This is a genomic window from Neoroseomonas oryzicola (genome assembly GCF_012163135.1).
GTDB classification, from domain to species: domain Bacteria; phylum Pseudomonadota; class Alphaproteobacteria; order Acetobacterales; family Acetobacteraceae; genus Neoroseomonas; species Neoroseomonas oryzicola.
In genome coordinates this window covers 722293-776212 of sequence record NZ_JAAVUP010000001.1, presented here as the reverse complement: position 1 = coordinate 776212, position 53920 = coordinate 722293, and the positions used below count along the sequence as shown (strand labels likewise).

The 53920-nt window shown below is 72.2% G+C and carries 61 protein-coding genes, 2 tRNA genes and 1 pseudogene (2 of these 64 running past the window's edge); 23 read left to right on the top strand and 41 right to left on the bottom strand.

The window, feature by feature from the left end; genetic code table 11:
• From GWK15_RS26505 to GWK15_RS03835, 4 genes are all read left to right on the top strand, one after another.
• On the top strand, positions 1-152 hold the final stretch of the coding sequence (locus GWK15_RS26505) for a flagellin (protein WP_168039211.1). It extends 946 nt beyond the left edge of the window; only the last 152 of its 1098 coding nucleotides appear in the window; its start codon lies beyond the left edge, outside the window; it ends in the stop codon at positions 150-152.
• Positions 153-287: 135 nt separating this feature from the next.
• On the top strand, positions 288-1118 hold the full coding sequence (locus GWK15_RS03845; RefSeq protein WP_168039209.1) for a flagellin: 831 nt from the start codon (positions 288-290) through the stop codon (positions 1116-1118).
• 67 nt (positions 1119-1185) lie between these two features.
• Positions 1186-1614 (top strand): flagellar biosynthesis repressor FlbT, encoded by a 429-nt coding sequence (locus tag GWK15_RS03840; RefSeq protein WP_168039207.1) that lies wholly within the window; start codon positions 1186-1188, stop codon positions 1612-1614.
• Positions 1611-1955, top strand: a complete 345-nt coding sequence (locus tag GWK15_RS03835; RefSeq protein WP_168039205.1) for a flagellar biosynthesis regulator FlaF — start codon at positions 1611-1613, stop codon at positions 1953-1955. The genes GWK15_RS03840 and GWK15_RS03835 overlap by 4 nt, the downstream gene beginning before the upstream one ends.
• Positions 1956-1964: 9 nt before the next feature.
• Here the strand turns inward: GWK15_RS03835 and GWK15_RS03830 are convergent, their stop codons facing one another.
• Complete coding sequence (locus GWK15_RS03830) at positions 1965-2303, bottom strand: hypothetical protein (RefSeq protein ID WP_168039203.1); 339 nt, start codon at positions 2301-2303, stop codon at positions 1965-1967.
• 102 nt (positions 2304-2405) lie between these two features.
• On the opposite strand from GWK15_RS03830, the gene GWK15_RS03825 reads away from it, so the two are divergent.
• On the top strand, positions 2406-3464 hold the full coding sequence (locus tag GWK15_RS03825) for an AbrB family transcriptional regulator (protein WP_168039201.1): 1059 nt from the start codon (positions 2406-2408) through the stop codon (positions 3462-3464).
• A 10-nt stretch (positions 3465-3474) separates the two neighbouring features.
• On the opposite strand, the gene GWK15_RS03820 is transcribed toward GWK15_RS03825, so the two are convergent.
• Positions 3475-5466 carry an ATP-binding protein gene (locus GWK15_RS03820; RefSeq protein ID WP_168039199.1) on the bottom strand — a complete coding sequence of 664 codons (1992 nt, stop codon included), beginning with the start codon at positions 5464-5466 and terminating at the stop codon, positions 3475-3477.
• Complete coding sequence (locus GWK15_RS03815) at positions 5429-5944, bottom strand: adenine phosphoribosyltransferase (RefSeq protein WP_168040252.1); 516 nt, start codon at positions 5942-5944, stop codon at positions 5429-5431. The genes GWK15_RS03820 and GWK15_RS03815 overlap by 38 nt, the downstream gene beginning before the upstream one ends.
• A gap of 139 nt (positions 5945-6083) precedes the next feature.
• Between GWK15_RS03815 and GWK15_RS03810 the strand changes: the two genes are divergently transcribed.
• Both GWK15_RS03810 and GWK15_RS03805 read left to right on the top strand, forming a co-directional pair.
• Positions 6084-6320, top strand: coding sequence for a DUF2842 domain-containing protein (locus tag GWK15_RS03810; RefSeq protein WP_168039197.1), 237 nt, complete (start codon positions 6084-6086; stop codon positions 6318-6320).
• Positions 6321-6460: 140 nt separating this feature from the next.
• Positions 6461-7087 (top strand): outer membrane beta-barrel protein, encoded by a 627-nt coding sequence (locus GWK15_RS03805; RefSeq protein WP_168039195.1) that lies wholly within the window; start codon positions 6461-6463, stop codon positions 7085-7087.
• Here GWK15_RS03805 and GWK15_RS03800 read toward each other — a convergent pair.
• Both GWK15_RS03800 and GWK15_RS03795 read right to left on the bottom strand, forming a co-directional pair.
• Positions 7084-7812 carry a winged helix-turn-helix domain-containing protein gene (locus tag GWK15_RS03800; protein ID WP_168039193.1) on the bottom strand — a complete coding sequence of 243 codons (729 nt, stop codon included), beginning with the start codon at positions 7810-7812 and terminating at the stop codon, positions 7084-7086. The two genes, GWK15_RS03805 and GWK15_RS03800, sit on opposite strands and share 4 nt — an antisense overlap.
• A 103-nt stretch (positions 7813-7915) precedes the next feature.
• Positions 7916-7992 (bottom strand) — tRNA-Pro (locus GWK15_RS03795).
• 161 nt (positions 7993-8153) lie between these two features.
• Between GWK15_RS03795 and GWK15_RS03790 the strand changes: the two genes are divergently transcribed.
• Positions 8154-8597 carry a c-type cytochrome gene (locus GWK15_RS03790; protein WP_168039191.1) on the top strand — a complete coding sequence of 148 codons (444 nt, stop codon included), beginning with the start codon at positions 8154-8156 and terminating at the stop codon, positions 8595-8597.
• A gap of 10 nt (positions 8598-8607) precedes the next feature.
• Here the strand turns inward: GWK15_RS03790 and GWK15_RS03785 are convergent, their stop codons facing one another.
• Positions 8608-9279 (bottom strand): cytochrome b/b6 domain-containing protein, encoded by a 672-nt coding sequence (locus GWK15_RS03785; RefSeq protein ID WP_168039189.1) that lies wholly within the window; start codon positions 9277-9279, stop codon positions 8608-8610.
• A 70-nt stretch (positions 9280-9349) separates the two neighbouring features.
• Here GWK15_RS03785 and GWK15_RS03780 point away from each other — a divergent pair, with 70 nt between their 5' ends.
• Positions 9350-10117: a hypothetical protein gene (locus tag GWK15_RS03780; RefSeq protein ID WP_168039187.1), complete on the top strand. Its 768-nt coding sequence runs from the start codon at positions 9350-9352 to the stop codon at positions 10115-10117.
• Here GWK15_RS03780 and GWK15_RS03775 read toward each other — a convergent pair.
• Complete coding sequence (locus GWK15_RS03775; RefSeq protein WP_168039185.1) at positions 10114-10536, bottom strand: hypothetical protein; 423 nt, start codon at positions 10534-10536, stop codon at positions 10114-10116. The genes GWK15_RS03780 and GWK15_RS03775 overlap by 4 nt on opposite strands.
• A gap of 51 nt (positions 10537-10587) precedes the next feature.
• On the opposite strand from GWK15_RS03775, the gene GWK15_RS03770 reads away from it, so the two are divergent.
• The 4 genes from GWK15_RS03770 to GWK15_RS03755 all read left to right on the top strand — a co-directional run bounded on the left by GWK15_RS03770 (position 10588) and on the right by GWK15_RS03755 (position 13576).
• Positions 10588-11265 carry a phosphatidylserine decarboxylase gene (locus tag GWK15_RS03770; RefSeq protein WP_168039183.1) on the top strand — a complete coding sequence of 226 codons (678 nt, stop codon included), beginning with the start codon at positions 10588-10590 and terminating at the stop codon, positions 11263-11265.
• Complete coding sequence (locus tag GWK15_RS03765) at positions 11262-12143, top strand: CDP-alcohol phosphatidyltransferase family protein (protein WP_168039181.1); 882 nt, start codon at positions 11262-11264, stop codon at positions 12141-12143. Before GWK15_RS03770 ends, GWK15_RS03765 begins: the two co-directional genes overlap by 4 nt.
• 114 nt (positions 12144-12257) lie before the next feature.
• Positions 12258-13103 (top strand): c-type cytochrome, encoded by an 846-nt coding sequence (locus GWK15_RS03760; RefSeq protein ID WP_168039179.1) that lies wholly within the window; start codon positions 12258-12260, stop codon positions 13101-13103.
• A complete protein-coding gene (locus GWK15_RS03755) occupies positions 13100-13576 on the top strand; it encodes a protein-tyrosine phosphatase family protein (protein ID WP_168039177.1) in 477 nt (158 codons plus the stop codon). The genes GWK15_RS03760 and GWK15_RS03755 overlap by 4 nt, the downstream gene beginning before the upstream one ends.
• 74 nt (positions 13577-13650) lie before the next feature.
• Here the strand turns inward: GWK15_RS03755 and GWK15_RS03750 are convergent, their stop codons facing one another.
• From GWK15_RS03750 to GWK15_RS03735, 4 genes are all read right to left on the bottom strand, one after another.
• The gene (locus tag GWK15_RS03750; RefSeq protein WP_168039175.1) at positions 13651-14883 is read right to left on the bottom strand and encodes a CaiB/BaiF CoA transferase family protein; all 1233 of its coding nucleotides are present in this window, start codon (positions 14881-14883) and stop codon (positions 13651-13653) included.
• A 180-nt stretch (positions 14884-15063) separates the two neighbouring features.
• Positions 15064-15459, bottom strand: coding sequence for a hypothetical protein (locus GWK15_RS03745; RefSeq protein ID WP_168039173.1), 396 nt, complete (start codon positions 15457-15459; stop codon positions 15064-15066).
• Positions 15456-16205: a CoA-transferase gene (locus GWK15_RS03740; RefSeq protein ID WP_168039171.1), complete on the bottom strand. Its 750-nt coding sequence runs from the start codon at positions 16203-16205 to the stop codon at positions 15456-15458. Before GWK15_RS03740 ends, GWK15_RS03745 begins: the two co-directional genes overlap by 4 nt.
• Positions 16202-17032, bottom strand: a complete 831-nt coding sequence (locus tag GWK15_RS03735) for a CoA transferase subunit A (protein ID WP_168039169.1) — start codon at positions 17030-17032, stop codon at positions 16202-16204. Before GWK15_RS03735 ends, GWK15_RS03740 begins: the two co-directional genes overlap by 4 nt.
• Before the next feature lie 120 nt (positions 17033-17152).
• Here GWK15_RS03735 and GWK15_RS03730 point away from each other — a divergent pair, with 120 nt between their 5' ends.
• The 5 genes from GWK15_RS03730 (at position 17153) to GWK15_RS03710 (ending at position 19824) form a co-directional block, all read left to right on the top strand.
• A complete protein-coding gene (locus tag GWK15_RS03730; protein WP_168039167.1) occupies positions 17153-17695 on the top strand; it encodes a GNAT family N-acetyltransferase in 543 nt (180 codons plus the stop codon).
• Positions 17696-17779: 84 nt separating this feature from the next.
• The gene (locus GWK15_RS03725; RefSeq protein ID WP_168037798.1) at positions 17780-18250 is read left to right on the top strand and encodes a hypothetical protein; all 471 of its coding nucleotides are present in this window, start codon (positions 17780-17782) and stop codon (positions 18248-18250) included.
• A 54-nt stretch (positions 18251-18304) separates the two neighbouring features.
• Positions 18305-18997 (top strand): DUF3047 domain-containing protein, encoded by a 693-nt coding sequence (locus GWK15_RS03720; protein WP_168039165.1) that lies wholly within the window; start codon positions 18305-18307, stop codon positions 18995-18997.
• A 55-nt stretch (positions 18998-19052) separates the two neighbouring features.
• Positions 19053-19550, top strand: coding sequence for a flavin reductase (locus GWK15_RS03715; RefSeq protein WP_408891861.1), 498 nt, complete (start codon positions 19053-19055; stop codon positions 19548-19550).
• 103 nt (positions 19551-19653) lie between these two features.
• Positions 19654-19824, top strand: a complete 171-nt coding sequence (locus GWK15_RS03710) for a hypothetical protein (protein ID WP_168039161.1) — start codon at positions 19654-19656, stop codon at positions 19822-19824.
• Between the two features lie 171 nt (positions 19825-19995).
• On the opposite strand, the gene GWK15_RS03705 is transcribed toward GWK15_RS03710, so the two are convergent.
• The 5 genes from GWK15_RS03705 to GWK15_RS03685 are packed head-to-tail and all read right to left on the bottom strand — an operon-like array spanning position 19996 to position 25778.
• Positions 19996-21558 carry a sulfatase-like hydrolase/transferase gene (locus tag GWK15_RS03705; protein ID WP_168039159.1) on the bottom strand — a complete coding sequence of 521 codons (1563 nt, stop codon included), beginning with the start codon at positions 21556-21558 and terminating at the stop codon, positions 19996-19998.
• A gap of 30 nt (positions 21559-21588) precedes the next feature.
• On the bottom strand, positions 21589-22074 hold the full coding sequence (locus tag GWK15_RS03700; RefSeq protein ID WP_168039157.1) for an ankyrin repeat domain-containing protein: 486 nt from the start codon (positions 22072-22074) through the stop codon (positions 21589-21591).
• Positions 22075-22123: 49 nt separating this feature from the next.
• Positions 22124-23275, bottom strand: coding sequence for a C1 family peptidase (locus tag GWK15_RS03695; protein WP_168039155.1), 1152 nt, complete (start codon positions 23273-23275; stop codon positions 22124-22126).
• Complete coding sequence (locus GWK15_RS03690; protein WP_168039153.1) at positions 23272-24186, bottom strand: phosphatase PAP2 family protein; 915 nt, start codon at positions 24184-24186, stop codon at positions 23272-23274. Before GWK15_RS03690 ends, GWK15_RS03695 begins: the two co-directional genes overlap by 4 nt.
• A gap of 41 nt (positions 24187-24227) precedes the next feature.
• The gene (locus tag GWK15_RS03685; RefSeq protein WP_168039151.1) at positions 24228-25778 is read right to left on the bottom strand and encodes a winged helix-turn-helix domain-containing protein; all 1551 of its coding nucleotides are present in this window, start codon (positions 25776-25778) and stop codon (positions 24228-24230) included.
• A 258-nt stretch (positions 25779-26036) separates the two neighbouring features.
• On the opposite strand from GWK15_RS03685, the gene GWK15_RS03680 reads away from it, so the two are divergent.
• Together GWK15_RS03680 and GWK15_RS03675 are read left to right on the top strand one after the other, a co-directional pair.
• Positions 26037-26711 (top strand): hypothetical protein, encoded by a 675-nt coding sequence (locus GWK15_RS03680; RefSeq protein ID WP_168039149.1) that lies wholly within the window; start codon positions 26037-26039, stop codon positions 26709-26711.
• A complete protein-coding gene (locus GWK15_RS03675) occupies positions 26708-28015 on the top strand; it encodes an MFS transporter (RefSeq protein ID WP_168039147.1) in 1308 nt (435 codons plus the stop codon). The genes GWK15_RS03680 and GWK15_RS03675 overlap by 4 nt, the downstream gene beginning before the upstream one ends.
• Before the next feature lie 246 nt (positions 28016-28261).
• Here GWK15_RS03675 and GWK15_RS03670 read toward each other — a convergent pair whose 3' ends face one another.
• On the bottom strand, positions 28262-29383 hold the full coding sequence (locus GWK15_RS03670; protein ID WP_168039145.1) for a branched-chain amino acid ABC transporter substrate-binding protein: 1122 nt from the start codon (positions 29381-29383) through the stop codon (positions 28262-28264).
• Between the two features lie 194 nt (positions 29384-29577).
• Here GWK15_RS03670 and GWK15_RS03665 point away from each other — a divergent pair, with 194 nt between their 5' ends.
• Positions 29578-30579 (top strand): SH3 domain-containing protein, encoded by a 1002-nt coding sequence (locus tag GWK15_RS03665; RefSeq protein ID WP_168039143.1) that lies wholly within the window; start codon positions 29578-29580, stop codon positions 30577-30579.
• A 4-nt stretch (positions 30580-30583) separates the two neighbouring features.
• Positions 30584-33685, top strand: a complete 3102-nt coding sequence (locus GWK15_RS03660; RefSeq protein ID WP_168039141.1) for a caspase family protein — start codon at positions 30584-30586, stop codon at positions 33683-33685.
• A 7-nt stretch (positions 33686-33692) separates the two neighbouring features.
• Here the strand turns inward: GWK15_RS03660 and GWK15_RS03655 are convergent, their stop codons facing one another.
• From GWK15_RS03655 to GWK15_RS03620, 8 genes are all read right to left on the bottom strand, one after another.
• Entirely contained in the window at positions 33693-34100 is a 408-nt protein-coding gene (locus GWK15_RS03655) for a hypothetical protein (RefSeq protein WP_168039139.1), read from the bottom strand.
• 62 nt (positions 34101-34162) lie between these two features.
• Positions 34163-34561: a hypothetical protein gene (locus GWK15_RS03650; protein ID WP_168039137.1), complete on the bottom strand. Its 399-nt coding sequence runs from the start codon at positions 34559-34561 to the stop codon at positions 34163-34165.
• Between the two features lie 32 nt (positions 34562-34593).
• On the bottom strand, positions 34594-35769 hold the full coding sequence (locus GWK15_RS03645; RefSeq protein ID WP_168039135.1) for an aminoacetone oxidase family FAD-binding enzyme: 1176 nt from the start codon (positions 35767-35769) through the stop codon (positions 34594-34596).
• On the bottom strand, positions 35766-37409 hold the full coding sequence (locus tag GWK15_RS03640) for an NAD(P)/FAD-dependent oxidoreductase (protein ID WP_168039133.1): 1644 nt from the start codon (positions 37407-37409) through the stop codon (positions 35766-35768). Before GWK15_RS03640 ends, GWK15_RS03645 begins: the two co-directional genes overlap by 4 nt.
• Positions 37410-37436: 27 nt before the next feature.
• The gene (locus tag GWK15_RS03635) at positions 37437-38156 is read right to left on the bottom strand and encodes an ABC transporter ATP-binding protein (RefSeq protein ID WP_245211392.1); all 720 of its coding nucleotides are present in this window, start codon (positions 38154-38156) and stop codon (positions 37437-37439) included.
• A complete protein-coding gene (locus GWK15_RS03630; protein ID WP_168039131.1) occupies positions 38153-38947 on the bottom strand; it encodes an ABC transporter ATP-binding protein in 795 nt (264 codons plus the stop codon). Before GWK15_RS03630 ends, GWK15_RS03635 begins: the two co-directional genes overlap by 4 nt.
• Positions 38947-40260 (bottom strand): high-affinity branched-chain amino acid ABC transporter permease LivM, encoded by a 1314-nt coding sequence (gene livM, locus GWK15_RS03625; protein ID WP_168039129.1) that lies wholly within the window; start codon positions 40258-40260, stop codon positions 38947-38949. Before livM ends, GWK15_RS03630 begins: the two co-directional genes overlap by 1 nt.
• Positions 40257-41171 (bottom strand): ABC transporter permease subunit, encoded by a 915-nt coding sequence (locus GWK15_RS03620; protein ID WP_168039126.1) that lies wholly within the window; start codon positions 41169-41171, stop codon positions 40257-40259. The genes livM and GWK15_RS03620 overlap by 4 nt, the downstream gene beginning before the upstream one ends.
• A gap of 172 nt (positions 41172-41343) precedes the next feature.
• On the opposite strand from GWK15_RS03620, the gene GWK15_RS03615 reads away from it, so the two are divergent.
• Complete coding sequence (locus GWK15_RS03615; RefSeq protein WP_168039124.1) at positions 41344-41736, top strand: hypothetical protein; 393 nt, start codon at positions 41344-41346, stop codon at positions 41734-41736.
• A gap of 6 nt (positions 41737-41742) precedes the next feature.
• Here the strand turns inward: GWK15_RS03615 and GWK15_RS03610 are convergent, their stop codons facing one another.
• The 16 genes and pseudogenes from GWK15_RS03610 to murA form a co-directional block, all read right to left on the bottom strand.
• Entirely contained in the window at positions 41743-42738 is a 996-nt protein-coding gene (locus GWK15_RS03610) for a transglutaminase family protein (protein WP_168039121.1), read from the bottom strand.
• 49 nt (positions 42739-42787) lie between these two features.
• The gene (locus GWK15_RS03605) at positions 42788-43018 is read right to left on the bottom strand and encodes a hypothetical protein (protein ID WP_168039120.1); all 231 of its coding nucleotides are present in this window, start codon (positions 43016-43018) and stop codon (positions 42788-42790) included.
• 160 nt (positions 43019-43178) lie between these two features.
• Entirely contained in the window at positions 43179-44285 is a 1107-nt protein-coding gene (locus tag GWK15_RS03600) for a 2OG-Fe(II) oxygenase (protein ID WP_168039118.1), read from the bottom strand.
• Between the two features lie 112 nt (positions 44286-44397).
• Positions 44398-44473 (bottom strand) — tRNA-Phe (locus GWK15_RS03595).
• Between the two features lie 71 nt (positions 44474-44544).
• The gene (locus GWK15_RS03590) at positions 44545-44727 is read right to left on the bottom strand and encodes a DNA gyrase inhibitor YacG (protein WP_168039116.1); all 183 of its coding nucleotides are present in this window, start codon (positions 44725-44727) and stop codon (positions 44545-44547) included.
• Positions 44717-45832: a ribonuclease E/G gene (locus tag GWK15_RS03585; protein ID WP_338147183.1), complete on the bottom strand. Its 1116-nt coding sequence runs from the start codon at positions 45830-45832 to the stop codon at positions 44717-44719. Before GWK15_RS03585 ends, GWK15_RS03590 begins: the two co-directional genes overlap by 11 nt.
• Positions 45833-45885: 53 nt before the next feature.
• Entirely contained in the window at positions 45886-46473 is a 588-nt protein-coding gene (locus GWK15_RS03580) for a Maf family nucleotide pyrophosphatase (RefSeq protein WP_168039112.1), read from the bottom strand.
• 8 nt (positions 46474-46481) lie between these two features.
• Entirely contained in the window at positions 46482-46700 is a 219-nt protein-coding gene (infA, locus tag GWK15_RS03575; protein ID WP_137128126.1) for a translation initiation factor IF-1, read from the bottom strand.
• Between the two features lie 113 nt (positions 46701-46813).
• Positions 46814-48106, bottom strand: a complete 1293-nt coding sequence (gene hisD, locus GWK15_RS03570) for a histidinol dehydrogenase (protein WP_168039110.1) — start codon at positions 48104-48106, stop codon at positions 46814-46816.
• 80 nt (positions 48107-48186) lie between these two features.
• Complete coding sequence (locus GWK15_RS03565) at positions 48187-49122, bottom strand: branched-chain amino acid ABC transporter permease (protein WP_168039108.1); 936 nt, start codon at positions 49120-49122, stop codon at positions 48187-48189.
• Positions 49119-49973 carry a branched-chain amino acid ABC transporter permease gene (locus GWK15_RS03560; RefSeq protein WP_168039106.1) on the bottom strand — a complete coding sequence of 285 codons (855 nt, stop codon included), beginning with the start codon at positions 49971-49973 and terminating at the stop codon, positions 49119-49121. Before GWK15_RS03560 ends, GWK15_RS03565 begins: the two co-directional genes overlap by 4 nt.
• A 1-nt stretch (position 49974) precedes the next feature.
• Positions 49975-50619 (bottom strand): annotated as a pseudogene (locus GWK15_RS03555) (ABC transporter ATP-binding protein); the annotation flags it as partial.
• A gap of 106 nt (positions 50620-50725) precedes the next feature.
• Positions 50726-51460: an ABC transporter ATP-binding protein gene (locus tag GWK15_RS03550; protein WP_168040250.1), complete on the bottom strand. Its 735-nt coding sequence runs from the start codon at positions 51458-51460 to the stop codon at positions 50726-50728.
• A 57-nt stretch (positions 51461-51517) separates the two neighbouring features.
• Entirely contained in the window at positions 51518-52813 is a 1296-nt protein-coding gene (locus tag GWK15_RS03545) for an ABC transporter substrate-binding protein (RefSeq protein WP_245211391.1), read from the bottom strand.
• 223 nt (positions 52814-53036) lie between these two features.
• Entirely contained in the window at positions 53037-53744 is a 708-nt protein-coding gene (gene hisG, locus GWK15_RS03540; protein ID WP_168039102.1) for an ATP phosphoribosyltransferase, read from the bottom strand.
• Positions 53745-53782: 38 nt separating this feature from the next.
• Positions 53783-53920, bottom strand: partial view of a UDP-N-acetylglucosamine 1-carboxyvinyltransferase gene (murA, locus tag GWK15_RS03535; protein WP_168039100.1) — the 3' end only. It continues 1122 nt past the right edge of the window; the window shows 138 of its 1260 coding nt (coding positions 1123-1260); the start codon falls outside the window, past its right edge; its stop codon occupies positions 53783-53785.

Genomic DNA, 53920 nt, shown 5'->3' with positions numbered 1-53920 from the left:
CGGTCGCGCTCAGGACGCAGCTCGCCGGCATCGAGGAGGTCGACATGGCCGCGACGATCAGCCGCCTGCAGGCGACGCAGACGCAGCTCGAAGCCTCCTACCGGGCGATCTCGCTCGTCTCGGGACTGACGCTGACGCGCTTCCTGGCCTGATCGCGGCCGTGGGATTCAGCCTCCCTTAACGCCGTTCGCGGCATTCTCGTCCACGACACCGCAAGACGCGGCGCGCAACCCGGCCCCTGCCTCGGTCAAGACCGCGGGGGCCACCGGATCCAGGGGAAGACCCCGATGTCTCTCAACTCCGTCAACACCAATGTCGGCGCCATGGTGGCGCTGCAGTCCCTCAATCGCACGAATGAGGCGCTGAACGTCACCCAGAAGCGCATCTCGACCGGCCTGCGCGTCAACGACGCGAAGGACGACGGTGCGGCCTTCGCGGTCGCGCAGTCGGTGCGCGCCGACGTCGCGGGCCTGACCGCCGCGAACGAGCAGCTGGGCGGCGTGAAGGGCATCCTCGACACCGCGCTCTCGGGCCTGAACAAGGTCTCCGAGACCATGGTGAAGGTGCGCGAGACGCTGGTGCGCCTTGCCGACGACACGCTGAACACCGACCAGCGCGCGCAGTACGAGGCGCAGTACACGGCGCTGCGCACGCAGATCCAGAACTTCATCACGGACGCCACCTACAACGGCCGTACCCTGCTTTCGACCACCGCGCCGGCCGGCGGCGACATCGCCACGACCCGCAACGAGAGCGGCACCACCTACACGCTGACGGCAGTGGACGGCGCGGGCACGCTGGTGGTCGCGGCGGCGCCGACCGACGCGGCCTCGGCGCAGACCGCCCTTGGTTCGGGCGGCGACTTCGAGACGGTGCAGTCCGCCATCAGCGACGCGCTGAACACCTTCGGCAGCGACAGCCGCTATATCGACAACCAGATGACCTACAACAAGGACAAGGCGGACGCGCTGGAAGCGGGCCTCGGCGCGCTGATCGACGCCGACCTCGCGAAGGAATCGGCGCGGCTGCAGTCGCTGCAGATCCGCCAGCAGCTCGGCACCCAGGCGCTGTCGATCGCGAACCAGGCGCCGCAGACGCTCCTCAGCCTCTTCCGCTGATCTCCCGGTCGCGGCGCCGGCCGGCATGACCGGCGCCGCACCACCCCCACCCCGCCGGGAGGACAGGATGTCCACGCTCGTGCTCGAACTCCGACAGGGCGACCTGATGGTCGTCAACGGCGCGCCGATCCGTTTCCGCAACCGTACGCGGATCGAGCTGACCGCCAAGGCCCGCTTCCTCTTCGGCAAGCAGTTGATGACGCCGGAGGCGGCGAACACGCCGTCCCGCCGCATCTATTTCGCGCTCCAGACCGCCTATATCGGCGACGAGGACGAACGCGAGGCCGGCCTGACCGCCGCGCGCCGCCTGATCGGCGATTTCCAGGCGGCGACCACCTCCACCCTCGCGCGCGACCTGCTCGACCGCGCGCTCGCCGCCGCCGAGGCCGACGAGTGCTACTCCGCGCTGAAGCTCGTCCGCCGCGTCATGCGGCATGAGGATGTGGTGATGGGAGTGCTGCCCGCCGGCGCAACGCGGGAGGAGGACGAAGCGTGACCCTCGCCGACATCGCCCGCGCCTATGGCGCGACGCGCGCCGCACTCGACCCGCGCGAGCAGGAAGCGGATGTGTTCCGCCGCGTCACCGGCGGGCTGCGCGCGGCCTCCGCGCAGGAAGGCGCGGCGCGCACCCGTGCCGTTGCCGACAATCGGCGGCTCTGGCTGGCGGTGGAAACCGCGCTGGCGGATCCCGCGAACCGGCTGCCGCCGCCCGTGCGGGCGGGGCTGATCTCTCTCGGCCGCGCCGTGCAGCGGGAGATGGACGGGACGGACCCCGATCTCTCCTTCCTCATCGAAGTGAACGACCAGGTCGCGGCAGGACTGGCCGGCCGCGGCTGAACGCGCTGGTCAGTCGCGCGGGGGCGGCGCCTCGGGTGCGGGCTCGGCTGCGGGCGTTGGCGCCTGGCGTTCGCGGATGCCAACCGGCACCGGCGCATCCGACACCACGGCGGCGCGATAGGCCGCGATCTGCCGCGGCGTCGGGATGGTGTTCGCGACATCGCCGCCGGCGTCGCGGAATTCGATCACCACCATGCCGAGCGGCGCATCGAGCCGCAGCCGCGGATTGGGCGTGACGGGCGCCACCGCCGGCACCGCCGCATCGGATGCGGCCGCGGCGACCACGGCCCGCGCGGCGCGGGCCGGTTCGGCGACAGGACGGATCGAGGAGGCGAGGTCGGCATTCATGGCGAAGGCTCCTGCTCCAAACTGCGCGACGAACGTGAAGGAAGGATTGATCTCACGGGGCTTTGACCGGCGCGCGCTTCCGGGCGTATCGGGATCGACCGCGTGACCGAAAAGACCTTCACCCCCCGCGCCGAGGACTACATCCGCACAGCGCTGCTCGCGCTGATGGGCGGGGCGCTGCTGCATGTCCTGCACGTGCCGCTCGGCTGGATGATCGGGGCGATGCTCGCCTCCGCCTATCTCGGCTGGCGCGGCGTGGCGGCGGTGCCGGGGCTGTTGCGGCCGGCGGGTCTCATGGTGCTGGGGCTCGGGCTGGGGCAGACCTTCACCGCGCCGGTCATGGCGGCGGTGGCGGCCTCGCTGCCGGCGATCCTGGTCGGCGGCATGGCCTCCATTGCAGCAGGCGTCGCGGTCATCCCGCTGTATCGCCGCATGGCCGGGACGGACCTGCGCACAGCCTATTACGCGGCGATCCCCGGCGGCATCCTGACCATGGCGGTGCTGGCGCAGCGCGCGGGGGCCAATGTCGGGGCGGCGACGCTGTCCCAGACGCTGCGCATGGCAACGGTGGTGCTGACCTTCCCGCCGCTCATCGCGCTCTTTGCCCACGGCGCGCGGGACGAAGCCTTCACTTCCGTCCTGCCCCCGGTCGCCTGGGGTGGGCTGGTGCTGCTGCTCGCGGGGGGCGTCGGGATCGCGGTGCTCGGCGCGAAGGCGGGGCTTGCCAATGCGGCGATGCTCGCGCCCTGTCTGTTCAGCATGGCGCTGTCCGGGTTCGGCTGGCTGCCGTCTTCCATCCCGCGCTGGATGGTCGACCTGGCGCAGGTCGCTATGGGCGCGAGCCTGGGGCTGCGGCTGACGCCGCAGGCGCTGGGCGGCGGGCCGCGGCGGCAGGCGCTGGCGGGGGTGGTCTCGGCGGTCGCCATCTCCCTGCTGCTCGCGATGCTCGGGCTGCTGATCGGCTGGGCGGCGGGGCTGCCGCCGGTCGCGGTGGTCCTCGGCATGGCGCCGGGCGGCATGCCGGAAATGGCTGTGACGGCGAAGGCGCTCGACCTCGCCGTGCCGCTGGTGCTCGGCTTCCACCTGATCCGCACCATCATGTGCAACCTGCTGGTCGGGCCGCTCTGGCGGGCCGGGGTCGCGCTCGGCCTGTGGCGCTGACGCGGCGGCTCTAGGCCCCGCCCGACATCCGCAGCGGATAGGCGGCGAGGCTCCGTTCGACCAGCCGGGGCAGCGTGTCGCGCAGCGCGAGCGCCGCCGCGCTGTCCTGCGTGACGCAGGCGGTCTCGAGCGCCTCCGCCGCCTGGCGCAACGCCGCGGCGCCGAAGGTGCCGGCGGCCGATTTCAGGCCATGCGCCTCCTCCTCGATCGCCGCGAGATCCTCGGTCCCGGCCAGCCGCGCGAGCCGCGCGCGCGTCTCCTCGGCGAAGACGCCGATCAGCCGGGGCAGGCGCCCGGGCCCGACCGCGCTGCGCAACTCGTCCAGCGTCGCGAGGTCGAGCAGGGCCGGGGCCGAATGCGGCTCCTCCATCGGCCCGACCGCGCGCGGCCGGCGCGGGCGGGCGTCCAGCGCCTCCTCGACCGCGCCGAGCAGCGTCGCGCGGTCGGTGGGCTTGGCGAGGTGCCCGTCCATCCCGGCGCCGATGCACCGATCGCGGTCCCCCGCCATCGCCGAGGCGGTCATGGCGATGATCGGAACCCGGCCCGCCGCGCCGGGCAGGGCGCGGATCGCCGCCGTCGCGGCGAAGCCGTCCATGCGCGGCATCCGCACATCCATCAGCACCAGGTCGTAGGCGGCGGTGCGCGCCATGCCGAGCGCCTCCTCCCCATCCCGCGCCAGGTCCACCGCATAGCCGGCCTTGCGCAGGATCGCCGCGGCGACGAGCTGGTTCGCCTCGCCATCCTCGGCGAGGAGGATGCGCCCGCGCGCCGCCGTCGCCGCCCCGCGCGCCGCCGCGACCGGCCGCGGCAGCAGCGTCGAGGGCGGCCGGCCGGATTCCGCGACGGCCGGCAGCCCGATCTCGAAGGCGAAGACCGAGCCCTTGCCGGGCGTCGAGGTCAGCGTGATCCGCCCGCCCATCAGCCCCACCAATTGCCGGCAGATCATCAGCCCCAGCCCCGATCCGCCGAAGCGCCGTGCGGTGTCCGTGGCCCCCTGGGTGAAGCGCCGGAACAGCCGGCGCTGCACCTCGGGCGGGATGCCGATGCCGGTGTCGGCGACGACGAAGCGCACGCGCCCTTCGGCATCCGCGCGTTCCACCCGCAGCCCGACGCCGCCCGAGGGCGTGAACTTCACCGCATTGTCCGCGAGATTCAGCAGCACCTGGCGCAGCCGCTGCGGATCGCCCACCAGCCGCGCGGGCAGCAGCGGATCGATGCTCGCCGACAGGCGGATGCCCTTCTCCGCCGCGGCGGGGCCGAGCAGGTCGAGCACCTCGGTCACCGGTCGGGCGAGGTCGAAGGGGATCGCCTCGAGCGCCAGGCGCCCGGCCTCGATGCGCGACAGGTCGAGCATCTCGTTGACCGTGTGCAGCAACGTCTCCCCGCAGCGGCGCGCGGTCTCGGCATAGGCGCGCTGCTCGGCGTCGAGCGTGGTGTCGAGCAGCAGGGAGACGGTGCCCATCACCCCGTTCATCGGGGTGCGGATCTCGTGCGACATGAAGGCGAGGAAATCGCTCTTCTCCGCGCTGGCCTTCTCGGCCGCGCGGCGGGCGCGCTGCGTCGCCTGGGCCAGGCGCACCCGCGCCGTCACGTCGTGCTGGATGCCGAAGAAGTAGTCGAGCCGTCCGTCGGCCGCGAAGACCGGGGAGATGTGCAACTCGTTGACGAAGCGCGTGCCGTCGCGGCGGTAGTTCACGATCTCGACGTCGACGGGCCGGCGCTCGGCCATGGCGCGGCGGATCGCGTGCACCGATGCCGGGTCGGTCGCCGGGCCCTGCAGGAAGCGGCAGTTGCGCCCGATCACCTCGGCCGGTCCGTAGCCCGTGATGCGGTGGAAGGCCGGGTTGGCGTAGACGATCGGGCAGTCCGGCCGGTTCGGGTCGGACACCACGATGCCGGTCGGCGCGGCCGCGACGGCGGCCGCGAGCGCGTCGCGGAACGGCGCGGGGGCGGGCGCCTCGGCGCTATTCGTCGTAGGCGACGAGGGCTTCGAACGGGACATCGAGCCGGTTCCTTCCGCCAAGGAAGGTGAGCTCGATGAGCGCGGCCGCACACGGCACCTCGGCCCCCGACTGGCGCAGCAGGTTGATGCCTGCCGCCATGGTCCCGCCCGTCGCGAGCAGGTCGTCGAGGAGCACGACCCTCTGGCCCTTCTGCACGGCGTCCGCCTGCATCTCGATACGGTCGGTGCCGTATTCCAGCGCGTAGTTCAGCCCGATGGTCAGCCCCGGCAGCTTGCGCGGCTTGCGCAGCATGATGAAGCCGAGGCCAAGTTCGAGCGCGAGCGGCGCCGCGACGAGGAAGCCGCGGCTCTCGATGCCGGCGAGAAGATCCGGCTTGTGCGGGCGGATCTTGTCCGCCAGCCGCGCCATGGCTTCGCGCCAGGCCGGGCCGTGCCGGAGCAGCGTCGAGATGTCGTAGAAGAGGATGCCGGGCTTGGGGAAATCCGGGATGCCCCGGATATGGGCCTTGAGGTCGATGGTGTCGGTGGTCACGTTCGTCGCTGCCGGTCTTCTTTGATGAGGATGCGTCCGCGTCGTCCCGGGAGGGCCGCGCGGTGGGCCGGCAGTTGGCTAGCCTTCCTGCGCCGAGATTAGAAGATTGACATCGCGTCTGTCCATGTTCGTTGACAGTCTTGGCGCGGGCCGCGGGACGGGGCAGATGGGGGGCATGTCGCGCTCCTCGATCGCCGTCCTCGCCGGGCTTGCCGGCTTCCTCGCCTATGTCGCGCTGGTGCTGCTGCTGTCCGACCTGGTGCACGAGCTGCACTGGACCTTGGAACTCGTCTTCTACGCGGTGGCGGGCGTGGCGTGGGTGTGGCCGGCGAAGCGGCTGATCGTCTGGGCCATGCGCTGAGCGCTCAAGCACGACCGCGCATTCCCGCCATGTCGGGAATGTCGGCTTCGTCAGGACGTTAACGTCCCGTTTACGTCCATCCCGTCAGGTGATGCCTCGTCCCATCGGGAGAGATCATCATGACGGGAAAAGTTAAAGAAATGGTTTCGGCGCTGCTCGCCGCCGTCGCCATCCTCGCCACCGCGCCCGCGGCGCGCGCGGAGGAAAGCCGCTTCTCCGGCTTCCACCTGGGCGCCTTCGCCGGCGTCGCGCTGATCGATTCCACCGTCGAGTTCCCCGCGACCTCGACGCATCCCGCAGCGAAGTTCGTCGACCAGGGCGGCGACGGGCCGATCTTCGGCATCCGCGGCGGCTGGGGCGCGATGATCGGCGATCAGACCTATGCCGGCGTCGAGGGCGAGTTCATGGTTCCCTACAACGTCACCAGCCGACTGATGGCGCTCGGCGTCGAGTACCGCGCGCGGCTGAGGAACGAGTTCGGCCTCTATGGCCGCATCGGCATCATGCCGGACCGCGCGAGCCTGCTCTACCTCCGCGCCGGCCTGACCATCCCGCGCCAGAACTTCGAGGTTGTGCAGGGCGGCAACGCCCCCGGCGCGGATTGGAGCCTGGTGCCCGCGATCGGCCTCGGCGCCGAGGGCTTCGTCTCCCGCAACCTCGCGCTCAGGCTGGATGCGACCTATTCGGTGCCGACCGGGACGAACAAGATGGAATCCTGGCGCGTCACCGCGGGCGTGGTCTGGCATTTCTCGACCGGCGGGCGTTAGGCGGAGCCGTCCACCAGCCGATAGCCCGCGTTGCGGACGGTGCGGATCGGGCCGAAGTCGCGATCGATGCCGAGCTTCCGCCGCAGGCCGAGCACCAGGTTGTCGACGCTGCGATCCTCGTAGGACCAGGCGCGCTCCAGCACCTCCTGCGAGATCCTCTCCCGCGTCACCGTCCGCCCGCGCGCCATGGCGAGCAAAGCGAGGGTCGCTGCCTCGGCTCGCGTCAGCGGCACGCGCGTTCCGTCGGCGCGCCGCGCGGCACGCTCCGCGAGGTCGAGAACGAGGCCGGCGCCGATCGGGGCCTGGTCCGTCGTGCCGGGCGGCGACGGTGGGCGCGCCGCGGCGCCGACGCGACGCAGCGCCCCGCGCAGCCGCGCGACAATCAGGCGCGCCGGCGTCCGCGCCGTCGCGACGACATCCGCGCCGAGTTCGAGTGCGACGATCTCCTCGAGCGGTTCCGGCCGCGCGCCGGTCAGGCCGATCACCAGCGCCGGATGCCGCGTGCGCAGGCTGCGCAGCCGGTCGGGCAGGGCGGTGCCGAGCAGCGGGGCGGGAAGCAGCAGCGCATCGGGCGGCGCCGAGCCGGTCAGTGCCGATTCGTCGAATCCTGCCTGCGGCCGCACCGCGAATCCGGCGGCGGCGAGCGAGCGCGACAGCGCCGCCTGGTCCGGCCCGCCGGCCAGGAGCACCCCCGGTCGCATCGCATGGACGTCGCTCGCGGTCATCCGCGGCGATCATCGCGCGGCGGCGCTCAAGACGCGGTTAACCGGCGCCTCGAGGAACGCGACAATTTGTCGAAGAAAGGGAATTCCGCGGCGCGACCGGAACTGGTCGGAGTGAGAGGATTCGAACCTCCGGCCCCTGCGTCCCGAACACAGTGCTCTACCAGGCTGAGCTACACTCCGTCGCCGTGTCGGCGCCGCGGAGGCGGCCATATAGCGGCAGACCCAGGGGGCCGCAAGCCGGGGTGCGAATGAGACTTTGTCACCCGCCATTGCAGAATTGCAATGTCAGGGTCACCTTCCGCCTGCGTCGAACGACGCGGGAACGCAGCGGGGGATATTGCATGCGGACAGGAATGTGGCTGGCCGGGATCGGAATCCTGGGGCTCGGCATGGGCAGCGCGGCGGCGCAGCAGGATCTCAGCGCGGAACGCCGCGCGCTGATGCGCCAGCAGATCCAGGCGATGCGCGCCATCGCGCCGGTCGTGCAGGGCAATGGCGAGGTGCGTTCGGCACTGCAGCCCGCCGAGGCGGTGCTGGCGACCGCGCAGCGCAAGCTGGCGCTTTTCCCGCCCGGCAGCGATCGCGACGACGATCGCGCGCGCCCCGAGATCTGGACCGATCGCGCCGCCTTCGATGCCTACGGCGCCTCGCTCATTCAGGGTGCAAACGCGATGATCGCCGCAGCGAATGCAGGCGACCGCGCGGCGTTGACCGCGGCCTTCCAGGCCACGTCCAACACCTGCAACGCCTGCCACGACCGCTTCCGGCTGCCGCAGCGGCAGTGACGGCGCGGCGTCAGAACAGCGACAGCCGCCACAGGTAGACGCCGAGCGCCATCGATGCGGCGAGGAGCAGGGCGCCCAGCACCCGGTTCCCGCCGCGCGGTGGCGTCGTGCCGGCCGGCATCGCGGTCCGGCCGGTGATCATGGCGCGGACCAGGCGCCTCCCGAACGCGACTCGGTAGACCGCGATGGCCGCCACATGCAGGCCGATCGCGATCAGCAGCAGGTCGAACAGGCGCTGGTGCCAGGCGCTCGCCACCTGGCTTGCGTCGTAGCCGATCCAGTCGGCGAAGGCGCCGCGATGGAGTTCCGCATCGTCCGAGAACAGTCCGGTCGAGCCCTGCACCAGCAGCAGGCCGAGCAGTGCCATCACCATCCAGCCTCCGGCAGGGTTGTGGCCGGGATGCGGCTCGGCCTCCGCACCCCGGCGCAGCGAGGCGAAATGCCGCATCGCCGCGCGTGGGCCGGCGAGGAACTGCGAAAATCGCGCCGTCTCCGATCCGACGAAGCCCCAGGCCAGCCGGAACAGCACCAGGCCGAGCAGCAACCCGCCGGAGAGCATGTGCCACTCGATCCAACGCAGTTTCGCGGTCACATAGGATGCGATCAGGAGCAGCACGGTCGACCAGTGGAACAGCCGCACCCAGCCATCCCAGACCTTCACCGTCACCGTGCCGTCCGCCATGCGTCGCCTCCGCGCCCGCGGGCAGCGTGCCAGGGGTGCGGCGAGGCGCGAAGGCGCCGGGGAGGGCGTCATGACGGGATTTGATCTCCTGCCACCGATGCTGCGCGGCATGGTGGCGGCGGCGGTGGTCGCCTTCGCGGTCGCCGGCATCGCAAGGCTGGCGAAGCGGGAACGACTTGCCGCCGCGGCGGCCGGGATCGGACTGACGGCGGGGTTCGTGGCGGTCCTCGGCATCATCAACGCCACGCCGCGGCAATTGGCCGAGCGGCTGCCGCTGCTCGCCGCCATCGGCCTGGCGGCGGGCGGGCTGGCCAGCCTGCGCCATCGTGCCGCCCGGCTCGCCGGCGTCGCACTGGGCCTGCTGGGCGGTGCCTGGTGGATGGCCGGCGCGCCGCTGCACCCGGCGACCCTGCTGCAGGCCGCGTCCGTCGCGCTGGCGCTGCTGGCGGGCATGGGCCTTGCCTGGTGGCGCGGGACGGCGATGGGGCCCATGGGCTGGGCCTGGGCGGCACTGGCCGCGGGGCTGATGGCCGCCGCGGCGCGCGGCCCGCAGGCGGCATTCGCGCTGGCGGGGCTGGGGGCCGTGCTGGGGGCGGCAGTGGTGCGGGCAGGGCTTGGCTCGGCCGCGCGGCTGCCGCTGGCCGTGTGCCTGGCCGGGGTGGCGGCGGTGCCAATGGTCGCGAGGGCAGCGCCGGCCGATATCGCTGCGGCAGCGGCACCCGCGCTGGCCTTGCTTGCGGGGCCGCTGGTGGGCGGGCGCTTGCCGCGACGGGTGGCCTGGCTGGGTGCCGCGATCGCGGCGCTGCCCGCGATCGGGCTGGCCTGGCTGCTGCGCTAGGCGGCGGGCGGGGTCCAGGCCGCGCCTTCGGCCTCGAGCCCGTCGAGATAGGGATCGAGCGCGAGCACGAAGCGCACCAGCGCCGCGACCAGCGCCGTCGCATTGGCCGGGGCGCGCAGCGGGGCGGAGGTCTCGACGCGGATGCGGTGGTCCGGCGTCAGCCGCGCCCGCCAGCCGGCCGGCAGCCGCCCGGGCAGCCGGGCCGCGGCATCGAAGGCGCGCCGACGGTCCGCGCCCGGATCGGCCGTCGAGGGTATGCGCGCCGCATCCGCCGCGATCCGCATCCCATCCGGCGCGAGGCGTGCCGTGCAGCGCCGCCCACGCCAGGCGAAGTCCAGCGCGGGCGCCGCATCCGGCGCGCGCGGCAGCAGCGCGCCGTCCGGCGTGACAGAAAAGGGCCCGAGGGCAATGGTGTCCATGGCGGCCCGAACTTGCCGCGGAAGGGTGAAGACACCATAACCGCGCCCATCATGGCCCTCGGACACAGCCTTCGCCTCGTGCTCGCCCCGCCGCATCCGGCCGGGCGGCCCTTCCTGATCGGCGGGGCCGTCGCGGCGCTGCTCGGCCTCGTGCTGCTCGGCCACTGGCTGTTCTGGCTCGGCGTGCTCTTCGTCGGCTTCTGCCTGTACTTCTTCCGCGACCCGGAACGCTTCCCGCCGCCACGACCGGGCCTCGTGATCGCGCCGGCCGACGGCAAGGTGGTCAGCATCGTGCAGGTGCCCGCCCCCGAGGAACTCGGCCTCGGCGACGCGCCGCGCTGGCGCGTGGCGATCTTCCTCTCGGTGCTCGACGTCCATGTGAACCGCATGCCGGCGGACGGCACGGTGATGCGCGTCTCCTACCGTCACGGGCAGTTCCTCAGCGCCAACCTCGACAAGGCGAGCACCGAGAACGAGCGCAACGCCATCGCCCTGGCGCTGCCGGACGGGCGCGACCTCGCGGTGGTGCAGATCGCGGGCCTGGTCGCGCGGCGCATCCTGTCCGACGCCAAGGTCGGGGATGTCGTGCATGCCGGCGATCGCTTCGGTATCATCCGCTTCGGCAGCCGCACCGACGTCTACCTGCCGCCCGGAGTGCAGCCCTTGGTGAGCCTCGGCCAGACCATGATCGGCGGCGAGACCGTCCTCGCCGACCTCGGCGCCACATGAGCGGCAACGGCGCCGACGGACGCGTGCGGCGGCTGCGCGGCCGCTTCCGCCCGCGCACCCGCCCGCGCTTCGAGGGACAATCCTTCAACCGGCTGATCCCGAACATCATGACGATGCTCGGGCTGTGCTGCGGCCTGGTCTCGATCCGCTTCGCCTATGAGGGCCGCTTCGAGCAGGCGGCGGTGCTGATCCTCGTCGCCGGGGTGATCGACGGGCTGGACGGGCGGCTCGCGCGGCTGCTCAAGGCCACGTCCCGCTTCGGGGCCGAGTTCGACAGCCTGTCGGATTTCCTCTGCTTCGGCGTGGCGCCGGCCTTCATCCTGTTCTTCTGGTCGATGCAGGACTACCGCGCGCTGGGCTTCGCGCCCTGCCTGATCTTCGCGGTGTGCATGTCGCTGCGGCTCGCGCGGTTCAACGCCGCGCTCGATGTCGGGCCGACGGTCAAGCCGGCCTACACCTACAATTTCTTCACCGGCGTGCCGGCGCCGGCCGGGGCGGGCTGCGTTCTGTTCCCGCTGTTCCTGGGCCTGTGGTTCCAACAGGCGGGCTGGGAGATCCTGGCCTCCGCGGCGCGGCACCCGGTCTTCGTCGGGCTGGTGCTGGTGACGGTCGCGACGCTGTGCATCAGCACCCTGCCGACCTGGTCCTTCAAGAACTTCAAGGTGCCGAGCAGCTTCGTGCTGCCGCTGCTGCTCGGGTCCGGCCTTTTCGTCGCGCTGCTGCTGGCCGAGCCCTGGGCGGCGCTCGCCATGGCCGGGATCATCTACCTCGGCATGCTGCCCTTCTCGGTGCGGTCCTACCTGCGCCTGAAGCGGGAGGCCGAGAGCCTGCTCGAACCCGTCGTCGTCGCCGAGGGGCCGCGCTCCGGCGCAGCGTGACGCTGCTCACACTGTCGTGAGAATGACGCTTGGCGTGCGCCGCGTGCCGGCGCATCGTTCCGGCGGCCGAGCGCCACGGGGCGGCGCTTCGGCGCGCCCGGAGGAGTTCCCCCAATGCGTCGTTTCCGTAGCGCTGTCCTCGCGGCGGTCCTGGTGGTGCTGGCCCTGCCGGCCATGGCGCAGACCGACCCGGTCGCCCGCGGCCGCTACCTGGTCGAGGGCATCGCGGGCTGCGGCAACTGCCATACGCCGAAGGGCCCGCAGGGCGACCTGCCGGGGATGAACCTCGCGGGCGGCACGGTCTTCGACGAACAGCCCTTCCGCGCCGTCGCCTCCAACATCACGCCCGACCCCGAGACCGGCATCGGGCGCTGGACCGACGCGCAGATCGCGCGCGCGATCCGCGAAGGCATCCGCCCGGACGGGCGCACCATCGGCCCGCCCATGCCGATCGAGCTCTACCGCGGCATCTCGGACGCCGACCTCGCGGCCATGGTCGCCTACCTGCGCACCGTGCCGGCCGTGCGCAACGCCGTGCCGGCCAGCGAGTACCGCATCCCGCTGCCGCCGAACTACGGCCCGCCGGTCGCGAACGTGCCGGGGCCGGCGGATGACCCGGTCTCCCGCGGGCGCTACCTGGCCGGGCCGATCGGGCATTGCATCGACTGCCACACGCCCATGACCCCGGCGGGCCATCGCGACTGGTCGCGCACGGGGCAGGGCGGGCAGCCCTTCACCGGGCCCTGGGGCACCTCGGTCGCGCGCAACATCACTCCCAACCGCGACCACGGGATCGGCGGCTGGACCGACGCGCAGATCGTACGCGCCGTCACCACCGGCGTGGCGGCGGATGGGCGGCAACTCTTCCCGCCGATGGGATACGGCTATTATGCGCGGGTGGACGCGCGCGACCTCGCCGACATCGTGGCCTATCTGCGGTCGCTGCCCGCCCAGCCGTGACGCTGCGCGGCGAATTGCGTCTGCGCGTGAACGGGCAGGAGGTCCGCATCACCGGCGGACCCTTCGACGCCATCCCGCCGCGCGCGCGGGGACTGTGCCTCGAGGCCCGCGCCGTGCGCGCGGCTGAAGCCGAATGGCGGCTGGACGTGCCGGATTTCGGCGTGCCGGACCCGGCTGCGCTGCGCGCCGTGCTGCAGGCGATGCTGGCGGCGATGCAGGCGCGGCCGCAGGACGCCTTCCATGTCGGCTGCCGGGCCGGGCTTGGGCGGACGGGGATGGCGCTGGCGTGCCTGGCCCAGATGGCCGGGGCGAGCGAGGGCGATCCAGTGGCGTGGCTACGGGCCCGCTACGACGCCGAGGCGATCGAAACGCCGGCGCAGGAAGCCCTGGTGCGGGGGTTCGGTGCCGGAGGGGCGTCGCCCCTCCGGACCACCCCACCAGAGGCCGAAGGGCCTCTGGACACCGATACGTAGGGGTTTCCAAAGGCCCTTAGGCCTTTGGCGGGGAGAGGTCTGGAGAGGGGCCGCGCCCCTCTCCGGTCCCGCCCTTACTTCCGGCGCGCGCCCACGATCACGCCGTCATTCTCCAGCGCCGCGATCTCCTCCTCGGAGAACCCGCGCGCCAGCAGCACCTCGCGCCCATGCTGGTTGAAGCGTGGCGGCTGGCTCCGCGCCCCGCCCGGCGTGCGCGACAGCTTGATCGGCGTGTTCAGCGCGCGGAAATCGCCGATCTCGGCGACCATGTTGCGGAACGCGGTGTGCTCGGCGGCCATCGCCTCATCGACATGCAGCACCGGCCCGGCCGGCAGGCCGGCGGCGAGCATCCGGCGCGTCAGCTCATGCCCGTCCTCGTTCGCGAAGCGGGCGTTCAGCACCTCGGTCAGCGCGTCGCGGTTGATCACGCGCTGGCCGTTGGTGGCGAAGCGCTCGTCCTTCGCGAGTTCCGGAATCCCGAGGAATTCGCAGAACTTGCGGAAGGCCGGATCGTTGCCGGCGGCGACGAAGATCTCGCAGGTCTTCGTCGTGAACTTCGAATAGGGCGCGAGGTTCGGGTGCGGGTTGCCCGTCGCCTTCGGCCGCTTGCCCGATAGGAAGAAGTTCGCGGCGTGCGGATGCAGCAGCGCCATGCCGCAATCATGCAGAGTCATGTCGCAATACTGGCCGCGGCCCGACTTCTCGCGCTCATGTAACGCCATCAGGATCGCGATGGTGCTGAACAGCCCCGTTGCGATGTCGACGATCGGGTTGCCGAGGCGCGTCGGCCCCGAGGTCTCGGTGCCGTTGATCGACATCAGCCCGACCATCGCCTGCAGCACGGCGTCGTAGCCGGGGAAGCCGCCGAGCGGGCCCTCGCCGCCGAAGCCGGAGACGCGGCAATGGATCAGGCGCGGGAACGTCTTGGACAGCACGGCCTCGTAGCCGAGGCCCCACTTCTCCATCGATCCGGGCTTGAAGTTCTCGACCAGAACGTCGGCACCTTCGAGCAGGCGCAGCAGCACCTCCTTGCCCGCGGGCTTCGACAGGTCGAGGCCGACCGACCGCTTGTTGCGGTTCACGCCGACGAAATAGGAGGCATCGCCATCCGCGTTGAAGGGCGGGCCCCAGTCGCGCACCTCGTCGCCCTGCGGCGGTTCGAGCTTGATGACCTCGGCGCCGTGGTCGGAGAGCACCATGGTGCAGTAGGGCCCGCCGAGCACGCGCGTCAGGTCCACCACGCGCAGGCCCGCGAGCGCGCCGGGCGAGAGCCTCGCCTGGGCGGGGATTGTCGCGGTGTCGTCCATTGGATGCCACTCCCGTAAAGCGGGCCGGAAGATGCGTCAGCGGGGCGCGTTTGTCGAACCATGCCCGTGAGGACTGCGCCGGCCGCCGTTCAACGTGGCGGCCCGCAGGGCCGGGGCCGCGGATGCGCGGCGCCCGGCGTTTGAGGGGCCCGAAGGTGGAACCTTCGGGCAGGCGAAGCGTCACACCCCCAGCAGGATCGAGGCGCAGAGCGCCGCGACCAGGCCGCTGCCGATCGCGCCGGCCAGCAAGGGGCCGGGCGTGCCGGGCTGCAGCGCCTCGGGCTGGCCTGGTGGATGCGACAGGCTCAGCAATGCCCCCGGTCGCGGCGGGCTGCGGCCCGGCGGCAGGCGCAGCCGCGCGACCTGCACGTCGCCGGCGTCGTCGCGCCAGGCGATCTCCGTCAGCCCCGCCGGATCATCGGGGGCGGGAAGGGCGCGGATCACGGCCTCCACCACCACCCAGTCCCGCCGGCCCCGCCACATGGCGAGGCAGGCCCCGCCGACAAGCAACGCGGCCGGCAGCAGGAACCACAGGATCAGGGCCGTCAGCGTCGGATCGGCCAGCGGCCCGGTCATGCGGCGCGGGTGCGGCCCCAGACGCGCTTGCAGAATTCGGGGTAGGTCTCGGCCATCTCGTCGCAGACCCGCCCGCGCAGCAGCGCGAGTTCGGCCTCGGTCGGGTCCGGCGTCGCGGGGATGTCGGCTTCCACGTCGAAGTCGAAGCCGGTCGCCGCGCGCACGCTGTCGACCGTCTCGCTCGGATGCAGCGATTCCAGGGAGAATCGCGCGCGGTCCGGATGGAAGCGGAAGACGCATTTCCCCGTGACCAGCGCCTGCGCCGTGCCGCGGCGGAAGACGCCGGGCGGCGAGACACCGGGGGCGGAGATGTTGTCCACCTTCTCCACCAGCACGCGGGGCGAATGCTCCTCGCGGAACAGGATGGTGCGCGGCGTCATGAAGTACATGAAGGCGCTGCCGAAGGACCCGGGGAAGCGCACGCCCATGCCGGGCCAATCCCCGGTGCCGACCAGGTTCAGGTTGGCCTGCCCGTCGATCTGCCCGCCGCCGAGGAAGAACAGGTCGATCCGCCCCTGGCCGGTGAGGTCGAACAGTTCGCGCGTGCCCTCGGTGAAGGGATTGCCGCTGCGCTTGTGCAGCAGGGACAGCCGCACGGGGTGGCCCATCAGCCGCACCAGCCAGCAGGCCGCGGCCGGGATGGGGGATGCCGCGCCGACCGCGATGTGCCGCGCCGGCGGCGCGGAGGGATCGAGGATCAGGCGGGCCAGCGTCGCGGCGAGGCGTTCTTCCAGGGCGATGCTCATTCCGCGGCGACCTTCTGCGCGCCGGCGAAGACCTCTCGGTCGAGCCAGGCGCGGAAGCCCTCCTCGGTCTTCGCCGCGCGGGCGTAGTCGGAGACATAGGCCTGGTCGAAGCCGTATTCGTCGAGCAGCGCGGCAGGCCGCGCGCCGCGCTCGGCGATCGCGGTGGCGGTCACATAGGTCGCGCTGATGGCGCCGGAGGCGAGGCGCTCATCCTCGAGGAAATTGCCCTCGACCACGCGCTCGACGGTCACGAGCGCGGCCTTCGATGCGTGCGCGATGGTCGCGCATTCGCGCCGGCGGCCGAGCCAGACATTGCCCTCGCTGTCCGCCATCGCGGCGTGGAACAGGGCGAAGTCCGGCTGCTTCGCGGGCAGCAGCACGATCGGGTCGGACCCGTTCTCGGCGAAGGGGTTGGGCACGACCTTCCAGTCCGGCCGGTTCGCGAGGATGTCGGACCCGATGATCCCGCGCAGCGGCATGAAGGGCACGCCCTTCTCCGAGGCCTGCAGCATGGTGTGGATCGCCGGGCAGGTGGCGTCGCGCACCTTGATCCGCCCCTCTTTCAGCGCGGCCGAGAAGCGGGGCGCGAAGCCGGCCTCGCCGAGGGAGACCGCCGAGGTCTCGACCTCCGCCACGCAGCCGGCGCCGATCAGGATGTCCGTCGCGAAGCCCGACACCGGCACGCCGAGCAGGCGCAGGTTGCGCGCGCCCTTGCGGATGAGCGCCTTGGCGATTGCCACCGACGGCAGCGAATTGTCGGGCGGCATCGCCACCAGCGCCCCGTCGGGCACCATGGCGGCAAGCGCGTCCACGGATGGCAGCATCATCGGCAGTTCCTCCAGCGCCGGTTCTACGCCGGCCCCGCCGGGCCCGCCAGGGCGGCGGGGGCGATGACCGGAACGGACGGCCGCGCCATGATGCCGGGCAAAGGAATGCCGGTCCTGCCCATGACGCCTGCCACCATCGAAGGCCCCCGCCTGATCCTGCGCCCGTGGCGGCAGGAGGACCTCGAACCGCTCTTCGCCATCAACGGCGATCCCGAGAGCATGCGGTACTTCGCCTCGGTCATGACGCGGGCCGAGAGCGACGCCTGGGCGGCGCGGCTGAAGGCCCATTTCGCCGAGCATGGCTGGGGCTTCTGGGTCGTCGAGGAACGCGGCGGCGCGCCCTTCGTCGGCGTGGTCGGGCTGATGAACATCCCCTGGACCGCGCGCTTCACCCCCGCGGTCGAGATCGGCTGGCGCATCGCCCCGGCCTTCCGCCGGCGCGGCCATGCCGAGGAAGCGGCGCGGATGGCGCTCGGCTACGGCTTCGGCACGCTGCGCCTGCCCGAGATCGTCGCCTTCACCGTGCCGGCCAATGCGCCGTCCTGGCGGCTGATGGAACGGCTCGGCATGACGCCGGACGGCAGCTTCGGGCACCCGCGGCTGCCGGCGGACCACCCGCTGCACGAACATGTGCTCTATCGCCTCGTGGCGTCGCGAGGCTGAGCGGTCGCGCGAACCCCTCCACATCCGCGCGCGGCCGCCGCATCATCCGCGCAGCAACAGACAGAGACGCGCCAGGAGGTTTCCGTGTCCCGCATCCCGATGCTCGGCCTTGCCCTCTCACTGGTTTCCGCGCCGGCGCTCGCGGCCTCGGTGACCACCGCCTGGGCGGACCTGCCCTCGAACGACCAGGAGGAATGCCTGGCGATCGGATCCCGCGTCATCCAGAGCGTGGGCTTCCGGCCAAGCATCTCCCAGGACCGCCAGACCATCTTCGGCTGGCGGGGGGAGGAAGCGCTGACCATCCGCTGCATCTCCGGCAAGGGCATCGCGGTGGTCTTCGCCTGGGTGACCGACCGCGCCAACGACAGCGGCCGCCTGGTCGACGCGGTGACCAATGCCTACCGCAGCGGCGGCGCGGTGGGCGGGAACCTCGGCGCCGGAGGCGGGGGCAACCTCGGGGGCGGCGGGGGGAACCTCGGCGGCGGCGGCGGGAACTTCGGCGGTGGCGGCGGCAATTTCGGCGGCGGTGCGCCGGGCGGCGTCGTGAAGCGCTGATCCGCGCGCTTCGGGCCCCTTGTCCTGCGCCTCCGGCGCGACACATTTGGTCACATGCGGTGGTGCGCGACCCTGCTGGGCGTCGGGCTGGCCGTCGGGTCTGCGGTCCCGGCGCCGGACGCGGTCGCGGGCGAACCTCCGGGGGCCTGGCAGGAAGGATCCTGGCCGGGCATCCCGCCCGCCCGGATCGCGGTCACGCAGGACGGCGGCATCGCGCTTTCCGCGCGCGGGCAGGGCAGTTTTCTCTGGCGCTACGAACGCCGCGCCGCGGAGTGCCTGAGCTGGCGCTGGCGCGTCGACCAGGGCCCGCCGCCGACGCGGCTCGACCGCCGGGGCGGCGACGACCGCGCCATTTCGATCACCATCGGCTTCGGCGGCTGGCCGCCGCGCGCGAGCGCTTGGCAGCGCGTCCAGCATACCATGGCCGAGGCCCATGCCGGGGGCCGCAGCCTGCCGCGCGCCGCGCTCGTCTTCGTCTGGGGCGGCACGGGGGAGGAGCCGCGCGGCTTCGAAAGCCCCTACATGGCCGGGCTCGGCCGTGTCTTCGTGCTGCGCTCCGCGCAAGCGCCGCGCGGCGCCTGGCAGGAGGAACGCGTGAACCTCGCCGCCCTGTGGCGCGAGACCTTCGGCGGCAATCCGCCGCCGGTCGAGAAGATCGTCATCGGCCTCGATTCGGACGACACCAATGCCCGCATCGAGGCGCGGGTCGAGGACATCCGCTTCGGCCCCTGTCCGCAGCGCTCGTGAGCGTGCACCCTGTGGACAGGCCGGCGTTCCGGCGCGCATCGCATTCAGGACCCTATTGATGACCGTGACGAAGCAGGAATTCCGCGACGCCATGTCCCGACTTGGCGCGGCGGTGAACATCGTGACCACCGACGGGCCCGCGGGCCTGGGCGGGATGACGGTGAGCGCAGTCTGCTCGGTGACGGACGACCCGCCGACGCTGCTGGTCTGCCTCAACCGCGGCAGCCCGCAGAACCGGCTGTTCAAGGACAATGGCGTGCTCTGCGTGAACTGCCTGGCGCCGGGGCAGGAGGAATTGTCGGCCCGCTTCGCCGGCCGCAGCGCCGAGGCGGACATGCCCGAGCGCTTCAGCCACGCGAGCTGGGGGTTGCTCTCGACCGGCGCGCCGGCGCTCGACGGCTGCACCGTGTCCTTCGACTGCCGCATCGCCGAGGTGGTGGAGCGCGGCACCCACAGCGTCCTGTTCTGCGAGGTGGAGGCGGTGCGCCAGGGCGCGGCGTCCCGCGGGCTGATCTGGTTCAGCCGGGACTACCACCGGGTCGGGGCGGAGTGATCCACGTTACCGCGCTGCAGCATTGCTTCCATGCCGAAGCCGCAAAGGTGCCTTAAACCTTGATCACCCTATCTTTGGCGCAGCGGTGCCAGGAGCGAGGCCGATGACCCAGGTGAAGGTGGAACTGCCGGACGGAGTGGCGGAGGAGATCGCGCGGCGCGCGGCGGCCCTCGGCACGACGGCGGAGGAATGGGTGGCGGCGGTGGTCCAGGACCTGGCCGCCGACCTGCCCGAGACGACCGAGGACGGTCCGGACGCCTGGATCGCGCGGTGACGGGCCGCGCGGAGGCCTAGCCTTCGCGCCCCCCTGACCGGCATTCGGCGGCCTTGCTGCGCGGCGTCGGTCCGACGACCCGGCCGCGTGGCTGGGGTCGACCGGCCTTGATTTCGTGACCCCGGCCGTTCTGGCCGCAGGTGGCACTGTCCCGCGCGGGGCGAGCGGCCGCTACCACTCCCCGTAGAACACGCCGGCCGCCTTGTGGCGGTCCGTGCGGAACTCGGCCTCGGCCCAGGTCAGCGTCGTGCGGCGCTTGAGCGCCGTGAACCAGGCGAGCAGCCGGTCCCGCATCGCCTCGCGCACGCCCTCGAGCGCCGGATCGGCGCCGAGGTCATGGAATTCCTGCGGATCCGCGGCGAGGTCGAACAGCATCGGCCGGAAGCCGTCCGTCCAATGGACGTACTTCCAGCGATCGGTGCGCACCATCCAGGCGTGATGCTGGCCGGTCTTCAGCCCGAGCCGCCGCCGCGCGCCGCGGAAGGTCCAGTCGAGCTCGCTGCACACGGCCTCCCGCCACACGGGTGATGCGCCGCGCGTCAGCGGCAGCAGCGAACGGCCCTCCACCACATGCTCCGCCGGATCGAGGCCCAGCGCATCGAGGATGGTCGGCACCACGTCGATCGCCTCGACGAAGCGGTCATCCACCGTGCCGCGCATGGCGTCGGCCTCACGCGAGGGATCGAAGACCAGCATCGGCACGCGCTGGATGCAGTCGTGGAACAGCTCCTTCTCGCCCAGCCAATGGTCGCCGAGATAGTCGCCATGGTCCGAGGTGAAGACGACGAGCGTGTCCTCCCACCGCCCCAACCGCTCAAGCGCCGCCCAGACCCGCCCGAGGTGATGGTCGAGCTGCGCGATCAGCCCCTGATAGGCCGGCCGCACCGTCGCGATGCAGTCGTCGTTCTGGAAGGACTGCGCGACCTCCTCGGCCTGGAACTCGCGCAGGATGGGGTGCGCGGCATTGCCGCGCTCGGCGGGATCGCGCGCGACGGGCAGGCACTGATCGGGTGAATACATCGCGTGGTAGGGCGCGGGCGCGATGTAGGGCCAGTGCGGCTTCACGTAGGACAGGTGCAGCACCCAGGGGCTGTCGCCCTGCGCGTCCATGAAGGCGATGGCGCGGTCGGTGGTGTAGGCGGTCTCGCTGTGCTCCTCCTTCACCCGCGCGGGGTGGCGCGCGTTGCGCATCTTCCAGCCGTTCTGCGTGTTGCCCGCCGCGTCGGTGACGGCGATGACCCAGTCGGTCCAGGGGTCCTTGCTGTCGTAGCCCTGCGCGCGCAGCCAGTCGGCATAGGCGCTGTCGGTCTCGGCGTGATGGCCGTCGTGGCGGTCGACCAGGGTGAACCAGCCCTCGCGCAGCAGCACCGCGAGCTCGTCTTGCCCGTCGAGCAGCAGCCGCTTCATCCCGCGCGCATCGGGCAGCATGTGGGTCTTTCCGGCCAGTGCGAGCGTCCGCCCGCTTTCGCGCAGGTGCCAGCCCAGCGTCACCTCGCCGACCGACAGCGGCACGCGGTTGTGCGTCGCGCCATGCGAGGAGACGTAGCGCCCCGTATAGGCCGACATGCGCGACGGCCCGCAGATGCCCGACTGGACATAGGCCTGCGCGAAGCGCACGCCGCGTGCGGCGAGCGCATCGATGTTCGGCGTGCGCAGGAAGGGATGCCCCGCGCAGCCGAGGTGATCCCAGCGCAGCTGGTCGCACATGATGTAGAGCACGTTGCGGATCGCCATGCGCCGGTCCCCGGTTTCGCCGGGGCCAGCCTAGCGGCGCCGGCGCGGCGGGGAAGGGGCGGGGCGCATCAGCGCGACGGCCTCGGCGAAGCCCATCGCTTCCGCGTCCTCGAGCGGCGTCGAGAGATCGTCGATGCGCGTCCGCGCCGCGATGTCGGCGCCATGCGCGAGGAGCATCCGCACCGCCGCGATGTCGCGCCGCGCCACGGCGTGGTGCAGCGCGGTTCCGTCGTTCAACCCGCGCTGTTCGGTGTCGGCGCCCGCGTCGAGCAGCACCGCGAGGACGGCGTGGCGGTCCTCGCGCGGCGCGTCGATCGCCTGGAACAGCGGCGGGAAGCCGTCGGCCGCCTCGGCGCGCGGGTCGGCGCCGGATGCGATCAGCGCGGCGACGAAAGCCGGCGGCCCGCAGCGGATGGCGATGTCGAGCGGCCGGTCCCCGCAGCCGAGGAAATCGACGCCGAGGAGGCAGTCCGGGAAGCCCGCGGGGTCGCCAAGGGCCGCACGGAACCCCGCCATGTCGCCGGAAGCGACCGCGGCCTCGGCGGCCTGCCAGCGGGCGAGGGGATCAGGGCTGTCCCGGGAGGAGGGCGAGGATTTCCCAGACATGGCGCTCCACATAGGTCGCCGACATGGCGCCCCAGCCGCGTTCGGGCACGCGCGGCAAGATGCCGGGGATGTTCGGGTTGGTCGCCCAGCTACGGCCGAGGCTGTTGCGGAAGATGAACCAGCCGCCGTCGTCCTGCGTCGGGTCGGCCTGGAAGCCGAGCACCGCGACCGCATGGCCGTCCTCCAACCGTTCCCAGGTCGGTGTCGGGTCCGCGACCTTGCCGGAGAAGGCGGCGTAGTCGTAGTTCCAGTTGTTCTGGTTCTGCGGCGCATTGGGGTCCTTGAAGAGCGGCGCCGCGACGGCGACCGGCACCCCGGCGTTGAGCAGGTCGAACACCACGCGCGCCGCCTTCGGCGGGCGGATGAAGCGCTTCGGGCTGAGGTCCCAGTAGACGAGCTTGTCGGTCTTCACCGCGCTCGCCAGCGCCGCGGCGCTCGGCGCCTGGTCGGGCGGCGTCCCGTCGGGCCAGTCGGCCTCCGGGCAGGCGCCATCGAGCGGCAGGGAGAGGCGGACGCCCTCGAGCCGGCTGCCGCCCTTGGCGAAGCCGGCGGGCAGGCTGCCCGGCGGCAGGCGCGCGCGGCTGCGGTTGTAGAGATAGATCGCCGAGAGCGGATCGGGCGCTGCGGCGCCCGGCGCCATCCAGGCGCGCTCCAGCGCGCCGGAAGCGGCGAAGCCGATGCAGGTCTCGGCGCCGAGCTGGTCGCGCGGCGGCCAGAGCGGGCGTTGCGCGACCGGCAGGCCAAGGTTCGGCCAGGGCTGAGGCTTGCCGCCGAGCGCTTCCGCATCCGCCGGCGGCGGCCAGTTGGGCACCGGCTGCGGCGGCCCGCCGCCCGCGGTGAGGAGATTCGCCCCGCCCGCCAGTCCGGTCGCCGGGCGGGGCTGGTCGATGAACGCCCGGTATTCGGGGCTGAGGCAGTCCTCGATGTTGCGCATCCGCTCCATCAGCGGCCGGCGGCGGATGCGCGAGCCCGGCTGGTCGAGCGAGGGGCTCGCCGCCAGCACGGCATGGAACTCGTCGTAGGAGCGGATGCCCCCCTCCCGCAGGAAGCCGACCTCGTCGTCGGTGAGGGCGAGCTTCTCCTTGGCCGCGGAGAGGAAGGGCCAGCTCACGGCCCGGTGCCTCCCTGGCCCTGCTGCGGTCCCGGGGCGGGCAGGGCCTGCTGCATGGCGCCGGCCGCGAGTCCGCCCATCTCCGCCCGCGCCTCGACAAGCAGGTCCTGGAAGGCCTTCACCTGCCGCAGCAGCGGCAGCAGCTCATCGGCGATCCGCTTGCCCTCGTCGGAATCGCTCGGGAAATGGACGCCGGCCACCTCGCGGTTCTCGGCGATGCGGTCGGCCATCAGCAGCAGGGGTTGCTGGAAGGCGAGGCGCAGCGCGTCCGCGGCCGGCGTGCCGCCCGGGAAGATCTCGGTCAGCGCGAGGGCGGCGAGCCGCGACTGCAGCGCGTGGTTGGACGGGTAGGAGGCGTGCGGCGGCGTCGCGATGACGGGCACCAGCGCCGGGTAGACCTGCGCCGGGCGCGCGCGCTGGAACTGCCACTTCCAGTGCATGCCGACCATCTGCCCGATCGCGACGGCGCTCGCCACGATGGCCGCGGCGGCCGGCCGCTCGCCGCCGCCGAGCAGCTGCAGCAGGTAGGCATCGAAGCGCCGTGCCTGCGCGACGATCTCGGGAAGCCGGTCGCGCCGCAGCCCGATCAGCTTGCGCAGCGCGAGCACGTCGGCCCCGATCGCCGCGTCGGGCGGCGGGACGGCCGCCGCGTCACCGCCCTTCCAGTCGAGCGTCGCGAATTCGGCGAGCACCAGCGTCGCGCGCAGCTGCGGCGACCAGGCGGCCTTGGGGAAGCCGTCCCTGGTGCCCGGCGCGGCCGCGCCCGGCGGCAGGTTGAGGATGATCGGGTTGCCGGTGGCCGACGCCTCGAGCCGCGTGGCCATCGGCAGGGTGAAGACGCGCCCGACCGCGCCTCCGCCATCTCCGCCGCCGTCGCCCCCGCCGTCACCGCCGCCATCACCAGACAACATGCGTCGCTCTCCCTCTTCCGGACGTTCAACGGTGCCGGCGCTCAGGCCGGCAGCCCTGCCTCGACGAGGCGCTGCCCGTAGCGTTCGCGCGCCGCTTCCTCCCGGAAGGCATGGCGCGCGACCATGGGCTTCACGCGGAAGCCCGGCTCCAGCTCCATCACCCTGCGGACGAGCGGCGTGGCCTCCTCCACGCGGCCGAGGGCCGCGAGCGCCGCGCTCGTGACGCGCAGGTTCGAGATGTAGTTCGGGTTGGACCGCCAGGAGCGCAGGCCCCATTCCGCGGCCGCCTCGTGCTCCTCCGCGACGTAGTGGCCGATCGAGCGGAAATGCTCGTAGCGGAAGGCGAGCGGGTCGTCGGGGGAGAGCGCCATCGCACGCTCCGCCCGGCGCACGCCCTCCCGCCCGTCGCCCATCCACGAGAAGGCGGGGCTGGTCCAGAGCATCGTCTCGGCATCGTTCGGCGCGACGTTCAGCGCGCGTTCGAAGAGGTCCATCGCCTCCCCGTAGCGGCGGTGCAGGATCGCCTCGTTGTGGCCGCGCATCGCGAGGGCGCGCGCATTGCCCGCATCCTGCGCGAGCGCGGTGTCGAGCGCGTCCTCGAGCGCGCGGGCGTCGGCGCCGCGGTCGGGCGACCAGCCCTGGCCGAGGCGCAGCCCGTACCAGGCCGCGATGTCGGCATGGGTCGTCGAGAAATCCGGATCCGCCGCCGCCGCGTGGCGCAGCATCGCGCCGGCCTGCTCGAAGGCCTCGCGTTGCATGCTGAAGACGAGGCGCCGGGCCTGGATCAGCAGGTGATAGGCGCCGATGTCCGATGGCCGCAGCCGCCGCAGCCTGGCGAGTTCCGCCGCCTGCACGCGTGGCGCCAGCGTGTTGGCGATCACCGCGGCGATGCGGTCCTGGGTCTCGAATCCGTCGATCCCGGTGACATCGAAGGGGCGCTGCCACAGCACCGCGCCCGAGCCGGCCTCGGCCAGTTCGACCGTCAGCCGGATGCGCTCGCCGGCGCGGCGCAGCGTGCCGCTCGCGACATAGCCGGCGCCGAGGCGCATCCCCGCCTCGCGCGGGTCGAGCGCCTCGGCGGCAAGGCGCAGCGTCGAGTTGGAGGAGATCACCACCGGTTCGCGCAGCGTCGCGAGCGCGCCGACCACGCCCTCCAGCACGCCATGGCCGAAGGTCGCGAGATCCGCGTCGGGGCCGAACTGCCGGAAGGGCATCACCGCGACGACCGGCGCCGAGCCCGGCTGCCCCCGCGCCTCGGCCGGGACGCCCGTCCGCGTCGCCGGCGGCGGTGCCTCGAGCAGGTAGCCACGCCGCGGCACGGTCTTGAGCAGCGTGCCGTCGTCGCCGAGCGCGCGGCGGATCTCGACGATGCACTGGGTGATGCTGTCGTCGGTGACGGTCACCTCGGGCCAGACCGTGTCGAGGATCTCGGTGCGGCCGACCAGATGCCCCGCGCGGTCGTGCAGCAGCAGCAGCAGCGTAAGCGTCTTCGGCCGCAGCGTGGTCGCCGCGCCGTCCCCGCGCCTGAGGATCCCGCGCTCGATATCAAGCGCGCAGTTCCCGATCCGTCGTTCTCCCAAGGCGGCGGCCATTGCTGTCCCTCCGCGGCATGCCCCGTGCGTGGTGCTGCCGGCGGGGGTTGCCCCAGGCCGGGCCCGCATCGGGGCGCCACGCGAGCATAGAGCAAATGCGAAGCCGATCACGATTGTCGTGACGCCGATCACAACGGCGCGCCCGGGGCGCACGGTTTCGGCTCGCCTTCGGAACTTCTTCGGGATTGGCCGCGCCGCCCTGCCCGAGGCTCCGCACGCCCCGGCCGGCCGGCCGGGGGCTTCGAGCGGAGCCTGTCCATGACGAGAACCCTTGGCCTGCTGGCCGGCCTCATGCTGTCCGCGACCGCGGCGGCGTCCGGCCCGCCGGCGTCGCCCTTCGTGATCCTGCTGCCCGACGCGACCGGCGACGAGGGGCGGTCCGAACCCTACGTGGACGCCCTTTCGGCGCGCGGCATCGCGACCCTGGTGCTCGGCTTCGAGGAAGCGGACGAGGGGCCGCGCGCCTCCCTCGCCCCCGCGCCGTCCCGCGATGCCGAGGAACTGGCACGCAGCTGGGCGGCGGGCGAGATGCTCTCGCTCGCCGGACGGGGCGTGGCGCTGATCGGCTTCGGCGCGGCGGCGCGGGTGGTGCTCGGCACGGGGGATGCGCCGGTGGTCGCACTCGATCCCGGATGCCGCGGCCTGTCGCTTCCGGCGCGCAGCGCTCCGGCGCTGCTGGTCCATGGGCTTGCCGCCCCCGATGCGCGGGATTGCGCCGCGCTGGACGGCAGCGCGGGGCTCGAGCGGCTGGCCCTGCGCGGCATCACGCATGGCTGGGACCTGCCGGTGGTCGTCGCCCCGGCCGGGGCGCTGCTGCCGGACCCGGCCAATGGCGGGCGGCGCCGCAGCCGGCCCGACCCGATCGCCACCGCCGCGGTCGCCGAGGCGGTGGCCGCCTGGCTCGCCGCGCGCCTGCAGGATGGCGCGCGGTGAGGGCGGCGGACCGGCCCCGCCATCCGCGCCGCCGCAGCCGCCGCCTTCGCCGCCATCCCGGCTGGCGGGTGGTGGCCGGCGCCTTCCTGCTGGTGCTCACCGGCTTCGGCGCGATCTATTCCTACGCCGCCTTCGCCGAGCAGATCGCCGCGGACTTCGCCACCGACGAGGTGGGCGTTTCCGTCATCTACGCGCTGTCCGGCGCTTCCTGCTTCTTCGTCAGCGCGGTCAGCGGGCCGCTCGCCGACCGGCTGGGGCCGCGGCTGCCGGCGACCGTGGGGATGGCGCTGGTTGGCCTCGGGCTGCTCGTCGCCGCGGCGGCGGGCAGCCTGGTCGAGATCTATGCGGGATACGGGCTGCTGATCGGCGTCGGCACCGGCTTCGCCTATGTGCCGGCGATGGCCGCGGTGCAGCGATGCTTCACCGCGCATCGCGGCCTCGCCTCGGGCATCGCGGCGAGCGGCATCGGCGTCGGCACCGCCCTGGTGCCGCCGGCGGCGCAGGCCTTCCTGGCGGTGGTCGACTGGCGCGCGACCTTCGCGATCTTCGGCGTGGCGGCCGTGCTGGCGGGCGCGGTGGGGGCGATGCTACTCGAGCCGGCGGGGCGGCGAGGGACGCGGCGCGGCGCGACGGCGCGGGCGGCCGCGGAACTGCCCGTCGCGCTGCGCAGCCCAGCCTTCGCGCGGGCCTGGATCGGCACGCTGCTCGTCTCGATGCCCGCGACGCTGCCTCAGGCGATGCTCGCCGGCACGGCGCGCGAATTCGGCCTGCCGCGCGAGGAGGCGTTGGGGCTGCTCGGGCTGATCGGCCTCGGCACCATTGCCGGTCGCTTCCTGATCGCGGCGGTGTCGGATGTCCTCGGGCGACGCCGCACCTTCATCGCCTGCTGCGCGGGGATGGCGGGAAGCCTGTGCCTGTGGGCGGGGGCGGGCGGGGCAGAGGGGCTGCAGGCCTTCGCGCTCGTCTTCGGCGCGCTGCAGGGCGGCTTCGTCGCGCTGCTGCCGGCCTTCGGCGCCGACAGCTTCGGCGTGCGCGCGGCGGGCGGGGTGCTCGGGATGCTCTACACCAGCCGCGGCGTCGCGCTGCTCCTCGCACCGCCGGCGCTTGCCGCGGCCGCGCTGGCGACGGGCCATGCGGCGCCGGTGCTGCTGGCGGCGGGCCTCGGCGTCCTCGGCACGGTGCTGCTGGCGCGGACGCCGCATCATGCGCCTGCCGCGCGCCCCAGGAACGCAGAAGGCCCCGGCGGTCGCCCGCCGGAGCCTTCCCATCGCGTGGCCGGTGCGCGGCCCGCGGAACCCTGGTGACCCGCAGCCTAGGCGGCTGCGGTGATCCGGGCCGCGGCCGCGGCTGACCGAGTTGAGCGATGAGACACCGGATCACCTCCTTTCGTTCGTTGACGACACCAGGATGCTGCGACGCGGCAGGCATCCGATGCAATCACTTCGCATCGAGTCGATGACGAGGTCCGCATCCTGCGGCGCGCAGGCCACGCCCGGAACGCGAAGGGCCCCGGCGGTCGCCCGCCGGGGCCCCTGCGTGACGCGCTGCGGTTACGACAGTTCGGCGTAGGTGCCGTTGCGCCAGATGTAGAAGACGTAGTCCGGCACCGTGACGTCGCCCTTCGCGTCGAAGGAGATCGGGCCGAGCACCGTCTGCCACGGCCCGTCCGCCTTGATCACCTGCGCAAGCCGGCGCGGATCCGTGGTGTTCGCCTTCTTCGCCGCCTCCGCGAAGATCTGGATCGCGGCATAGGTGTAGAGGACGTAGCCCTCGGGATCGACGTTGCGGGCGCGGAAGCGGGCCACGACCTCGGCCGCCGTGGGGCGGCGGCGCGGGTCGGAGGAGAAGGTCATCAGCGTGCCTTCGCCCGCATTGCCGGCGATCTGCCAGAACTCGTTCGTCACCAGCGCGTCGCCGCCGATCAGGGTGACGTTCATCCCCTGTTCCTTGGCCTGGCGGATGATGAGGCCGCCCTCCGTGTGGTAGCCGCCGAGGTAGATGACCTCGATGCCCGCCGCCTTCATGCGGCTGACGAGGGCGTTGTAGTCGCGCTCGCCCGGCGTGTAGGCGGCGTACATCGTCTCCTGCATGCCGGCGGCGTTCATCGCCTTCTTGGTCTCGTCGGCGAGGCCTTTGCCGTAGGCCGAGTTGTCGTGGAGGATCGCGACCTTCTTGCCGCGGAAGTTCTGCACGATGTAGCGCCCGGCCACGAGGCCCTGCTGGTCGTCGCGCCCGCAGGTGCGGAAGGTGTTCCACTTGCCTTCGTCGGTGAAGCGCGGGTTGGTCGAGGCGGGCGACATCTGCAGCACGCCTTCCTCGGCATAGACGTCGCGCGCCGGGATCGAGGAACCGGAGCAGAAATGCCCGGCGACGAACTGCACGCGGCGGGAGGCGAGCTGGTTCGCGACGGAGACCGCCTGGCGCGGGTCGCAGGCGTCGTCGCCGATCTCGAGCACCAGCTGGCGGCCGAGCACGCCGCCGGCGGCGTTGATGTCGGTCACCGCCTGGGTCGCTCCCTCGCGCATCTGTGTCCCGAAGGCGGCGTACTGGCCGGTCATCGGGCCGGCGGTGGCGATGCGGATCGGGCCCGAGGCACCCTGGGCGAAAGCGTCCCGGCCGATGGTCAGCGCGCCGAGACCGGCGCCGAGCACGAGCCTGCGTGTCGTCTGCATCCGTGAACCCCTGTCGTTCCTGGCCGCCCGGGGCGCCGGGATGGCGCGGGCGCGGCCCCGGCCGCGGAGGGTAAGGGAGGCGCGGGCGCCTTGCCCAGCGTGACCTTGCGCACGCCAGCGGCCGACCCCTCTCTGGAACCGGGGACGGGAGACTGGTAGCGTCGCGTGCGCCTGTCACACTGGGAGTTGTCTGGATGCGCTCCGCTCTTCGCCGCCCGATCGCCGCCGTCACGGCCGCCGCCATGCTGGCCGGCTGCGTTTCCACCCAGGCGAGCCGCATCGGGACGGATGACGGCCGCGATGCATGCCGCACCTACGTCGTGCAGCTCGACAGCACCGGCGACTTCTACGGCGAGGACATCCTGCGCGGCGCGGCCATCGGCGCCGGCACCGGGGCGCTCGCGGGTGGCCTGATCGCCGCGGCGACGGGCCGGCGGGGCAGCGACATCCTCGCCGGTGCCGCGATCGGCGCCCTGGCGGGTGGCGTGATCGGCGGCACCGCCGGCTACATCCAGGCGCGCCAGCGCCAGGCGCAGGACCAGCAGCAGCTGCTGATGGCGGTCGGCGGCGACCTCAGGAACGAGAACGCCCAGCTCGACCGCACCCAGATAGCCTTCGACCAGCTGGTGAACTGCCGCATGAACGCGGCGAACCAGATCCGCCGCGACGTGCGCGCCGGCCGGATGTCGCGCGACCAGGGCATGGCGCTGATGTCCTACCAGCGGCAGCTGATGCAGCGCGACGTGGCGCTCGCCCAGCAGATCAACCAGAAGATCGGCACACGCGGCAGCGAGTTCGACACCGCGATCGAGACCATCGCGCCGGGCACCAAGCAGGCCGCGACCGCGCGCCGCGCGCCGACGCCGACGACGGCGCGCGTTTCCGCGCCGATCCGCATCCGCCCGGATGCCGGCGCGGCCGAGATTGGCCAGCTCAGCGCGCGCGACCAGGTCACGGTGACGCCGGCCCAGGGCAACTTCGCGATGGTCGAGACCTCCTCGGGCCTGCGCGGCTACGTGCCGGCGAGCGCCGTCGGCGTGCGCGGCCTCGGCACCGAGCCCTCGGCCGGGCGCGGGCAGGATGGCGAGTTCCGCCAGCTCGCCGCGTCGAACATCGCGCGGCGCGACAACTTCTCGGAGAGCGTGCAGAACGCCGACCGCCTGGCGCAGGGCCAGGGCTTCGAGCTGGCCGGCTGAACCGATGACCGGCCGCCGCCTGCTCGCGCGCCTGTGGCTCGCGGCGGCCCTTCTCGTCTCCGCCGGCGCCGCGCTGGCGCAGCAGGCGCAGCAGGACCCGCCGCAGCAGCCCTTCCTGCGCGTCGAGGCGGAGGCGCACATCGCGCCCATCGCGCGGCTTGCCACCGACGCGCAGGGGTCGGTGCTCGCGACGGTGTCGGACGACAAGACGCTGCGGTTGTGGAACCTGCCCGAGGGCTCGCAGCGGCTGGTCATCCGCCCGCCCATGGGGCCGGATGCCGAGGGCGAGCTCTATGCCGTGGCGATGACGCCCGACGGGGCGCGCGTTGCGGCCGCGGGCTTCACGGCCCGGTCCTGGGACCCGGGCTTCGCGCTGTACATCTTCGATGCCCGGACGGGGCGGCTCGCGGCACGGCTTCCGGGGCTGGCCGCCCCGATCCAGCACCTTGCCTTCTCGGCGGACGGGACGCGGCTGGCCGCCGCGCTTGGCGGGCGCGCGGGCCTCAAGGTGTGGGACGCGCGCAACGGGCGACTGCTGTTCGAGGACACGGCCTTCACCGGACCGACCCGCATGGTGGCCTTCGATGCGGCGGGGCGGCTCGCGGCGAGTTCCGCCGATGGCGGCATACGCCTGTACGACCCGCAGGGGCAGCGGATCGCGCAGCGCGTGCCGGTGCAGGGCGCGCGGCCCTACGGCATCGCGTTCTCGCCGGACGGATCGCTGCTCGCCGTCGGCTTCGAGGACCGGCTGCGCGTCGAGATCCTGGCCGCATCCGACCTGCGCAGCGTCTTTGCCCCCGATGTCTCGGGCCTGGCGGGCGAGGGGCTGCCCGCGGTGGCTTGGGCGCATGACGGCAAGGGTGGCGTGCAGTTCCATGCCGCGGGCTATGCGCGCCTGAACCGGACGCCCGGCGCGGCGCAGGCACCCGCGGTGCGCCAAGCCGCGCCGCCGGCGGCAGCGGCCGGAGGCGGGCGAGCCGCGGCAGGGTCGTCCTCCTCCTCGCAGGGCTCGCGCGGGCTCGCGGTGCGCGAACAGCAACCGCCGCCGCCCGGCGCGGCCGTCGCGCCGCCCGCGCCGGCAGCCGCCGCGCCCGATGTGCGGCGGGAATTCGTCATCCGTCGCTGGGTGGATTTCGGGCTCGGGCCCTATGTCGACATCCCGGCATCGCGTGACGCCATCTCCCACCTGCTGCCGCTGCCGCAGGGCGGGCTGGCCTATGCCGCGGCCGATCCGGGCTGGGGGCTGCTGGCGCCGGACGGGTCCGTCGCCATCGCGCCGCGGCCGCCCGGGGGCGATTTCCGCAACACCGGCGTGACGCTGGCCCTGTCGGCCGACGGCACGCAGGTGCTGTTCACGCTGCGCGCGGGCGGCCAGCCGCTGGTCTTCGATCCGCTGACGGGGACGCTGTCTGCCTGGCAGGGCGAGGCGGGCTTCGCCGCGGCGCGGGTCGAGACGCCGCGCATCCGCGTGCTCGACTGGCGCAACTCGAACCGCCCGCGCCTCGGCAACACGCCGTTGCGGCTGGGGGAGGGCGAGTTCGCCCGCAGCCTCGCGATCCTGGTGCGCGACGACGGGTTCCTGCTCGGCACCGACAACCATCTGCGGCTGTTCGACGCGCAGGGGCGGCTGGTCGATTCCGTCTCCACCCCCGGTGCGGTGTGGGGCGTGACGGTTGCGGGCGACATGGGCGTCGCGGCCCTCGGCGACGGCACCATCCGCTGGTATCGCTTCGAGGCCGGGGCGCTGCGCGAGGTCGCGGCCCTGTTCGTGCAGGCCGAGACGCTGCGCTGGGTCCTCTGGACGCCCGAGGGGCTGTTCGACCACGCCGCCAATGGCGGGCAGGAACTGGTCGGCGTGCACCTCAATGGCGGGCGGACCCAGACGCCGGAATGGGCGTCCTTCCAGCAGGCCTATCGCGCGCTCTATGCGCCGCGCGCGGTGCGCGGGCGCATCGCCGGCGACTTCGCCCCGGCGCAGGAGCGCCTCGCGCAGCTGGGCGAGGTGCGCAGCCGCATCGGCCGCCTGCCGACCTTCACCCCCGGGACGCTCTGCGCCGTGGTGGGGGAGGAATGCCAGCCCCTCGCCTGGGATGCGCGCGTGCTGCCCGACGGCGCGCGCTCGCTGCGCATGAACTTCTCCGCGACGGACCGCGGCATGGGCTTCGGTCCGTTCGACGTGCTGGTGAACGACCGGATCGCCGCGCGCGCCGAGCCAGCGGCGGGGGAGACGGGCGTCGAGGTGCTGCTCGATCCCGGCAACAACCGCATCGCGACGCGGCTCTATGCGGCCGATGGCGAGCTGTTCGCCGAAGGACCCGTTCTGACCCTGCGCCGGCCCGGCGAGCCCGAGGCGCCGCCAGGCGCGGGCCGCCTGATCGTGCTCGCGATCGGCGTGAACCAGTATGCGCAGTCGGACCTGAACCTGCGCTTCGCCTCGCCCGATGCGCGATCGGTCGCCGATGCGCTGCGCGCCAGCGGCAACGGCCTCTTCAGCGATGTCGACCTGCGCGTGGTGCCGGATTCGCGTGCGACCCGGCGCGGCGTGCTCGATGCGCTCGCCACCGCCGCGCGGGACGTGCGGCCGGAGGACACCTTCATCCTCTATCTCGCGGGGCACGGCATCGTCTCCCAGCCGGGCAACCGTTTCCTGTTCCTGCCGTCCGACGTGCGCGACACATCGTCGATGACCGCGCTGCGGCCGCAGACCATCGACGACACGACGCTGGTCGCGGCGCTGGCGCGCATCCGGGCGCGGGACGCCTTCATCCTGATCGACACCTGCTATGCGGGTCAGATCGACATCGACCAGCTGGCTGCGATCGGCAACGATACCGGGCGCTTCCTGCTCGCGGCGTCGTCGAGCGTGCAGGAAGCGCTTGATTCCTACGACGACCGCAACGGCGTCTTCGCCTACGCCCTGATGGAAGGGCTGCGCGGGCGCGCGGCCGTCGATGCGGAAGGTCGGGTGACGGCGCTCGCGCTCGGCGAATGGGTCACGCGGCGCGTGCCGCAATTGGCGCGCGAGAAGGGGCACCAGCAGAACGCGGTGTTCCGCGCGGCGCAGCGCGAATTGCGGTCCTTCCCCATCGGGGTGGTGCAGCGCTGACGCCAGGTCAGCGCGGCGGCACCGCGTCGCAGCCCATGCCCTCGGTCAGGAAGCCGACGGCGCGGTTGTCCATGATCTCGAACCGCACCGAGCAGGTGGACATGGGCCGGCTGCCGGTCCAGTTCGGCATCAGCGGCCCCGAGGCGATGCCTTGGCCGCTCAACGGCGCGCCACCGAGACCGAAGCCCGCGCCCGGCCCGATCGTCGCCGGCGCCGGCGTGCCGAGGTTAGTCCAGAGCAGGTAGCGACGGCCATCGGCCACGAAATCGGCGGTGGGCGGACCGAGCCGCTCGGCCAGCACCGTGGGTGGCTGGCCCACCAGCGCCTGCATGCGGGCCTCGAAGCCGGACTGCGTTGCGCAGCCCGCGGCGCCCAGCGCCAGCCACGTCGCGATGCCGAAGATCCGCCTGGCCATGATCCTTCCCCCTCCGGTCCACATGCCGGCACGGGAATGTTACCGGGCGGAGGGGTTCGCGCTCAATCGCCGGGTGGCTGGGCGATGCAGCCATTGCCGGCGCGGGTGAAGGCGATGACGCGGTCGGCGCGGATCTCGAAGGTGACGCGGCAGGGCGGCGGCGGCGCATAGGCGGTGTAGCCGGTGCCGAGCCCGAGGCCCCCGCCATACCCCCCGCGCCAGCCGAACCCGCCGAAGCCGATGCCGAAGGCCGGGACCGGCGTCGGCGCCGCGGTGCCGAGCCGCTCGTATTGCAGGAAGCGGCGCCCGTCGGGCGTGGTGTAGTCGCTGTCCGGCACGCCGACGGACTGCACCAGGTCGCCCACCGGCAGGCCCACCAGCGCCTGCATGCGCTGGTCGAACCCGGCCTGGGTGGCGCAGCCCGCGAGGGCGAGGAGAAGGATGAGGATCCGGGCTCGCATCCCTTGAGGATGGGGAAGCGCGGTGGCGGATTCTAGGCGGCCTCGCCCGCGGCCCAGCCGCTCGACCAGGCCCACTGGAAATTGTAGCCGCCGAGCCAGCCGGTCACGTCCACCGCCTCCCCGATCACGAAAAGGCCAGGGACATCCTTCGCGGCCATGGTCTTGGAGGAAAGCGCGGCGGTATCGACGCCGCCGAGCGTGACCTCGGCCTTGGCGTAGCCCTCGGTCCCGGCGGGCGTCAGGCGCCAGGCGTTCAGCAGCGCGCCCAGCGCCTTGAGCGGCGCGTCGCCCATCTCCCCCATCACGCGCGGCGGCAGGTGCAGTGCGGCGAGCGCCTGGGCGAGGCGCTGCGGCAGCAGGTCCGACAGGATGGTGCGCGCCTCCGCCTTCGGCCGCGCGCGCTTGGCGCTGAGCAACTCTGCCGCCGCGTCGCGGCCGGGCAGGGCGTCGATGGTGATCGCAGCCCCCTCGTTCCAGTAGGACGACGCCTGCAGGATCGCCGGGCCGGAGAGACCGCGATGGGTGAAGAGCATCGCTTCCGGGAAGGCGGCCTTGCCGCAGCGCGCGACAACCGGCAGCGCGACGCCGGACAGCGGGCGCATCAGGTCGAGGTCCGCGCCCGCGAAGGTCAGCGGCACGAGGCCCGGGCGCGGCGCGACGATGGGCAGGCCGAAGCGGCGCGCGACGTCATGCGCGAAGCCGGTCGCGCCCATCTTCGGGATCGACAGGCCGCCGGTCGCGAGCACCAGGCTGTCCGCGGCGAAGGCGCCGTGGTCGGTCGCGACGGCGAAGCGATCGCTGCGCGTGACATCGGTGATGCGATGGCCGACCCGCAGGTCGACGCCCGCGGCGCGGCACTCGTCCACCAGCATCTGCACGATTTGCCGCGCCGAACCGTCGCAGAACAGTTGCCCGAGGGTCTTCTCGTGGAAGGCGATGCGGTGCTTGCCCACCAGCGCGATGAAGTCGTGCTGCGTGTAGCGGGCGAGCGCCGAGCGCGAGAAGTGCCGATTGGCCGAGAGGAAGCGTTCCGGCACGCAGCCGAGATTGGTGAAGTTGCAGCGCCCGCCGCCGCTGATCAGGATCTTCTTGCCGGGCTCGTCGGCGTGATCGAGCAGCAGCACGCGCCGCCCGCGCTGGCCCGCGCGCATGGCGGCGAACAGCCCCGCCGCGCCGGCGCCGAGGACGACGACATCGAAATGGGTCACGCCGCGGCCGCCAGCCCCGCCATGGCGCGGCCCACCGCCTCGGCGACGCGGATGCCGTCCACGCCGGCCGAGAAGATGCCGCCGGCATAGCCCGCGCCCTCGCCGGCGGGGAACAGGCCGCGCGTGTTGATGGACTGGCAGTCCGCGCCGCGGCGGATCCGGATGGGGGAGGAGGTGCGCGTCTCCACCCCCGTCATCACCGCATCGGCCATGTCGTAGCCGCGGATCTGGCGGCCGAAGGCGGGCAGCGCCTCGCGGATCGCGGCGACGACGAAGTCGGGCAGGCAGAGCGACAGGTCGGTCGGCGTCACGCCCGGCTTGTAGGACGGGACGACCGAGCCCAGCGCCGTCGAAGGCCGCCCGGCGAGGAAGTCGCCGACCAGTTGCGCGGGCGCGCGGTAGTCGCCGCCGCCGGCGACGAAGGCGCGTTCCTCCCAATGCCGCTGGAAAGCGATGCCCGCGAGGGGATGGCCCGGATAGTCCTGCTCCGGCGTGATGCCGACGACGATGCCGGAATTCGCGTTCCGCTCGGCGCGCGAATACTGGCTCATGCCGTTGGTGACGACGCGGCCGGGTTCCGACGTCGCCGCGACCACTGTGCCGCCGGGGCACATGCAGAAGGAATAGACCGACCGCCCGTTCCCGCAGTGATGCACCAGCTTGTAGTCCGCCGCGCCGAGGATCTTGTTGCCCGCAAAATCCCCGAACCGCGCGCGGTCGATGATCGACTGCGGGTGTTCGATGCGCACGCCGATGGAAAAGGGCTTCGCCTCGACGAAGACGCCGCGGTCGAATAGCGTCTGGAAGGTGTCGCGGGAGGAATGGCCGATGGCGAGCACGACGTGGTCGGTCTCGATCGTCTCGCCCGCTTCGGTGACGACGCCGCGGATGCGGCGCTGCCGGTCGCGCCCGGTCTCGATGACGAAATCCGTCACCTTGGTCTGGAAGCGGTATTCGCCGCCGAGGGCCGTGATCTTCTCGCGCAGGGATTCCACCATCGTCACCAGGCGGAAGGTGCCGATATGGGGCTTGGCGACGTAGAGGATCTCCTCCGGCGCGCCGGCCGCGACGAATTCGGTCAGCACCTTGCGGGAGACGGATTCCGGCGCCTTGATCCCCGAATAGAGCTTGCCGTCGGAGAAGGTGCCCGCGCCGCCCTCGCCGAACTGGACGTTGCTTTCCGGCGTCAGGACCGATTTGCGCCACAGCGCCCAGGTGTCCTTGGTGCGTTCGCGCACCACCTTGCCGCGGTCGAGGATGATCGGCCGGAAGCCCATCTCGGCCAGGATCAGCCCGGCGAACAGGCCACAGGGGCCGGTGCCGATGACGACCGGGCGCTTCCAGCCGCCCGCCGGGGCATGGGCGACGTGGCGGTAACTCGTGTCGGGCGTCGGGCCGAGGGTCCGCGCCAGCACCTTGTCCCGCGCGGCGCGCCGCAGCAGGGCGGCCTCGTCCGCGACCTCGATGTCGACCGAATAGACCAGGTGGATGTCCGACTTCTTCCGCGCATCCCAGGCGCGGCGCGCGACATGGACCGCGCGCAGCTCGTCCCCGCGCAGGGCCAGGCGCGCGCGCACCGCCGCCTCGATCGCCCCTTCGGGATGGTCGAGGGGCAGCTTCAGTTCCGTCAGTCGCAGCATGGGGGCCCTATAGCACGGCCCCGCCGGTCAGTGGCCCCCGCCGAGATAGGCGTCCCGGACCTCGGGCATGGCCAGCAATTCCTGGCCCGATCCGCGCAGGGTGATCCGCCCGTTCACCAGGACATAGCCCCGGTGGGCGAGGCGCAGCGCCTGGTTCGCGTTCTGCTCGACCAGCAGGACGGTCAGGCCCTCCTTCTCGTTCAGGTCGCGGATGGCCGAGAAGATCTGCCGCACGATCAGCGGTGCGAGGCCGAGGGAGGGCTCGTCCAGCAGCAGCAGCCGGGGCTTGGACATCATCGCCCGGCCGATGGCGAGCATCTGTTGCTCGCCGCCCGACAGGGTGCCCCCGCGCTGGGCCTGCCGTTCCTCGAGCCGGGGGAACAGCGCGAAGACCTGGTCGAGCAGCGGCTTCGGGTCGTGCCCGGCCACCTGCGCGCCCATGAGCAGGTTCTCCATCACCGACATGCGCGGGAAGACGCGGCGGCCCTCCGGCACCTGGGCGAGGCCGAGGCGCATGATCTCGTGCGTCGGCATCCGGGTGATGTCGCGGCCCTCGAACAGGACACGGCCCTTCTGCGCCTGCGGGGCGCCGCAGATCGTCATCAGCAGGGTGGACTTGCCGGCGCCGTTGGCGCCGACCAGCGTCACGATCTCCCGCTGGCCGACCTCGATGGAGACGTCGCGCAGGGCCTCGACGGCGCCGTAGCGGGTCCAGGCGCCTTCGATGGCGAGCATGGGCGCGCTCATGCGTCGTCGCCCTCCCCGAGATAGGCGGCGATGACCTTGGGGTCTGCGCGCACCTCGGCAGGGGTGCCGTCGGCGATCTTCTGGCCGTGGTCCAGCACCACGACGCGGTCGGAGATGCCCATCACGACGCCCATGTCGTGCTCGATCAGCAGCAGGGAACAGCCGCCGTCGCGGATGGCGCGGAGCAGCACGGCGAGTTCCTCGGATTCCTTCGGGTTGAGGCCCGCGGCGGGCTCGTCGAGGCAGAGCAGCACCGGGTCGGTGCACATGGCCCGCGCGATCTCCAGCCGCCGCTGCTGGCCGTAAGGCAGGGCGGCGGCGGGGTCGTCGGCCCGCTCGACAAGCCCCGTCTTCTCGAGCCATTCGACCGCCTTGGCGATCGCCGCCTTCTCCGCCCGGCGATAGCCCGGCGCGCCGAGCAGCCCGCCGATGCCGAAGCCGCTCGCGGCCATCAGCGTGTTGTGCTGGGCGACGAGCAGGTTCTCGAGCGCCGTCATGCCGGGAAACAGCCGGATGTTCTGGAAGGTGCGCGCGACGCCGGCGCGCGCGATCCGGTAGCCCGCCAGGCGCTGCAGTTCCACCGGCGACCCGTCCCGGTGCAGGCGCAGCGTGCCTTCCGTGGGCCGGTAGAAGCCGGTGATGCAGTTGAACATCGTCGTCTTGCCGGCGCCGTTCGGGCCGATGATGGCGGTGATGTCGCCCCGCATGGCGGTGAAGGAGACGGTGTCGACGGCGGTCAGGCCGCCGAACCGCATGGACAGGTTCTCGGCCTCGAGGATCGGGGCAGCCATCAGCCGTGGCCCTCGGCGACGTGCTCGGCCCCGATGCTTCGCTTTTCGCGCAATGCGACCGAAGGCGTGCGGTGGCCGACCAGGCCGCGCGGGCGGACCACCATGATCAGCACCATCGCGCCGCCGAAGACCAGCATCCGCCATTCGTCGAGGTCGCGGAACACCTCGAAGCCGCCGATCATCACCAGGGCGGCGAGCGCGATGCCGATCTGGCTGCCCATGCCGCCCAGCACGACGATGGCCAGGATGATCGCGCTCTCGATGAAGGTGAAGGATTCCGGGCTGATGAAGCCCTGCCGCGTGGCGAAGAAGGACCCCGCGAAGCCGGCGAACATCGCGCCCAGCGCGAAGGCGGTCAGCTTCGTCGTGGTCACGTTGATGCCGAGCGCCCGGCAGGCGATCTCATCCTCCCGCAGCGCTTCCCAGGCCCGCCCCAGGGGCTGGCGGCGCAGCCGGATGCTGATCCAGTTGGTCAGCAGGGCGAGGGCGAGGATCAGGTAGTAGAGGAAGACGACGCGATGCGTCGGCGAGGGCTCGATGCCGAAGAAATCGGCGAAGGAGCCTGGGCCCCCGCCGGCCGAGAAGGTCAGCCCGAAGAAGGAGGGGCGGGGGATGCCGGTGATGCCGTTCGGCCCGCCGGTCAGGCTCGCCCAGTTGATCAGCACGACCCGGATGATCTCGCCGAAGGCGAGGGTGACAATGGCCAGGTAGTCGCCGCGCAGCCGCAGCACCGGGAAGCCGAGCAGGATGCCCCAGAAGGCCGCGAGGATGCCCGCGAGCGGCAGGCAGACCCAGAAGGACAGGCCGAAGGTCGTCGCCAGCAGCGCGTAGGAATAGGCGCCGACTGCGTAGAAGGCGACGTAGCCGAGGTCGAGCAGCCCCGCGAGGCCGACCACGATGTTCAGCCCCCAGCCGAGCATCACGTAGGTCAGCACCAGGATGCCGAGGTCGAGCTCGTAGCGCCCGGTGCCCGGTATGAAGGGCAGCACCACCGCGAGGGCGAGCAGCACGGGTGCCACGGACTTGCCGGCCTTGCGGATCGCCTCGGTGCGCGCGGCGGAGGCAGGCTTCGCCTCGCCGCGGAAGGCCCTCCAGGCCAGCATGGCGAGGCGCCCGGCGAAGGCGATGCCGACCAGGATCGCGACATCCCCCCAGCGCTGGCGCAGCATCAGCGTGCCGCTGGGCGAGACATCCGTGCGCAGCCCGACGATCGGGATGAACAGGCCGAGGGCGACGAGGGCGGTGATCGCCGCATCCTTCACCGCCCCGGCCATCGCGTTCGGCCGGGCCTCGGCCGCCGTCGTCGCACTCATACCTTCTCGACCTCGGCGCGGCCGAGCAGGCCGGTGGGCATGAAGATCAGCACGATGGCGAGGATCGAGAAGGCCGCGACGTCCTTGTACTGGACCGAGAAATAGGCCGACCAGAAGGTCTCGATCAGCCCGATCAGCAGCCCGCCCAGCACCGCGCCCGGCAAGGACCCGATGCCGCCGAGGACGGCCGCGGTGAAGGCTTTCACGCCGGCGAGGAAGCCGATGTAGAAATCGATCACGCCGTAGCGCAGCAGGTACATCGTCCCCGCCACCGCGGCGAGCGCGGCGCCGATGACGAAAGTCAGGCTGATGGTCCGGTCGGTGTCGATGCCGAGCAGCGAGGCCATCTTGCGGTCCTGCTCGCAGGCGCGCATGGCGCGCCCGAGCGGCGTTCGCGTCACCAGCCAGGTGAAGACCGCGAGCACCGCGAGCGTCACCGCGATGATCAGCATCTGCATGTAGGAGAACTGCACGACGAAGCTGTCGACGTGCAGCACCGTCACGCCGCCGGGCAGCAGGGGTTCGATCGGCTTCACCCGCGCGCCTTGTGCCACCTGCACGTAGTTCTGCAGCACGATCGACATGCCGATGGCGGAAATGAGCGGCGCCAGGCGGAAGGACCCGCGCAGCGGCCGGTAGGCCACGCGCTCCACCGTCCAGCCATAGAGCGCGGTGACGGCCATCGAGGCCAGCAGCACGATCAGGATCGCCGCCGGCCCGTCCATGATGCCGCCCGAGACGAGCATCACCACCGAGATCAGCGCGATGAAGGCGCCGACCATGAAGATGTCGCCATGGGCGAAGTTGATCATGCCGATGATGCCGTAGACCATCGTGTAGCCCACGGCGATCAGGCCATAGATCATCCCGAGGCTGATGCCGTTGATCAGCTGCTGCAGCGCGTAGGCCACGTGTCCCCCGACCTTGGTCTCCCGGCGGTCAGGCTAGAGCAATATCGGGGCCGGCGGTATTGCCCGGCCGATTCTCCGGCCCGTGGAACCCGGATCACATGCCGCGCCGCCCGATCCTTGCGCCGGAGGACGACCGGAGGCACGAGAGCGCCCCTTCTTCCGGGAGTTGCCCATGTTCAGCCGCCTGACCGTCGACGTGCCCCGCATCCTGCTCGGGCTGTTGTTCCTGTTCGCCGCCGTGGACGGCTTCGCCTGGATCCTGACCGGGCATCGGCTGGTCCACCCGCCGACCTCCGTGGCCGGCCTGCGCTTCGAGGATGCGCTGAAGGACAGCGGGTTCCTGTGGCCCCTGATGAAGTCGATCGACCTGATCGCCGCGGTGCTGCTGTTGACGAACCGCGCCCCCGCGCTCGGCCTGCTTCTGCTGCTGCCGATCATCACGGTGATCGTGCTGTTCCACCTTGTCCTGAACCCGGGGGGCATTCCGATTGCCGTGGCACTCGCGGTGCTGACGGCGATGCTGGTCTTCGCCTACCGGGATCGGTACCAGGCCCTGCTGCGCTGATCGGCGTCAGGCGCCGGCAGGCTCGTCCTTCGGCGCTTCTTCCAGGGCCACGGGGGCCGCGTCCGCCGCGGCGATCGGCGGCGGCGGCGCCGGCGGGTCGAAGGGCGGCAGCGGCTCGTCGCCCGCGCCGACCATCACCGAGACATCCACATGCAGCCGGGCGAAGTCCTCGGCCTTGCCGAAATACCCCCCGCCGACCGGAACGGCCTGTTCCGGCGTGCGGGTGGCGCCGACGCGCACCAGGTTCTCGCCCGCGACCAAGCCATTGGTTGGGTCGTATTCGACCCAGCCGGCACCGGGGACGTAGATCGCGCACCAGGCATGGGTCGCGCCGCCGCCCACCACGCCGACGCCCTTCGAGTCATAGAGATAGCCACTGACGAAGCGCGCCGCGAGGCCGAGGCTGCGCGCCGCCTCCATCATCAGCAGGGTGAAGTCTCGGCAGGCGCCCTTGCCGCTCTCGAGCGTCGCGACGGGGCTGTTGGTGCCTTCGGAATCGCGCGCCTCGTAGGCGAATTCGTCCCGGATGGCGCGCGTCATCGCCTCGAGCATCGGCAGGGTGCGCGTGGCGCCGCCCTGCGCCAGGAAGCGCCGCGCCCAGGCATCGACGCGCCGCTGTGGGTCGGGCAGATGGCGTTCGCGCAGCCGGGCGAGGTCGGGGGCTTCCTCGGCGGCGTAGGAGAAGGGGAAAAGCTCGACGGTCGGATCGACGGTCGCGCGCGGCAGTTCCGCGCCGGCGGGGTAGTGCGTGAGGTCGAGCTCGGAAACGATCTCGAGGTGGTCGGTCAGCGCCCCAGCTTCCCAATCCAGCAGGCAGACGGAATTGCCGAAGACGTCGTGCGCCCAGCGGGTGACGCGCGGGGTGGGGGAGACGGCGAGCGTGGCTTCATGCAGGCGCAGGTCGTGGCTGTCCCGCGGGCGGACCATCAGGCGGTGCTGCGTCAGCCCGACCGGGGCGCGATAGTCGTAGCGCGTGACGTGGCGGATGCGGATGCGGGCCATGGGCGGTCTCCTCCGGCGCGCGCAGATACAACGGCGCGGCCGCCCGCCGTCAATGCAGGGCCTGGCTTCCCACCGCCGTGCGGACCGCGAGGAAGGCGCGCACCGCCGCGTTGAAGCGCTTGGTCGCGGCCGCGTACTCGGCCATCAGGCGCTTCGCGTCCTCGAGCGCCCGGGCGGCTTCCTCGCTCTCCGGGCCGTCGGCGACGGCCTGCATGAGCAGGTTGACCTCGCGGATCAGGGCCATGTCGGCCTCGCGCTCTGGCCAGTCGATGTCGGTCACGTGACGTCCGTCGGAGGATGTGTCCGCGCGTTATCGCGGCCGGCGTGAATCAATCACAAAGGCACGAGCGTGACGACTTCGCGCGCGATTCTTTGACAGGAAAAGATGGCGCGCGACCCGCGCGTGGCCGCCTGCGCCATGCGGCGCCCTGCGGTGGATGTCACGTCCCTTCGGTTGCGATGAATCCTTCATTCTCGCGCCGGATGCGCGCGGCCGCATCGTCGTACAGGAAGGGTAGGGTGGCGTAGCGCAGGCCGCGCGTGACGCGCGTGGCCTCGTGCAGCAGGGAGCAGGAGAAGACGACGGCGCCGCCCATGGGCGGGCGGTAGCGGCGCGGGCCGAATTCGGGGAACCAGAGGTCGCCGCCGTCGAAATCCTCGTTGAGGTTGATCGAGACGGCGAAACGTCGATGCGCCGTGCCCTTCGTCGTGTTGTCGCGATGGGCGCGGAAATGCCCGCCATCGGCGGCGTCGTAGCAGGCGACGATGTAGCGCTCGATGCGCGTGGCGCTGAACTGGAAGGCCTTGCGGATCTCGGGCACCAGGCGGCGGCCGAGGCGGGCGCGCAGCCCTGCGCGAACGGCCTCGTCCTCGATGTCGTGGTCCCTGCGGCGCTTGCGGGTGGGATCGAGCGTGCCGACGGTGCGGCCGTCCACCTCGCGCATGAAGCCGCTCTCGCCGCCACCATGCGTTTCATACAGGCCGATCAGGTGGCGGCAGAATTCGGGCTCCAGGATGCGAGGGAGCACGAGCACCGGGGCAGGGGTTTCGGCGCCGGCGTGCAGCGCGGGGTCGGGCACGCCGCGCAGCCGTGCGAGCAGGCCATCGACCGCGCCGATCGGCGCGACGGCGAGCACGCGCAGCATCGGGTCGAGCAGCAGGGCGAAGGGGCGGTAGGTCTCGGGCGTCGCTTCGGCGCTGGCGCCGTAGAGGCGGCTCACCGCACGGTCGTGGTCGCGGAAGACGCGCAGGCCGGGGATGGTGTCCGCGATCCGTGGCGCAGCATCGCCGCGGGAGGCGGTGATGGCGAAGGCGCAGGCGCGCTCGTCGTCGAGCAGGCCCTCGGCCTGGGCGCGCCACAGGCTGTCCCAGGCGGCCGCGCTGGCGCCGTGGCCCATGGAACCTAGGAAGGCGAGCAGCACGTAGCGCCCGGCGACGGTGTCGAAGGCGAAGCGGGGGTTCGAATCGGTCGCGGCGTGGAAGGACGGTGCGGGATCGCCGGGCAGGAAACGGCGCTGCGGCGGCCGGGCGCTCGGCGCATCGGACATCGGTCGGGGGATCCTCGGCCTGGCGGACGTCGCGCCGCCTTCTTCTACCGCGTGGTTAGCACGCGCGGCAGATGCGACCCAACCGGGGGAGCGATGATCAAACGAGGGAGGATGGTGCCCAGGGGCGGAATCGAACCACCGACACTGCGATTTTCAGTCGCATGCTCTACCAACTGAGCTACCTGGGCCCATGAGGTTCCCGTGGGAACCCGGCGAGGCGGCGGGAAATAGCGGAGGGCGCGGCGCCTGTCCAGACGGGTCAGGCATCATCCTCGTCGATGCGGTGCGCGTCCTCCGGCTCGCCGGGAATCGCATAGCCGCCGGTCAGCCAGCGGCCGAGATCGACCTGCGCGCAGCGCGGGGAGCAGAAGGGGCGGCTCTCCTCGGATGCGCGACGGCGGCAGACCGGGCAGCGGGGCAGGGGCCTTGGATCAGCGGCCATGGTGATCCTCCTCGACCTGGGGCAGGGGCGCCGCGGGATCGACCAGCAGGCGCAGGGGCCCGCCGCAGGATTCGGCGGCCGCGTCCAGCGCGCCGGGCAGGTCCTGCAGCGCGGCCAGGACGGCGGGGGTGGCGCGCAGGACGAAACGCCGGCCCGGACGTGCCGCGGCCTCCCGCGCCGCGACGCGCAGCGCGGCCAGGCCGCGGGTGAGCGGCGAGGGCGGCACACCCAGCGCCTCGTGCAGAGGCGGATGGATGCGGTCGCGCACGATCTCCGCCAGGCCGAGATGCGTGAAGCCGAGCAGGCGGGCATGGCGGTCCGGCGCGAGCGCCTCGCGCAGCGGGTCCGCCAGGGCCGCGCGCCGCTTCGGCGACAGCCCGGCGAAATCGACCAGGATGGCGCCGGCGAGGTTCCGCAGCCGGATCTGCCGCGCGAGTTCCGGCAGCGCGGCGCGGTTCAGCGCGGCGACGGCGTTCGCCCCGCGCGCGCCGGCGGCCGCGCCCGCATCCATGTCGATGGCGGTGAGCGCCGGCGTGGGATGGATCAGCAGGCGCCCGCCGCCGGGCAGCGGCACCTCGGGGCCGGCGAGGAGGTCGAACTCCGCTTCGAGCGAATCGTCGAAGGCGGGGGCGGCGAGCCGCCGCACACGATCGCCCAGTGCGCCGCGCAGCCGGGCGGCGAGGGCGGCGTCGTCGACCTGCAACTCGGGCTGCCGGAACCGCGCGGCGAGCCGCTCGGCCGCGGTCGGGCCGCGCGCGACCAGGATCGGCGCGCCGGGCGGCGCGGCGGCGATGCGGGCGGCGTCGCCGGGCGACAGGCGCGCGCTCACGCGCGGGCCCTTACCGCCCTGGGCGGCGCGGGTGACGCGCAGGGGCAGGATCATCCCCTCGTTCACCGCCGCGGCGATGGGGCGGCGGTCGTCGCTCGCTTCCGATTCGGGCAGGAAGCCGGTCTCCCCGCCCGCCAGGGCGACGAAGGCCCCGGCCATGGCCGGCGCGACGGCGGAAACGCGGCCGCGATGCAGGTCGCCCACACCATCGGGGCGCGCGGGGCGTTCGATCCAGGCCTCGGCGAGGACGCCGTCCTCGACAAGCGCGGTGCGCACCTCGCCGGGCGAGGCGCTGACGAGAATTGTCGCGCCGCGAGGCGCGCGGGGGTCTAAGGCCGCAGCCATCCGATGCCGCGCAGCAGCTGCGCCGTCTCGAAGAGCGGCAGGCCGACCACGTTGGAATGGCTGCCGGAGATAAAGCGGATGTACTGCTCCGCCCGGCCCTGGATGGCGTAGCCGCCGGCCTTGCCGTGCCATTCGCCGCTGGCGAGGTAGTCCTCGACCTGCTGGCCGGTCATGCGCTGGAAGGTGACGTCGCTTTCGACCACGCGCTTCAGCCGCCGCCCGTCGGGTAGGGCGAGGACCACGGCGGTGACGACGCGATGCTTCCGGCCGGAGATCAGCGCCAGGCAGTCGCGCGCCTGCGCCTCGGTCTCCGCCTTGGGCAGGATGCGGCGGCCGACGCCGACCACGGTATCCGCCGCGAGCATGATGCCGGCCGGCGCCAGGGCGGCGGCGGCCTCGGCCTTGGCCAGCGCCAGCCGCGCCGCATGGGGGCGCGGGATCTCGCCCTTGTAGGGCGTCTCGTCGATGTCGGTGGCGATCACCCGCTCTGGCACGATGCCGAGCCGGGCGAGCAGGTCGAGGCGCCGCGGGCTGGCGCTCGCCAGCACCAGCGGCGGGCGCGTGTCAGCCACGGGGAAGTCTACTTGAACCGGAAGGTGATGCGGCCCTTGGTCAGGTCGTAGGGCGTCATCTCGACGTTCACGCGGTCGCCGGCGAGGACGCGGATGCGGTTCTTGCGCATCTTGCCGCTCGTGTGGGCGAGCACGATGTGGTCGTTGTCCAGCTTCACGCGGAACATGGCGTTGGGGAGAAGTTCAACGACCTGGCCGCTGAACTCGATCATGTCTTCCTTGGACATCGGGCCTCGTATCTGGGGCGCTGCGCGCGCGAAAAGGTTCGCGGCACGGCGCGCCGCGCGGAATCGGGCGGAAAATGGTCCCCGGGGCCGCGCGGGTCAAGCGCGGCGTCGCGTTAGCCGCCGAGGCGCAGGGCCACGCTGCGCGCATGGGCGGTCAGGCCCTCGGCCTCGCCCAGCGCCACGGCGGCCGGGCCGACCACGGCCAGCGCCGCGGCATCGGCCTCGACCCAGGTGGTGCGCTTGAGGAAGTCGAAGACCGACAGCCCCGAGGCGAAGCGCGCCGTCCGGCCGGTCGGCAACACATGGTTCGGCCCGGCGACGTAGTCCCCCACTGCCTCGGGGCAGTAGCGGCCGAGGAAGGCGGCACCGGCATGGCGGATCGACGCGAGGAGTTCGCGCGGATCTTCCACCATGAGTTGGAGGTGCTCCGGCGCCAGGCGGTTGGTCAGCTCGGCGGCCTCGGCCAGGTCCCGCACCAGGATGACGGCGCCGTGCCGCCGCCAGGATTCGCCGGCGATGGCGGCGCGGGGAAGGTGCCGCAACTCCTCCTCGACCGCGCGCGCGACGGCCTCGGCGAGGGTCGCGTCGGGGGTGATCAGGATCGACTGCGCGCTCTCGTCGTGCTCTGCCTGGGCGAGCAGGTCCACCGCGACATGGCGCGGGTCGTTCGCGGCATCGGCGATGACGACGACCTCGGACGGGCCTGCGATGGAATCGATACCGACACGGCCGAAGACCTGGCGCTTGGCTTCGGCGACATAGGCATTGCCAGGGCCGCAGATACGATCCACCGGGGCGATGGAGGCGGTGCCCCAGGCCATCGCCGCGACGGCCTGGGCGCCGCCGATGCGGAAGATCTCGGTCACGCCGGCGCGCTTCGCGGCGGCGAGGACCAGGGGGTTCATCTCGCCCTCGGGCGTGGGGACGCACATGGCGATGCGCCCGACGCCGGCCGCACGGGCGGGGATGGCGTTCATCAGGACGGAGGACGGATAGGCCGCCTTGCCGCCCGGGACGTAGATGCCGACGGCGTCGATCGCGCCCCAGCGCATCCCCAGCGTCAGGCCGGCCGCATCCTTCATCTCGAGGTCGCGAGGCAATTGCGCGCGGTGGAAGGCTTCGATGCGCTCGGCGGCGAGGTTGAGGGCGGCGCGGCGCTCGGCGTCGATGCGGGCGTCGGCGGCCTCGATCTCCTCGGGCGTCACGCGCAGCGCGGTGGCGTTCGCGGGCGCCCAGCCGTCGAAGCGGGTGGTCAGGTCGATCAGCGCCGCATCCCCGCGGGCGCGGACATCGGCGATGATGCCGGCGACCACGCCGTCGACGCGCGCGGTGGTGTCGCGCGCTTCGTCCAGCAGGGCGGCGAAGGCGGCGGGGAAGTCGGGCGAGGCGGTGCTGAGGCGTTTCATGGGCGGGCCGGTCTGCGCAGGATGCCGCCTCGCCTATACTCCTTCCGCCGACCCGTCGAGCCGTCCCGTGCGGACGGCCGTCATCGCTTGCGTTCGAACCAGCCGACGATGCCGCGCGGCAGGAACAGGATGAACAGCACCAGCAGCACGCCATAGACCAGCGGCGCCGCCCCGATGAAGGCGGTGCCGAAGGACACGCGCAGCGTTTCCTCGAGCGCGATGGTGAAGGCCGCCCCCACCGTCGGGCCGAGCATGGAATACATCCCGCCCGCCAGCGCCCCGAAGACGATCTGCAGCGAGATGCCGATGCCCGCGAGGGATTCCGGGTTCAGGTAGAGCCGGTACTGCGCCCCGAGCGCCCCGCCGAGTGCTGCGAAGCCGGCGGAGACGAGGGTGATCATCATCTTCTCGCGCGTCACGCGGATGCCGATCGAGGCGGCGGCGTCCTCGTCCTCGCTGATCGCCGTCAGGGCCCGGGCGGACATGCTGCGGTCGATCCACCACCAGGCGAGCAGGGCGAAGGCCCAGACGGCCACGGCCAGCCACCAGAAGCCGTGCTTGCCGAGCTGCATGGCCGCGAGGGCATTGTCCGGCGACAGCCGCGGGGTCATGCCGAGCGAGCCGCCGGTGATGTTGCGCAGCGCGACGATCAGGATGCGGACGATCTCGCCGGCCGCGAGGGTGACGAGCGCGAAGTAATGCCCGACCACCCGCAGCCGGAAGCAGGGATAGGCGAGCAGCGCGGCCGCCGCCATGCCGAGCGCGACGCCGGCCGGCAGGCCGATCCAGGGCGTCAGCCCCGCGTAGTTCCACAGCAGCGCCATGGTGTAGGCGGCGATGCCGATGAAGGCGCCATGGCCAAAGGAGACCAGGCCGAAGCGCCCCATCATCGCCCAGCCTGTGCAGGCCACGGCCGAGAGCATCGTCGCGATGCCGAGATGGAGGAAGTATTCGGGCAGGCCGAACAGCGGCAACGCCGCGAGGACGGCCAGCAGCGCGATGGCGGCGCGGATCATCGGGCGAAGAGCCCCCGCGGCCGGGCGAACATCACCACGATGAAGAAGACGAAGGCGACGACGTAGCTCATCTCGGTGTTCCACCAGAAGCCGCCGGTCGAGATGATGACGCCCATGAGGAAGGCCGCGAGGAAGCCGCCCAGCATGTTCCCCAGCCCGCCCATGACGCAGATCATGAAGGTGATCGGCCCGAAGGACAGGCCGATGAAGGGATGCACGTCGAGCTGCACGACCAGCAGGCAGGCCGCGAGCCCCGCCAGCCCGCCGCCGACCGCCGAGGCCACCAGGTAGATCCGCTGCGGGTCGACGCCCATCAGGGGCATCACCTCCCGGTCGCGGGCGATGGCGCGGATCGCGGTGCCGACATAGGTGAACTTCAGGAAGGCCCAGAGACCGGCCGCGCTGACCAGTGCCGCCACGAAGGCGACGAGCTTGGTGCCTGAGACGAAGATCTCGCCCACCTCCATCGGCGGCATCTCGACGCCGAGGGAGCGGAAATCCGTCCCGAAGGTCAGCATCGCCCCGCCCTGGAGGATGAACAGCACGCCGCCCGTGGCCAGCACCTGCGTGATGGGCGGGCTGCCGAGCAGCGGCTTCACGACCAGCAGGTGCAGCAGCAGCCCGAGCATCGCGACGACCGGCAGGCAGGCGGCGAAGGCCAGGATCAGCGGCCATCCCGCCTGGGTGTGGAGGAACCACACGCAGTACATGCCGACCATCACGAGTTCGGCGTAGCAGAGCCAGACCACGTCGACGACGCCGAAGACCAGGTTCAGCCCGAGGACCGGCAGCGCGAAGACGCCGCCGAGCAGGATGCCGTTGACGATGGCTTCGAGCAGGAACGGATCCATCTCAGTGCCCCCCGAGGAAAGCGCTGCGGATCTTGGGATCCGAGGCGAGCGCGGCCGAGGATCCCTCGGCCACCACATGCCCGGCATCGAGGACATAGGCGCGGTCGACCACGCGCAGCACCTGCGCCACGTTCTGCTCCACGATCAGGACGGTGAGGCCCTCGGCGCGGATGCGCTGGACCAGGGCGAAGACCTGCGCGACGACGAGCGGCGCGAGGCCGGCGGAAGGTTCGTCAAGCAGCAGGATGCGCGGGCTCGACATCAGGGCGCGGCCGATCGCGCACATCTGCTGCTCGCCGCCACTCATGGTGCCGGCCAGCTGGTGTCGGCGTTCCCTCAGGCGGGGGAACATGTCGAACACATAGGCGAGGCGTTCGGCGTAGCGGCGCCGCGCGGCCGGGATATAGGCGCCGACCTTGAGGTTCTCCTCCACCGTCAGGTGGGGAAAGAGGCGGCGGTTCTCCGGCACATGCGCGATGCCCATGGCGGGCAACATGTGGGCCGGCGTCGTGGCGATGTCCGTGGACCCGAAGCGGGCCGTGCCCGCCTTGGGTCGCAGCATGCCCGAGATCACGCGCAGCAGCGTCGTCTTGCCCGCGCCGTTTGGCCCGACGACGCCGACCGCCTCGCCCGGCGAGACCTTGAGGCCCACGTCGAACAGGGCCTGGAAGTCGCCGTAGCCCGCGCGGATCCCCTCGAGGCTGAGTGTCGCCCCCTCCATCAGACCTGCTTTCCTTCCCCTGGAGCGACGTTCATGCGGCGCGGGTCTCGGGCGGGCCGAGATAGACCTCGGCGACCTTCTCGTCCTCCTGCGCCTCGCGCGGGGTGCCTTCGAAGATCACCGCGCCGTGGTCGAGGACCACCACGCGGTCCACCACGGACAGCAGCACGCCCATGATGTGCTCGACCCAGACGATGGTGATGCCGCGCTCGTCGCGGATGCGCTTCAGCATGTCGGCGGCCTGGCGCATCTCCGCCGCATCGAGCCCGCCCAGCGATTCATCGGCGAGCAGCAGCTTCGGCCGCGTCGCGAGGGCACGGGCCAGTTCGAGCTTCTTCAGCCCCGCCGCGCCGAGGCCGCGCACCTGGGCGCCCGGATCGGTCGGCAATTGCGCGAGCTCCAGCGCGTCGCGCGCGACGGCCTCGGCTTCCTCGTGCCGGAGGTGGCCGTCGCTGCCGAAATGCGCGGCGAGCGTCGCGTTCTCGAGCAGCGAGAGCTCGCGGAAGGGGCGGGGGATCTGGAAGGTGCGGCCGATGCCGCGCCGGCAGGTCGCATCCGCGGTCAGGCCGGCGATCTCGTCGCCGTCCAGCTTCACGCTGCCCGCGGTCGGCTTCAGCATGCCGGCGATGCAGTTGAAGGTCGTGCTCTTGCCCGACCCGTTCGGGCCGAGAAGGCCGAGGATCTCGCCCTTCGCGACGCTGAAGCTGACGTTGTTCACGGCGATGAAGCCGCCGAAGGCCTTGGTCAGCCCCGAGACGGTCAGCATGCTCACGGCGCGCCGCCCATGGATGGGCGGCGATGCGTCACCAGCACGAACGGACCCCTAGCGCAGCGCGAAGGGGCTGCTGGCCGGCAGCGGCATGACGGGCGGGCCGGCGGCGATCGGCGTCGGCCAGCGCACGATGGACTTCGCGTCCTCGAACTGCATGACGACGGCGATGCTGCGTTCGTTCTGGCCGGCCATCTCGTCGCCCGGCGGACGGAACTTCACGCCATAGCCCTGGATGGTCCCGCCGACCGGGATGTCGACGGCAAGGGCCGCGGTGCGCATCGCCTCGACCGAGCCGCCGCCCTGGCGCACCGCGGGCTTGAGCACGTGCTCGAGGAACACCCAGGTGTTGTTGAAGCCCATCGAGGCATGGGTAGGCGGATCATTGGACCGGGTGCGCGCGCGGAAGCGGTCGAGCAGGATCTGCTGCAACTCGCGCGCCTGCGGCGTCAGGCGCTCGGGCGAGAGCATCTGAGTCGCGGCGGGGTCCACGTTGCAGAAATGGTCGATCTCGCGGCCGAAGGTCTCGGTCAGACGGTCGATCTGCGAATAGCCGGCGCCGTGGCCGATCACCATGCGGGTGCGCAGGCCACCGGACTTGGCCTGGCGGAGGAAGAGCGTGATGTCCGGGTTGTAGCCGACCTGCAGGATGGCGTCGGGCCGTTCCCGCCGCAGCTTGGTCACGAGGGTCGAGAGGTCCGGCGCGGTCGCCGAGTATCCTTCCTTGAGCGCGATCGGCATGCCGACGCGGTTGGCGTTCGCCTCGAGCGCGGTGGCCACGCCAACGCCGTAGGGGCCGTCCTCGTAGATGATGCCGAGCTTGAAGTTGCGCGGGGCGATGCGTGTGGTCCGCTCGCAATGCTCCGAGAGGAACATCACGCTGCCTTCGCCGTACTGGTCCGAATGGACGGTCGGGCGGAAGATGGTGGTGAAGTTCTTGCCCTTCAGCACCGCGGTGGCGATGGCGCTGTTGATCCAGAGGATCTTGCCCGCCGCCTGCATGCGCTGGGCGAGAGGTACCGCGTGGGCCGAGCTGTAGACGCCGATGACGACGTCGACCCTTTCCTGGCCGATCAGGCGCTCGGCCTCGTTGATCGCGACCTCGGCGCGGCTCTGGCTGTCGGCCGAGACCGCCTGCACCATGCGGCCGTCGACGCCGCCGCGTTCGTTGAACAGCTCGATGGCGATCTCGGCGCCCTGGAACAGCGGCACGGAGCCGGCGCCGGCGAAGGGCCCCGACAGGTCGTGCAGCAGGCCGATGCGGATCGGCGCACCCGATCCCTGCGCGCTGGCCCTGCCGGCCGCGAGCGCGGCCGCCCCTGCCATGACCGTCCGACGATTCATCAACATGGCGCTCTCCCTCGGTTTCCAGCCCTGCCGACCGGCCAGGAATCGAGGAACGAAGCCCGTGACGGGGCTACGCATCCTCCCTGCCCATGTTCAGCGACGACGGGAACCGGACCCGGCTCCGAGCCGCCCCTGTTGGTCGTTTGTTGGATGCAACCTCAGAGGCCGGACGCCCGGGCGTCAAGAGCAAGTTTGCGCGCGCTGGCGCGCGTGGCCGGTCGGCGCGTCAGCGCGCGTCGCGTTCGGCCAGCGCGGCGCGGAAGCGCGCGATCCAGGCCCCGATCGCCTCCGGCCGCGTCTTGAGCGCCGTGCGGTTGACGATGAGGCGGGAGGTGACGTTGGCGATCACCTCGGTCTCGCGCAGGCCGTTGGCCTTCAGCGTCGAGCCGGTCTGCACCAGGTCGACGATGAGCTTCGCGAGGCCCATCGAGGGGGCCAGTTCCATCGCGCCGTTCAGGTGCACGATCTCGGCCTGCACGCCGCGGGCGGCGTAGTGGCGCTGGGCGATGTTCGGATACTTGGTCGCGACCGTGATGCGCGACCAGCGGCTCGGATCCTCGCCCGTCGCCGCGACGGGTTCGGCTACCGAGACGCGGCAGCGCCCGATGCCGAGGTCGAGCGGCGCGTAGATCTCCGGATAGTCGAATTCCATCAGCACGTCGGCACCGCAGACACCGATCTGCGCCGCGCCATGCGCGACGAAGGTGGCGACGTCGAAGGACCGCACGCGGATGACGTCGAGGGCGGGGTCCTCGGTCGGGAAGCGCAGGCGCCGGCTGCTTTCGTCGGCGTAGTCGGCCGCAGGATGGATGCCCGCGCGGGCGAGGACGGGACCGAGTTCCGACAGGATGCGACCCTTGGGCAGGGCCAGCACGATCGGGCCGGCATCCTCGGGCGTCGCGGGGGAGAGCGGGGTGGGGATCGGGTGGTCCATGGGGGAGGCTACACCAGGGGCGCCGGAGTCGGTGTCATTCAGCCCGGTAGCCGTTCGACATCGGCGCCGACGGCCGCGAGCTTCGCCTCGACGCGCTCGTAGCCGCGGTCGAGGTGGTAGACGCGGTTGACGATGGTCTCGCCTTCGGCGGCGAGGCCGGCGAGGATCAGCGAGAC

Coding starts and splice junctions, on each gene's coding strand:
- GWK15_RS03845 (WP_168039209.1), top strand. CDS start 288: ATGTCTCTCAACTCCGTCAACACCAATGTCGGCGCCATGGTGGCGCTG.
- GWK15_RS03840 (WP_168039207.1), top strand. CDS start 1,186: ATGTCCACGCTCGTGCTCGAACTCCGACAGGGCGACCTGATGGTCGTC.
- GWK15_RS03830 (WP_168039203.1), bottom strand. CDS start 2,303: ATGAATGCCGACCTCGCCTCCTCGATCCGTCCTGTCGCCGAACCGGCC.
- GWK15_RS03820 (WP_168039199.1), bottom strand. CDS start 5,466: ATGTCCCGTTCGAAGCCCTCGTCGCCTACGACGAATAGCGCCGAGGCG.
- GWK15_RS03810 (WP_168039197.1), top strand. CDS start 6,084: ATGTTCGTTGACAGTCTTGGCGCGGGCCGCGGGACGGGGCAGATGGGG.
- GWK15_RS03805 (WP_168039195.1), top strand. CDS start 6,461: ATGGTTTCGGCGCTGCTCGCCGCCGTCGCCATCCTCGCCACCGCGCCC.
- GWK15_RS03800 (WP_168039193.1), bottom strand. CDS start 7,812: ATGACCGCGAGCGACGTCCATGCGATGCGACCGGGGGTGCTCCTGGCC.
- GWK15_RS03790 (WP_168039191.1), top strand. CDS start 8,154: ATGCGGACAGGAATGTGGCTGGCCGGGATCGGAATCCTGGGGCTCGGC.
- GWK15_RS03785 (WP_168039189.1), bottom strand. CDS start 9,279: ATGGCGGACGGCACGGTGACGGTGAAGGTCTGGGATGGCTGGGTGCGG.
- GWK15_RS03780 (WP_168039187.1), top strand. CDS start 9,350: ATGACGGGATTTGATCTCCTGCCACCGATGCTGCGCGGCATGGTGGCG.
- GWK15_RS03775 (WP_168039185.1), bottom strand. CDS start 10,536: ATGGACACCATTGCCCTCGGGCCCTTTTCTGTCACGCCGGACGGCGCG.
- GWK15_RS03770 (WP_168039183.1), top strand. CDS start 10,588: ATGGCCCTCGGACACAGCCTTCGCCTCGTGCTCGCCCCGCCGCATCCG.
- GWK15_RS03765 (WP_168039181.1), top strand. CDS start 11,262: ATGAGCGGCAACGGCGCCGACGGACGCGTGCGGCGGCTGCGCGGCCGC.
- GWK15_RS03760 (WP_168039179.1), top strand. CDS start 12,258: ATGCGTCGTTTCCGTAGCGCTGTCCTCGCGGCGGTCCTGGTGGTGCTG.
- GWK15_RS03750 (WP_168039175.1), bottom strand. CDS start 14,883: ATGGACGACACCGCGACAATCCCCGCCCAGGCGAGGCTCTCGCCCGGC.
- GWK15_RS03745 (WP_168039173.1), bottom strand. CDS start 15,459: ATGACCGGGCCGCTGGCCGATCCGACGCTGACGGCCCTGATCCTGTGG.
- GWK15_RS03740 (WP_168039171.1), bottom strand. CDS start 16,205: ATGAGCATCGCCCTGGAAGAACGCCTCGCCGCGACGCTGGCCCGCCTG.
- GWK15_RS03735 (WP_168039169.1), bottom strand. CDS start 17,032: ATGATGCTGCCATCCGTGGACGCGCTTGCCGCCATGGTGCCCGACGGG.
- GWK15_RS03730 (WP_168039167.1), top strand. CDS start 17,153: ATGACGCCTGCCACCATCGAAGGCCCCCGCCTGATCCTGCGCCCGTGG.
- GWK15_RS03720 (WP_168039165.1), top strand. CDS start 18,305: ATGCGGTGGTGCGCGACCCTGCTGGGCGTCGGGCTGGCCGTCGGGTCT.
- GWK15_RS03710 (WP_168039161.1), top strand. CDS start 19,654: ATGACCCAGGTGAAGGTGGAACTGCCGGACGGAGTGGCGGAGGAGATC.
- GWK15_RS03705 (WP_168039159.1), bottom strand. CDS start 21,558: ATGGCGATCCGCAACGTGCTCTACATCATGTGCGACCAGCTGCGCTGG.
- GWK15_RS03700 (WP_168039157.1), bottom strand. CDS start 22,074: ATGGCGGGGTTCCGTGCGGCCCTTGGCGACCCCGCGGGCTTCCCGGAC.
- GWK15_RS03690 (WP_168039153.1), bottom strand. CDS start 24,186: ATGTTGTCTGGTGATGGCGGCGGTGACGGCGGGGGCGACGGCGGCGGA.
- GWK15_RS03685 (WP_168039151.1), bottom strand. CDS start 25,778: ATGGCCGCCGCCTTGGGAGAACGACGGATCGGGAACTGCGCGCTTGAT.
- GWK15_RS03680 (WP_168039149.1), top strand. CDS start 26,037: ATGACGAGAACCCTTGGCCTGCTGGCCGGCCTCATGCTGTCCGCGACC.
- GWK15_RS03670 (WP_168039145.1), bottom strand. CDS start 29,383: ATGCAGACGACACGCAGGCTCGTGCTCGGCGCCGGTCTCGGCGCGCTG.
- GWK15_RS03665 (WP_168039143.1), top strand. CDS start 29,578: ATGCGCTCCGCTCTTCGCCGCCCGATCGCCGCCGTCACGGCCGCCGCC.
- GWK15_RS03660 (WP_168039141.1), top strand. CDS start 30,584: ATGACCGGCCGCCGCCTGCTCGCGCGCCTGTGGCTCGCGGCGGCCCTT.
- GWK15_RS03655 (WP_168039139.1), bottom strand. CDS start 34,100: ATGGCCAGGCGGATCTTCGGCATCGCGACGTGGCTGGCGCTGGGCGCC.
- GWK15_RS03650 (WP_168039137.1), bottom strand. CDS start 34,561: ATGCGAGCCCGGATCCTCATCCTTCTCCTCGCCCTCGCGGGCTGCGCC.
- GWK15_RS03640 (WP_168039133.1), bottom strand. CDS start 37,409: ATGCTGCGACTGACGGAACTGAAGCTGCCCCTCGACCATCCCGAAGGG.
- GWK15_RS03635 (WP_245211392.1), bottom strand. CDS start 38,156: ATGAGCGCGCCCATGCTCGCCATCGAAGGCGCCTGGACCCGCTACGGC.
- GWK15_RS03630 (WP_168039131.1), bottom strand. CDS start 38,947: ATGGCTGCCCCGATCCTCGAGGCCGAGAACCTGTCCATGCGGTTCGGC.
- livM (WP_168039129.1), bottom strand. CDS start 40,260: ATGAGTGCGACGACGGCGGCCGAGGCCCGGCCGAACGCGATGGCCGGG.
- GWK15_RS03615 (WP_168039124.1), top strand. CDS start 41,344: ATGTTCAGCCGCCTGACCGTCGACGTGCCCCGCATCCTGCTCGGGCTG.
- GWK15_RS03610 (WP_168039121.1), bottom strand. CDS start 42,738: ATGGCCCGCATCCGCATCCGCCACGTCACGCGCTACGACTATCGCGCC.
- GWK15_RS03600 (WP_168039118.1), bottom strand. CDS start 44,285: ATGTCCGATGCGCCGAGCGCCCGGCCGCCGCAGCGCCGTTTCCTGCCC.
- GWK15_RS03590 (WP_168039116.1), bottom strand. CDS start 44,727: ATGGCCGCTGATCCAAGGCCCCTGCCCCGCTGCCCGGTCTGCCGCCGT.
- infA (WP_137128126.1), bottom strand. CDS start 46,700: ATGTCCAAGGAAGACATGATCGAGTTCAGCGGCCAGGTCGTTGAACTT.
- hisD (WP_168039110.1), bottom strand. CDS start 48,106: ATGAAACGCCTCAGCACCGCCTCGCCCGACTTCCCCGCCGCCTTCGCC.
- GWK15_RS03565 (WP_168039108.1), bottom strand. CDS start 49,122: ATGATCCGCGCCGCCATCGCGCTGCTGGCCGTCCTCGCGGCGTTGCCG.
- GWK15_RS03560 (WP_168039106.1), bottom strand. CDS start 49,973: ATGGATCCGTTCCTGCTCGAAGCCATCGTCAACGGCATCCTGCTCGGC.
- GWK15_RS03550 (WP_168040250.1), bottom strand. CDS start 51,460: ATGCTGACCGTCTCGGGGCTGACCAAGGCCTTCGGCGGCTTCATCGCC.
- GWK15_RS03545 (WP_245211391.1), bottom strand. CDS start 52,813: ATGTTGATGAATCGTCGGACGGTCATGGCAGGGGCGGCCGCGCTCGCG.
- hisG (WP_168039102.1), bottom strand. CDS start 53,744: ATGGACCACCCGATCCCCACCCCGCTCTCCCCCGCGACGCCCGAGGAT.